Below are 57,142 nucleotides of genomic sequence, written 5' to 3'. Positions count from 1 at the left end.
CATCGCGTTCCATGGCCGGATACGCCCCATCACGCTCGCTTCGCTGCTGTCTTCGTTGGCGAAGTTGTACGAGAAATCCCATTCTTCCGAGAGGTATTTGCACAACAGCCGTCCGGCGTTGATGTGCAGGGCCTCGGACATTTCACTGCGGTGATCGGAAATATTCGGCAGCACGCAGATGCCACTGGTGAAGATCGGCTCGAAGACGAAGGAATGACCGCTCTTGCTGTCGTGTTCGTCCATCGGCTTGGTGTCGAACGTCTTGTTCATGTACGAGTACTGCTGGGCCAGGCCGAACTCCGAGGCCATGCCTGAGCCGGTACCGCCGCCGGCGCTGAAGATCGAGAAATACAGGCGCGACTGGTTGGCCTTGATGCCGCAGCTGTCGATCAGGTACGAGTGGATCATTTTCCAGTCGGGGCTGGAGAAGCGCTGGGTGTCCTTGTTCAGGATGATCTTCGCCAGGTACTGGCCGAGGATCGGCGCGTTACCGGCGCCGCCTGCATGGACTTCCGACAAGTCCATGATTTTCATCTTGCTGTAGTCGCGCAGGAAGCCGCTTTTTTCGCCTTTGCGCGAGAAGCGGATACGCCCGGCGATGTCTTTGTCCAAGTCGCCCAGCATGACCAGCGGCTCCACCAGGAACACCGGTTTGCTGGCCTTGCTGGTGCCCAGGCGCAGGTTGCGCATCCATTGCGCCGGGCGATAGCCCTTGTCACCGTAGGTCTTGTCTTCGGCGTTGAATTCGTTGAGGTAGAACTTGCGAGCGTTGTAGACCAGCTCCGCCACGTCCAGCGCGATATTGGAACCGCAGCGCCCCAGGCCGATCAGGCACACCGACGGGAATTCCTGCTGGCCGCGTTCGCTCTCGTCATCCACCAGGTGCGGCGGGCGCGGGAACACGGCATCACGCAGGCCGTCGAGGTTGTCGAGGATGCGGTCGGTGTTGGTCTCGGTGAAATACAGGTATTGCTGGGTTGCGAGGGATCGCGAGCTGCTCGACAGCGTCGAGGCTTCAGGGCCGTTGGCGGCCGGGCTCAGGGTCAGATCGGAAACCGCAGTGGCTGTTTTTTTGGAAGTCATTGTGCGCCGTATGCCTGAACTGGTTGGTGCGTCGATTTCGTCGACGAACCGTCGCGGATGGGAGCTCGCGTCCTTGAATGGCGCGAATGTCGACCCAAGCGTCCAGGGCTGCAGCCTGAGCAGCGCTCGGGGAGAATCTATTCCTGATCATGTTGGATCGGCCATGCCACGGCGTTCTTTAATCGAAAACAGGCGAAATGATGGCAATTGTTACAGGAAATTGACCGCCGTCATGAAACACGCCCGGCGCCATGGTCGGGTATCAGCCAGGCGAATGATCGGAGACAGCCTGCACATCGCTGTCTAGATTGCAGATTCCGGGCTCGGAAGCCTCGCCCATAACAATAAAAGAGACGGACCCATGCAGAACTCGACCCAAGCGGCGAATGCCTGGCGCATTCTGTTCCTGTTGTTCCTGGCCAACCTGTTCAACTTCTTCGACCGCACCATCCCGGCGATCATCATCGAACCGATCCGCATGGAATGGAGCCTCAGCGACTTCCAGATCGGCATCATCGGCACCGCGTTCACCATCGTCTACGCCATTGCCGGCTTGCCGCTGGGGCGCATGGCGGATACCGGTTCGCGCAGCAAGTTGATGGGCTGGGGCCTGGCGGCCTGGAGTGGGCTGACGGCGGTGAACGGCCTGGTGGGCAGTTTCTGGGCGTTCCTGCTGGTGCGCATGGGCGTGGGCATCGGTGAGGCGAGTTATGCACCGGCGGCGAATTCGCTGATTGGCGATCTGTTCCCGGCTCACCGCCGGGCTCGGGCGATGGGCATCTTCATGCTGGGCCTGCCGTTGGGCCTGCTGCTGGCATTCTTCACCATTGGCGCGATGGTCAAGGCGTTCGACAGCTGGCGTGCACCGTTCTTCATCGCGGCGGTGCCGGGGCTGGTGCTGGCGGTGTTCATGTTTTTTATCAAGGAGCCCAAGCGCGGCGCGGCCGAAACCGTGCAGGTATCCCAGGAAAAGGTTGATAAACCGGTTCGCCGGGTGCTGGCGATTCCGACCTTTCTCTGGCTGGTACTGGCGGGGCTTTGCTTCAACTTCGCGACTTATGCCTGCAACTCGTTCCTGGTGCCGATGTTGCAGCGCTATTTCGGGATGCCGCTGCACGAGGCGGCCGTGGCCACCGGCATCATGGTCGGCGTAACCGGATTGTTCGGTCTGACCTTGGGCGGTTGGGTCGCCGACAAGATCCACCAGCGCGTGCCCAACGGCCGTCTGCTGTTTGCAGCGTTCAGCCTGGCGATTTCCACCGTCACCACGGCGTGGGCCCTGCATGCAGGGCGCATCGAGATCGGTGTGTTCGTGGCGGTATTCAGTGTCGGTTGGCTGTTTGCCTACAACTTCTACACCTGCGTCTATACCGCGATCCAGGACGTGGTGGAGCCGCGCCTGCGTGCTACGGCGATGGCGTTGTATTTCGCCGGATTGTATTTGCTCGGCGGGGGCCTGGGGCCGGTGGTGGTGGGTGGCTTGTCCGACTACTTCGCCCGCACGGCCATGACGGCCGCCGGTGTCGACCAGATGACCGAAGCGTTCAAGGCCATCGGCCTGCATGACGCGATGTACCTGATTCCGGTGGCGCTGCTGCTGACCATGGTGTTCCTGTTCCTGGCGTCTCGCTGCTTCGTGCGCGATGCCAAGCGGATGAAGGAGGGGATGAGCGTGGTGGTGGAGCCGGTTGGCGTGGTGGCGACGGCCTGATAACGCCAGGCTCAATCTTTGGCGAGTGAGCTGTTGTGGCGAGGGGATTTATCCCCGCTGGGGTGCGAAGCAGCCCTCGAATAGCACTCAGTTCACCTGACACACAGCGGCGTCAGTTTTAGGGCTGCTGCGCAGCCCAGCGGGGATAAATCCCCTCGCCACAGGTGTCGTCCGTGCTACCGAGCCTTTTCTTCTCGCCCGCGCAACAGCCGATCAGGCATCGCCACGGCAGCCGCCAGTCCTAGCAACGACACCGCCGCGCTGATCATCAGCAGGTGGCGGAACGTTGCCTGCAATTCTTCGCGCAAAGCGTCCAGCGCCTCGCCCGGTGCGGCATTCAGGCCATCGAGCAGCACGTTGCCTGAGTGCCCTTCGCCCACCACCGACGAACCGGCGAGCTGGGCAAAACCCGAATCCTGCAGCAACGCCAGCAGCAGCGCCGACATCAGCGCCACGCCCACCGCCCCGCCCAGGGAGCGGAACAGGTTGGTGGTGCTGGTCGCGACGCCGATGTCCCGTTGCTGCACCGAATTCTGCGAGCCCACCAGCGACGTGGGAAATTGCATGCCCGAGGCGATGCCGCTGAGCAACATGAACAGGCTGCTCAGCCAGAACGCAGCGGGCGGCGTAAAGGCCATGCCGAGGATGGCGAACGGGAAGAGCACGGCGCCACTGAGGATCATCGGTTTGTAGCGCCCGGTGACCGAGGTCCGCCGCCCGGCAAAATAAGCACCGATCGGCAGCCCCATCGCCAGCGGCAGCAAGTGCAGCGCGGCGCTGTCGGCGCCGGCGCCGGTCACGCTCTGGAAGCGCAACGGCACCAGCACCGTCAGGGAGATGGCCTGGAAACTGGTGAAAAACACCGTGCACCAGCACAACACCGCGCTGCGGTTGACGAACAGGTGCATGGGCAGCAACGGCTCGCGGGCGCGGCGTTCATGCCAGGCGAACAAGCCCAGCACGACCACCGCGCAACCCAGCAACCCGAGCACTTCGCGGCTGTGCCAGGCGTGGCCCTGGCCGATCTGGGTAATGCCCAGCAGCAACGCGGTCAGGCCGATGATCAGCAACACGGTGCCCAAATAGTCGATGATCGGCGTGCGTTGCGGCACCGGCAGCCCCACCAGCGTGCGCCGGGCCACCAGCCAGGCGCCCAGGCCCAGCGGCAGGTTGATCCAGAAGACCCAGCGCCACGACAGGTACTCGGTCATGTAGCCGCCGAGCACGGGTCCGGCCACGCTCGCCACTGCGTACATGCTGCTGAAATAGCCCTGGTAGCGACCGCGCTCGCGGGGCGGGATGATGTCGCCGATGATCGCCTGGCTCACGGAAATCATGCCGCCGGCGCCGATGCCCTGGAAAATCCGCGCCAGCACCAATTGCTCCATGTTCTGCGCCATCCCGCAGAACAGCGAGGCGAGGGTGAACAGGCCCATGCCGAACAGCATCAGCGGTCGCCGGCCATACAAGTCGCCCAGCTTGCCGTAGATCGGCACGGCCACGGTCATGGCGACCATGTAGCCGGAGATCACCCAGGCCAGCAGGCTGACGTCCTTGAACTGCGCGGAAATGGCCGGCATCGAGACCGCGACGATGGTCTGGTCCAACGCCCCGAGGAAAATCGCCAGCATCAGCGCCACCAGCACGCTGCGGATGGCGGGCTGTTGGGCTTGGGGAGTATTGAGCTGAGTCACGGTGGAACCTGCGGGCATCGTGCCTGGCGGCGAAATGCCCGCAGTTTAAATCGATAGCCGGCTATTCGATAGCCTCGTAAGGAAGGCCGACGTAATTTTCCGCGATGGTTTTTCGACCTGCCTCGGAGTCGACGAAATACTCCAGCTCCGCTTCGCTGATGCGCTGGTTGAACGCATCGTCATCGAAGCGGTGCAGCATCGACGTCATCCACCAGGAAAACCGCTCGGCTTTCCAGACCCTTCGCAGGCAGATATCGGAGTAGCGTTCCAGCAGATCCAGGCGACCGTCGCGATAGACCTTGAGCAAGATATTGAACAGCGTGCTGACATCGCTGGCGGCCAGGTTCAACCCCTTGGCACCGGTCGGCGGGACGATGTGGGCGGCGTCGCCCACCAGGAACATCCTTCCGTATTGCATCGGTTCCACCACAAAGCTGCGCAGCGGCGCGATGCTTTTTTCGATGGAAGGACCGGTCACCAGCGTTTCGGCCAGGTCGGCGGGCAGGCGGTTTTTCAGTTCGGTCCAGAAGCGCTCGTCCGGCCAGTCGGCCACTTGTTCCTCGGCGGGCACCTGCAGGTAATAACGGGTACGGGTGCGTGAGCGCATGCTGCACAGGGCGAAGCCGCGCTCGTGGCGCGCATAGACGAGTTCTTCGTGGACGGGCGGGGTATCGGCGAGGATGCCGAGCCAGCCGAACGGGTAGACGCGCTCGAAGACCTTGAGTTTTTCCGCCGGAATCGACTGCCGCGCCACGCCGTGGAAACCGTCGCAGCCGGCCACGTAGTCGCAATCCAGGCGCCAGGTTTCGCCGGCGTGTTCGAAGGTCACGAAGGGGTGATCGTTCGTGAGGTCGTGGGGCTGGGCATTGTCGACCTGATACAGCGTCCGCGCGCCGGATGCCTCGCGCGCCGCCATCAAGTCGCGGGTGACTTCAGTCTGGCCGTAGACCATGACGTTTTGCCCGCCGGTCAGCCCCTTGAGATCAATGTGCACGCGGCGACCGTTGAGGACCAGTTCAAAGCCATCGTGTGGCAGGCCTTCGGTGTCCATGCGCTGGCCAACCCCGGCCTGGCGCAGCAACTGCACCATGCCTTGCTCGAGTACACCGGCGCGGATGCGGCTGAGGACATAGTCGGGCGTCTGCCGTTCGAGGATCACGGTGTCGATCCCAGCGTTGTGCAACAACTGGCCGAGCAGCAGTCCAGAGGGGCCGGCGCCGATAATGGCGACTTGGGTCTTGAGGGTTTTCATTGTTGTTATGACTCGCAAGAGGCACGCGACCAGGGTCGACGTTTATTTTTAGTAATCCTGGCGTGCATTTTTCGCTTGCGGACCTGTCAGTTGAAGGGGAAAACTGCGCTGAAACCTGTACTTTCTGCCAATCGGTGCGATTACCGCCCGTAACCCGAGGCCGATCCTCGTTATGAAGAAAACTGAGCTGCCTTCGATCCCGGTGTTCAAGCTCTATGGCGAAAGCCTGGATTGGCCCACGCCGGACCTGCTGCACTGCGAAACCATTTCCAGCCGCAGCAGCGAGCACCAATGGGAGATCAAGCCCCATCGGCATGCCGACCTGTGCCAGTTACTGTTTGTCTTCAAGGGCCAGGCAGAGCTGGAAATTGAAGGCCAGCGCACCCGGCTCGACGAGCCGGCGGTACAGATCCTGCCGCCGCTGTCGGTCCATGGTTTTCGTTTTTCCGAGGATGTTCAGGGTTATGTCGTGACGCTGGCGGCGCCGCTGGTCACGCACCTGCAAGGGCAATTGGGCCATTCGGTCAACATCCTGGCCCAGGCCGAAGCCTACCCGGCCGGCGAGAACGCCGATTATCTCAACAGTTTGTTCAGTGCCTTGCAGGCCGAGTACGTCGGGCATCAACCGGCCCGGGAAATGCTGATGCATGCGCTGGTCAGCGTGATCATGGTCTGGGTCAGTCGCCAGGTGATGAGCCGGCGCACCTCGACCCAGCGCCCGCAACGGGCCCGGGAATACCTCAACGGCTTCATTCAGCTGGTGGAGGAAACCTATCGTCAGCACGTCAAGGTCGAAGACCTGGCCCATCGCCTGGGTATTTCGGTGTCGCACCTCAACGGTACCTGCCGCGAACTGGCGGGGCAGCCGGCATTGCAGATCATGCATGAGCGGCAATTGTTGGAAGCCAAGCGGCTGCTGACCTACACCGGCATGACGATCTATGAGATATCCGAACTGCTCGGCTTCTCTGACCCGACCAACTTCACCCGACTGTTTCGCCGGCGTGTCGGCATTTCGCCAAAGGCCTTCCGCGACCGGCTCAAGACCGATCAGCTAGACGACTGAAACCGCCTCAGCGCAGAGCGTTCAGGGATGCGTTGTGCGGTATGCAGCGTTCGAAGTTGCAACTGGCGTAGTCACGGGGCAACTGCCTGGCCTGCTCGACCCGATACGCCGCGGTGCCGTACAGCGCAAGCGTGGCGGTGCAGGTGATGAAGATGGCGAGGCGTCTTCTTGTTTTGATGTTCATGGCGATGACCTCTGAACGAATACCCGGGGGTACTGCTTTCAGCATAGGTCAGCTGTGGCGGGTTGCCAGCGAGGCAGTGAGGGTGTTTAACCGATATTCAGAACACTGATATCCCTTGTGGGAGCGAGCTTGCTCGCGATGAGGGCGGGTCAGTCACCCTGAGTGTCGACTGATCTACCGCTATCGCGAGCAAGCTCGCTCCCACAGGGGATTGGGGTGGTCTTTTAACCGGGTTACGCCAGGTGCTCGGGCTTCATCGGATCCCCCGGCTTGACGTCCAGTTGGTGGCGCACGTCTTCGAACATTTCGTCGTAGTACTTGTGCATCGAGCCGATGCTGGCGGTCTTCGGCATGCCGTATTGCTGGGCGATGCGGGTGGCGTGGCGGGCGAAGTCGAAGGCCTGGTCCTTGGCCAGGAAAAACGTCTCGTCCACGTTCTTGTCTTCCACCGTGCCGTGCAGGCGGAAGGACATGCCCGTTCCCTCCTTGGGATCCTGTGCAATCTCGTAGTCGATGCACAGGTTGTAGCTGTAGTCGTCCTTGCTCAGCGCATGGCGCTCCATGTGCAGGTGACCGGGTTGGAACGTGGCCATAAGGTCTCTCCTTCGAAGGCGTGGAGAACGGCAGACACCGCGCCTGCCGCATAAGTTTTGCCGTTACCGATAAACGATCCCCGGCGTTGCCATGCTGATGCGGGTGCCAGCGGTGCCCTGGACGATAGCATCGATGTCCGACAGCGATCCGATCACCGCGTCCTTGCCGGTGTGGCGGGCGAATTCGCAGGCGGCTTGCACCTTCGGCCCCATGGACCCGGCGGCGAAACCGAGCCGTTCCATGTCGTCGGGGTGGGCCTGGGCGATGGCTTTCTGAGTCGGCTTGCCGAAGTCGATGAACGCGGCGTTGACATCGGTGGCGATCACCAGCAGATCGCTGTCCAGTTGTTCGGCCAGCAGCGCCGAGCACAGGTCTTTGTCGATCACCGCTTCCACGCCTTGCAGCTTGCCGTCGACGTCATACATCGTCGGGATGCCGCCGCCACCGGCGCAGATCACGATGCTGCCTTTTTCCAGCAGCCATTTGATCGGACGGATCTCGAAGATGCGCTTGGGCCTGGGGCTTGCGACCACGCGGCGGAACTTGTCGCCGTCCGGGGCGATGGCCCAGCCTTTCTCTGCGGCGAGTTTTTCCGCCTCTTGCTGGCTGTAGACCGGGCCGATGGGCTTGCTCGGGGTCTGGAACGCCGGGTCGTTGGGGTCCACTTCAACCTGGGTCAGCAGCGTGGCGAAGGGCACTTCGAAGTCCAACAGGTTGCCCAGTTCCTGTTCGATGATGTAGCCGATCATGCCTTCGGTTTCGGCCCCCAACACGTCCAGCGGGTACGGCGTGACCGAGGTGTACGCCGCCGCCTGCAACGACAGCAGGCCGACCTGCGGGCCGTTGCCATGGGCGATGACCAGTTGGTTGCCCGGATGGATCTTGGCGATCTGTTCGGTCGCGGTGCGGATGTTGCTGCGTTGATTGTCTGCGGTCATGGGTTCCCCCCGACGCAGGAGGGCGTTACCGCCCAGGGCAACGACGATGCGCATGGTGTTGTCCTTTCAAAAATGTAACTAACAATGCAGTCCCCTGTGGGAGCGAGCTTGCTCCGGGCGGCGATCCGACGATGGAGGAGTGTCAGCTTGCATTGATGTTGGATGGGCCGCCGACATCGCGAGCAAGCTCGCTCCCACAATGAAAAGCACTTCAACCGGATTCAGATATCCGCCAACGCCGCCACCAGGATCGCCTTGATGGTGTGCATGCGGTTTTCCGCTTGTTCGAAGGCAATGTTGGCCGGGGACTCGAAAACCTCCTCGGTCACTTCAACGCCGTTGGCGAGATTCGGATAACGTGCGGCAATGTCCTTGCCGACCTTGGTTTCGCTGTTATGGAACGCCGGCAAGCAGTGCATGAATTTCACCCGGGGGTTGCCCGAGGCCTTCATCATCTGCGTGTTGACCTGGTAGGGCAGCAATTGCTCGATGCGTTCGTCCCAGGCTTCCACCGGCTCGCCCATGGACACCCAGATATCGGTGTGGATGAAATCCACGCCCTTGACGGCTTCTTGCGGGTCCTCGGTGATGGTGATCCGCGCGCCGCTTTCGGCGGCGAAGGCCTGGCATTGGTCGATGAAATCCTGGTGCGGCCACAGCGCTTTCGGCGCGCCGATGCGCACGTCCATGCCCAGTTTGGCGCCGATCATCAGGAGCGAATTACCCATGTTGTAGCGCGCATCGCCCAGGTAGGCGTAGCTGATGTCATGCAGCGGCTTGTCGCTGTGCTCGCGCATGGTCAGGGTGTCGGCGATCATTTGGGTCGGGTGGAATTCGGCGGTCAGGCCGTTGAACACCGGTACCCCGGCGAACTTGGCCAGTTCTTCGACAATTTCCTGTTCGAAGCCCCGGTATTCGATGGCGTCGAACATGCGCCCCAGGACGCGGGCGGTGTCCTTCATGCTTTCCTTGTGGCCGATCTGCGACGACACCGGGTCGATGTAGGTGACGTGGGCGCCCTGGTCATGGGCCGCGACTTCGAAGGCGCAGCGGGTGCGGGTCGAGGTTTTTTCGAAGATCAGCGCGATGTTCTTGCCCTTGAGGTGCGGCTGCTCGGTGCCAGTGTATTTGGCGCGCTTGAGGTCACGGGACAGGTCCAGCAGGAAGTGCAGCTCGCGGTTGGTGTGGTGCATCAAGCTCAGCAGGCTGCGGTTGCGCATGTTGAAAGCCATGGTGGATCTCCTTGGGTGTCGGTTATCCCCTGGGCCGTTCTCGATAAAAACGGCCCAGGCTCGAAGGTCAGTAATCGATAGGGTCGCGAATGATCGGGCAGGTCATGCAATGGCCGCCGCCCCGGCCCCGGCCCAACTCGCTGGCGCTGATCGTGATGACTTCCACGCCGGCCTTGCGCAGCAGCGTGTTGGTGTAGGTGTTGCGGTCGTAGCCGATCACCACGCCCGGCTCCAGGGCGACCACGTTGTTGCCGTCGTCCCATTGCTCGCGTTCGGCGGCGAAGCTGTTGCCGCCGGTTTCCACTATCCGCAGCGCCGGCAACTTGAGGGCGGCGGCTACGGTATCGAGGAAGCTGCTTTCCTCGCGGCGTACGTCGATGCCGCCGGGTTTGCTCTCGTCCGGGCGCAGTGAAAACGCCACGATCTGGCTGACGACCTCAGGAAAAATCGTCACCAGGTCGCGGTCACAGAAACTGAACACGGTGTCCAGGTGCATGGCTGCGCGGGATTTCGGCAGGCCGGCGACGATCACGCGCTCCACGGCGTTGTGCTTGAACAGGTTCAGCGCCAGTTGGCCGATGGCCTGGCGCGACGAGCGTTCGCCCATGCCGATCAACACCACGCCGTTACCGATCGGCATGACGTCGCCGCCTTCGAGGGTGGCATTGCCGTGGTCGTGGTCCGGGTCGCCGTACCAGATCTGGAAATCGGCGTGGGTGAACTCCGGGTGGAATTTGTAGATGGCGGTGGCCAGCAGGGTTTCCTGGCGTCGCGCCGGCCAGTACATCGGGTTCAGGGTCACGCCGCCGTAGATCCAGCACGTGGTATCGCGAGTGAACTGGGTGTTGGGCAGCGGCGGCAGGATGAAGCTGGAGTGCCCGAGGAAGTCGCGGAACATCTGGATCGTCTTGCCGCCGAAGCTGTCCGGCAGGTCATCGGCCGAGACGCCGCCGATCAGGTATTCGGCGATATGGCGCGGCTCCAGGCTGCGCAGCCACGCGCTCACTTCATGCACCAGGCCCAGGCCCACGGCGTTGGCCGTGACCTTGCGATGCAGAATCCAATCCAGCGCCTCGGGGATGGCGACAATGTCGGTCAGCAGGTTATGCATCTCCAGGACGTCGATCCCGCGTTCGCGCATCTTGGTGACGAAATCGAAATGGTCGCGCTTGGCCTGGTTGACCCAGATCACATCGTCGAACAGCAGCTCGTCGCAATTGTTCGGCGTCAGCCGCTGGTGGGCCAGGCCGGGTGAACAGACCATGACTTTGCGCAATTTGCCGGCTTCGGAGTGGACGCCGTACTTCACTTTTTCCGTGGTCATTACACATCCTCCAGATAAAACAGTTGACCGGTCAGAGGGTCAGGAAACCCGCGTAGAGCCCGTACGCAGCCACCAGGGCTCCGACGACCACGGCGGCGAAAATCAGCTTCTCGACCGAGGTGAAAACCGGCTTGCCCAGTTCATGCTTGGCCTTGGCGAACAGGATCGCGCCGGGGGCATAGAGCAGGGCGGAAAGCAGCAGGTATTTGATCCCGCCGGCGTACAACAGCCACATCGCATAAATCAGGGCGATGGCGCCGATGAGCAGGTCCTTGCGGCGCTCGGCCAGGGCGTTCTGATAGGTCTCGCCGCGTACCGCCAACAGCACCGCGTAGGCGGCCGACCACAGATACGGCACGAGGATCATCGAAGTGGCGAGGTAGATCAGCGACAGGTAGGTGCTGGCGGAAAACAGGGTGATGACCAGGAACAGCTGGACCATCGCGTTGGTCAGCCACAGGGCGTTGGCCGGCACATGGTTGGCGTTCTCCCGCCGCAGGAACGCGGGCATGGTGTGGTCCTTGGCGGCGGCGAACATGATCTCGGCGCACAACAGGACCCAGGACAGCAGGGCGCCGAGCAGCGAGATGATCAGGCCAACGCTGATCAACACCGCGCCCCAGTGACCGACCACGTGTTCCAGCACGGCGGCCATGGATGGGTTCTGCAGCTTGGCCAGTTCAGGCTGGGTCATGATCCCCAGGGACAGCACGTTCACCAGCACCAGGAACAACAGCACCGTGATGAAACCGATGACGGTGGCCTTGCCGACGTCGCTGCGTTTCTCGGCGCGGGCGGAAAAAATACTCGCGCCCTCGATGCCGATGAACACCCACACGGTCACCAGCATCATGTGTCGCACTTGGTCCATCACGCTGCCCAGGTCGGGATTCTTCAGGCCCCAGATGTCGGCGGTAAAAATCTCCAGCTTGAAGGCGAATACCGCGATCAACACGAACAACAGCAGCGGCACGATCTTGGCGACGGTGGTCACCAGGTTGATGAAGGCGGCTTCCTTGATGCCACGCAGTACGAGGAAATGCACGGCCCAGAGCAACACCGAGGCGCCGATTACCGCGGCGACGGTGTTGCCCTCGCCAAAGATCGGGAAGAAATAGCCCAGGGTGCTGAACAGCAACACGAAGTAGCCGACGTTGCCCAGCCAGGCGCTGATCCAGTAGCCCCAGGCCGACGAGAAACCCATGTAGTCGCCGAACCCGGCCTTGGCGTAGGCGTATACGCCGCCGTCCAGGTCGGGTTTACGGTTGGCGAGCGTCTGGAAAACAAAGGCGAGGGTCAGCATGCCCACTGCGGTGATGGCCCAGCCGATCAACACGGCGCCGACGTCGGCGCTGGCGGCCATGTTCTGTGGCAGGGAAAAGATCCCGCCGCCGATCATCGATCCTACTACCAGCGCGACCAGTGCACCCAGTCGTAGTTTTCCGGGGGTATCGGACATTGCATGACTCCCATGCGGGGGAAGAGAGTCAACAGCCTATGTCGATTGGGAAGGGCGGTAGCTGATCCAGGTCAGTTCCGGCGCAAAGGGGGGTAGGACGCAAAACCTGTGGGAGCGAGCCTGCTCGCGAAGGCAGAAAATCTGCCGCCACTGATGTCGACTGACACACCGCCTTCGCGAGCAGGCTCGCTCCCACCTTGGATTTTCGGTGAGCTACCACTGTGCCCGGTGAGCCCCCAATTCCGCGGCGGGCAACGTCCATTGCAGCGGCGTTCCGGTGATCCTCAGCGGTACCTGCAAACGATGCGCCGGGCCCCACGGCGTCTGTTCCACCAGCAGCCCCTGGTCAGCCTCGTCTTCAGGGCGCAATGCAACCTGAGTGCCAGCGCCGCCGTCGATCAACAGCTTCGCCGTGCGCGCCAGCGACAGGCGTGCCGAGCCGCCATGGCTGGTGGCCAAGCGGCGGGCGACCAACACAATCGCGCTGGCCGCCATCAGGTAACCCGTCCCATGGTCCAGGGCCTGGACCGGCAGCGGCGTCGGCTTGTCGGCGTGTTTCCAGGCCATGCCGGCCTCGGCGATGCCGCAGCTCATCTGCACCAGGCTGTCGAAGCCGCGGCGGTGTTGCCAGGGGCCGCTCCAGCCGTAGGCGTTGAGGCAGACGTCGATCAGGCCGGGGGCCAATCGTTGGCGCTGCGTGGCGCCATAGCCCAGGCGTTCCAGTGCGTCGGCGCGGTAGCCGTGTAGCAGGATGTCGGCCTCCTTGAGCAGCGCCTCGAACGTTGCGCGGTCGGCGGGTTGCTGCAAGTCGAGGCGGGCGCAACGTTTGCCGAGGGTGACTTCCGGCACCACGCCGGGTTCGTTCCAGGTTGGCGGGTCGATGCGCAGTACGTCGGCGCCTAGGCCGGCAAGAAAACGGCTGGCAATCGGGCCGGCCAGCACGCGGGTCAGGTCCAGCACCTTGAGGCCCGCCAGGGGCTGGGCGACGGAGCCGAGCCAGGGCGCAGGCGAACCTTCGGCGTCGTCATCCAACTGAACGAGAGGCTCGGCATTCACCGCCAAGCCCTGCGGATGGAGTTGCCACGCCTGCCACGAGCGCATCTGTGCGGCGCAACCGCCGGCGTCGACCACGGCTTGCTCCAGGTCGGCCTTGTTCCAACGGATCACTTTGCTGGCCATGTCGGCGCGGTCGGCGCAGGCCCCGAGGACCTTTTCCGCCGCCTGGCGATGATGCGGCGCGTTGGTGTGCAGGCGGATCCAGCCGTCGGCGGTGGCATAGTCGCCTGCCACCGGATCCCACATCGGCGGTACGCTCCAGCGGATGGGTCGCAGGGAGGTGGAAAACCAGAACGAGGCCAGGCGCTGGTCGACTTCAAGCGTCGGCAGGCGACCGGTTTGTTGGTAGATGAGCTCGGCGACCGCTTGACCGGCCACACCGATGCTCGCGCTGGCCAGCTCCGTGACCGCGAAGGCCGAGGGCAGGGCGCCTTCGCCTGTGAAGGGGATCGGTGTCGTGGGCAAGCCGATGGCGGTTTGCATGGATGAGAGTAGGTCTGACATTTGGAAGCCCTCCTGAACCAGAGAGCGAGCATAGATCAAACGAACATCGGGGGTCGCTACGCCCGAGGCGTCGGACCGGCCCAGCGGGAGCAAGCTCCCTTGCCACGGTGTTCCGGGCGTGACCAGATCCAGAGATTGCCCAGGCCCATGCCCGCGAGCGCGAGGTAAACCGGCCAGTGGTGTTCGAGCACCAGCAGCATCAACCCTGCGCAGCACAGCATGCTGGCCGTTGCGGCGATCTTGGCCCGGCGCGGGATGACCTTGCCGTTGCGCCAGTTGTGCAGCATCGGTCCGAATAATCGGTGGCCCTCCAGCCAGGCACTCAGGCGCGGGGAACTGCGGGTCGCGGCCCAGGCGGCGAGCAGGATGAATTCAGTGGTCGGCAAGCCGGGCACGGCGATGGCCACCAGGCCGATGGCCAGGCTGGCGTAGGCGAGGAGGGCGAAGAGCAGTTGGCTGAGTTTCGAGGGCGTACGGCTCATGTATTTCTATCCGACATGCGCTTGGCCCTGTGGGAGCGAGCTTGCTCGCGATAGCGGTGTGTCAGGCGACCAATAGGCTGGCTGGCAGTCCGTCATCGCGAGCAAGCTCGCTCCCACAGGGGATGGTGGGGATTCAAGCCAATTGCGCCGCGTAAGCCTGTTCCAGCAGCACGGTAAAGCGGTTGAAGGCGTCCAGCGCGCCTTTGTCCGCCTCGGCTTCCTGCTGTTCGGTGAAGGGCAACTCGTCGAGGGTCCGGGTGAAGGTTTTCCAGCCTTCGGCGCGGCCGCCCGCCGGTTCTGCCAAGTGGCGGGCTCCAAAGATTTCGTTCATTCCAAGGGTGACGGCGCGCTTGATCAAGAACGCAGCGCCAAGCTTGGAACCCTCGGAGACGAACAGCCAGCCGAGGGCTTCGGCCTGGGTCGGGTTCTTCACTGCGCCGGCCAGGGGAGCCGGCACTTCGGTGTCCAGGTCCGCGAGGTCGGCCTTGGCCGCTTCGGCGCGGCAGCGCGCGGGCAAATCGGCAATCAGCGCGGTCAGTTGCGTGTCGTTGTACAGCGCCGCCAGTTCCGACTGGAACTGGTACTGGGCGACAACGAAGCGGGCGTAGTTGGCCTGGGTTTCGAATGGGGCGTGTGCCTTGACCAGCGCGTCGAGCCTGCCGTGGGGCTCGTGGGTGATCTGGTTCAGGCGTTGGGAGCGGGTAACGGGGCGGTGTGTGGTCATGAAAAATTCCTTTGAGTGGAAGTTGTGGCGAGGGGATTTATCCCCGCTGGGGCGCGAAGCGGCCCCAAAGTCCGCTTCTTTCGGTCCCATTTTTGTTAGGGCTGCTGCGCACCCCAGCGGGGATAAATCCCCTCGCCACAGATAATTGTTTTGGCTGAACGCTGGATCAGATATCCCAGATCAGGTTGACCGCGAAGTTGCGCCCAGGCGCCGTGAGGCGATCGAGATTGGCCGGGTTCAGCACGGCCGCTTCGCCGACGCTGTCGTAGCCGCGCACGTCGTCCCACAGCCAGTACTTCTTGTCGGTGAGGTTGTAGAGGCCGCCGCTGACCGTGACGTCGTCGGTGACCTTGTAATACCCGCTCAGGTCGACAATGCCGAACCCCGGCGTCTTGAATTGGCTGCTGACGCCATCAGGGGAGTTGAAGTTGCTGTCATCGACGCGGTCTTGCTTCTTCACCAGGGTCCAGCTGAGCAAGGTGCCAAACTGCGCCTGGTCGTAACCCAGGCCGAACACGCCGGTCAGTGGGTTGATGCTGTTGAGCGGTTCGCCGGTGTCGTCGTTGCGGCCATGGAGGTAAGCCACCGAGCCTTGGGTGTAGAGCCCCCGTGGTGCGCCGAACACGTCCAGGTCCAGGCGACCCTTGGCTTCGATGCCCTTGATGGTGGCGTGCTTGATGTTGTTGCTCTGGAAGGTCAACCGGTCGGCGCCGGGGATGATGGCGTCCTCGTTGATGAAGTCGCGGTACTTGTTGTAGAACACCGCCACGTCGAACGAGCCGGAGTCGAAGCGGCCGCGCAGGCCGGTCTCGTAGCCCTTGCTTTTTTCCGGTTCCAGGTCGGGATTGGGTTTCACGCTGTAGCCAATACCCGCATTGTCGAAACGGCCATACAGGGCCTTGGCGGTCGGGGTGCGGAAACCTTCGGCGTACTGGCCGTACCAGGTGTATTGGTCGGTCAGGTCATAGGTCAGGCCGAACTTGGGCGAGACGCGATGCCAGGTCTTGTCCTGGCCACTGACCGTGCCGCCGGCGGTGGGGGCCACGGTGCTGAGGAATTCCTCGGTCAGGTGTGGCTTGAGCCGGGTGTGGTCGTAGCGCAGTGCTGGCGTGAAGGTCCATTTGTCCCAGCTGACCTGGTCCTGGGCGAACAAACTGTAGGTGTTGATCGTCGGGTCCGGGAAGTCACTGGCTTTTGCCAGCACGTCCCGCGTGCTGATCGCGCCGACGGCGGGGCAGCCCACGCCGACCGCCAGGCACACGCCATTGCCGCTGCGCGAACCGGTGACCTTTTGTTGCTTGAGCGTGGTGCCGTAGGTCAGTGCGTGATCGGTGTCAGCAATGCGGAATGACTTGTCCAGTTGCGCGTCGAACACCCACTGCTTCTCTTCGTAGAGCGTTTCTCGCGTGCGCAGTACCTGGCGCGTGATCGGGAAGTAGAATTCGGCGGTGCTCTGGTCGGTCTTGGCGACCTGGTGGTTCAGGCTCCACTTGATCGTGTCGGCCAGCAGGCTGTCGAGGTCGAAGTTGTGCTCCAGGCCGAAACGTTCGCGGGTGATGGTGTCGTTGCCGGTGCGCCACTGGTACATGCCGCCAGGCAGGATCGAGGTGGGAATGGCCGGTTGGCCGTTGGCGTACGGGCCGCCGTAGGCACTTTTCAGATCGATGTCGCGATCGTCCTTGTACTTCTCATACACCAGGCTCAGGCGCGCATCATCGCTGTAATCCCAGCCAAGCTTGGCCAGCACGTTGTTGGCGCGTACGTCTTCGGGGTTGGCCGCGGTGCGGTCCAGTCCGGTGCCGTTGTTGCTGCCGTAGGATTCGGTCTCGTGGCCGTCGCGCTGGCTGTAGTGCAGCAGGCCGTCGAATGGCCCTCTGCGACCGGCGACGGTGGAGGACTTGAGCCAGCTCTCGTCGACAGAGCTGTAGCCGGTCTTCAGGCGTGCGCCGACATCCTGGCCGGGCTTGATGATGTCATCCGCATCGAGGGTGAAATAACTGACGACACCGCCAATGGCGTTGCTGCCGTACAGCACCGACGCCGGGCCACGGAGGATTTCCACGCGCTTGATGATCTCCGGGTCGACATAGTTGCGCTGGGTCTTGGCATAGGGACCGTTGAAGAAACCGCCGGGCACTTCCACGCCATCGACCTGGGTCAGGATCCGGTTGCCGTCGATGCCGCGAATGTTGTAGCCGCTGATGCCGCCACGCTGGCCTGCGCCGCCCACCGAAACACCGGGCTCGTAGCGCACCAGGTCCTTGATGGTGTTGACGTTGTTGCGATCGAGTTCCTGGCGATCATGGATGGAAACGGTGCTCGGTACGCTGGTAATGTCCTGTTCCTGGCGGGTGGCACTGATGGTCACTTGCTGCAAGTCCAGCACGTTGCCGGCGCTGCGTTTTTCCAGAACGATGTTGTTATCGCCCAGTTTGCGGTAGCTCAGGTCGGTCCCCACCAACAAGCGCTCCAGGGCTTTTTCCGGCGGCAGAGAGCCGTTCACGCCCGGCGAAGCGACGCCTGCGGCCAGTTCAGCCGGCAAGCCGACTTGCCAGCCCGTCACCGTCGTGAATGCGTTGAGCGCGGAGACCAAGGGCTGTCGGGCGATGTTGAAGGTGTAGTCACCCATGTTGTGGGCGGGCGATTGCCCATTGACGGCGAAGGCTGCTGGTGCGGCACCGGCCATCAGGATGGCGGCGGTCAGTAATGACAGCGCGCGGGAAGGTGCGAGGAACCGGCAAGTAAGGCGAGAGGACATCGATAACGCTCCGTGTCGCATCTGTTATAGGTGCAGATCGGCATCGTGAAGATGCGAATCAATTGCATTGGCTATAACGAGACGAACCAGCGAAGGCTATCGAGTAAAAATAATTCTCATTTAGTTCAGGATCACCAGTGCCGGGAATTCCTGCAACCGCGCAGAGGTGATGTGCGCCAGGGAGCGGACCGCATCCAGCGGCTGGTCGAGGCGGTAATTGCCCGTCACCGCGATGTTGGCCAGACGTTCGTTGGTATTGATGATCCAGCCAGGGTAGTAGCGCCGCAGCTCGGCCAGGACTTGGCTCAGCGGCCGGTTTTCGAACACCAGCCGACCTTGTACCCAGGCCAGCTCGGTACCCGCATCGAGGCGTGTGGGGCGGTCGAAGCCGTTGGGGCCGATGCGGATGCTTTCTCCGGCCGACAACCGCACGTGGGTGTCGTACCGGGTGGCCCGCAGGTCGATGTCGCCGCGCTGCACCTGGACTTGGGCCACGCCGTCGAGGTAACGCACGGCAAATGTGGTGTCGCTGACGCTGGCGGTGACCGGGCCGGCATCAATTTCCAGCGGCAGGTTGCGGTTGCCTGGCACTTCGAAGAATGCCTCGCCCTTGTACAGGCGGGCCACATGCCGCTGTTCGCTGAACGTGCTGGAAAACGCCGAATCGGTGTTGAGCAGGACCTTGGAGCCGTCTTCCAATTGCAGGCGCTGGCGCTCACCGACCACCGTCAGGTGATCGGCTTCGAAGTGCAGGGGCAAGTCGCTGAAATTGAACAGGCCGAGAAACAGCACGGCGGCAGTTGCCAACGGTTTCCAATGGGCACGCAGGCGCGACAGCGCGGTGACTTTGGGCTGGTCTCGCAGTTGTCGGGCGCTTTCGATGACGTGCGGGCCATTCCAGATCGCCTGGGCCCTGGCGAACGCTTCGCCATGGCGAGGATCGGCCGCCAGCCAGGCCTGGAAGTGTTGGCGCTGCTCCTCGCTGGGGCTGTCGAGCAGGATCAACCAGTCCAGCGCCTGGTCCATGGCGTGGGCAGTGTCCTGTGCCTCGGCGGCTTCAGGTGGGCGATGGTTGTCCGTCACGGTGGATTCTCATTATTGGCGGCAGGCACACGCTACAAGCCGCAAGCGGTGGCTGGCAAGCTTGCGTCCAGCTTGCGGCCCGAAACGCCTGGCTTGTTGCTTGATTCATGGGTTGCGTTCGGCCACGCCCACGCAGATGGCCATGATCAGTTTCAATTCTTTTTGCACGGTACTCAGGGACACGTCCAATCGTTGCGCGATGTCTTGGTAACTGTGGCCATGCAGCCGACTGAGAATGAAGACCTGCCGTTGGCGCGGGCTGAGGGATTGCAGGCTGACGTTAAGGCGTTCGAGCATTCGTTCGGCATGGGCAGCGTCTTCGGCGCTGCTTTGGGGGGCGACCACATTGTTCACGACGTCCAACGGCACGTCATCGACCAGGGTCCGTGACTGGATTCGCCGCGCGCGCAAATGGTCCAGCGCCAGGTTGCGGGCGGTCTGGAAGACAAAGGGTTCGAGATGATCGACGGTGCGCTCGCTCAGGGCGCGGGTGACGCGCAAGTAGGTTTCCTGAAGCAAGTCTTCGGCGGTGCTCGGGTTGTTGACCATCCGCTCGAGGGTGCGCAGCAGCGGGGTACGCTGGGCGAGAAAGACGTGATGAAAACGCGATTGACTCACGGTAGGGCCCGATCCGGTTCGAGTAGATGATAATGCTTATCATCTGCGCGACGGGTCAAGCCTTCATTTCACCGATGTTGTAACCCTGTGGGAGCGAGCTTGCTCGCGATGACGGAGTGTCAGTCGTCATTGATGTTGACTGATACACCGCTTTCGCGAGCAAGCTCCTCCCACAGAAAAGCTCAAAAGCTGCTGGGGCGGTTACTCCGCGTTACACAACGCCAGGCAGTTATCCAGCATGCGGTTGGAGAAGCCCCATTCGTTGTCATACCAGGCCAATACCTTGAGCAGCTTGCCGCTGGCCTTGGTGTGGTTGGCGTCGAAGATCGACGACAGCGGGTTGTGGTTGAAATCGCTGGAAACCAGCGGCAGGGTGTTGTAGCCGAGGATCTTCGAATGCTGGCTGGCATGGCGCAGCAGTTCGTTGACTTCTTCGGCCGACGCTTCGCGCTTGAGCTGCACGGTGAGGTCGACCAGGGATACGTTGATCACCGGTACGCGCACGGCCATGCCGGTCAGCTTGCCGGCCAGTTCCGGCAGCACCAGGCCCACGGCTTCGGCGGCGCCGGTCTTGCTCGGGATCATGTTCTGGGTGGCCGAGCGGGCGCGGTAGGGGTCGCTGTGGTAGACGTCGGTCAGGTTCTGGTCGTTGGTGTAGGCATGGATGGTGGTCATCAGGCCGCTTTCGATACCCAGCTCGCGGTGCAGCACCTGGGCCACCGGGGCCAGGCAGTTGGTGGTGCACGACGCGTTGGAGATGATCTGGTGGGACTGGCGCAGGATGTCATGGTTGACGCCATACACGACGGTGGCATCGGCGCCCTTGGCCGGTGCCGAGATGATCACCTTGCGGGCGCCGGCGCTGATGTGGGCGGCTGCCTTGGCACGGTCGGTAAACAGGCCGGTGCATTCGAACACGACGTCGATCTTCTCGGCCGCCCAAGGCAGTTCGGCCGGGTTGCGGATGGCGCTGACCGAGATGCGGTCGCCATTGACCGTCAGGCTTTCGTGGTCGTGCTGGACGTCGGCATCGAAGGTGCCGTGCACGGTGTCGAACTTGAGCAGATGGGCATTGATTGCACTGTCGCCCAGGTCGTTGATGGCGACGATCTGCAAGTCGCGACGATAGCCTTGGGTATACAGTGCACGGAGGACGTTGCGGCCGATGCGGCCAAAACCATTGATTGCGATTCGAAGAGTCATTAACTGCGCCGCCGTCGATTTGTTGTTGGAATTACAAGATTATTCGCATAAAAATAGAAAACAAGCCTTTTTAGTGGCAATATTTTGTTTTATCTACAACGAGCGACCTGAATCAACTGGTCCGATTGGTCAAAAACCGTTTGTCGCCCTGTCTTTCCTGCGGTGTACAAAGGCTTTTGAACCAGCATAGACAATCAGGTCGCCACACCCGTTAGCCTGGAGTTCTACCTATGCATCCCCGCGTACTTGAGGTCACCGAACGGCTTATCGCTCGCAGTCGCGCTACTCGTGAGGCTTACCTTGCACTGATCCGCGGTGCAGCCAGCGACGGCCCGATGCGCGGCAAGCTGCAGTGTGCCAACTTCGCCCATGGCGTGGCCGGTTGCGGCACGGAAGACAAGCATCACCTGCGGATGATGAACGCCGCCAACATCGCCATCGTGTCGTCCTATAACGACATGCTCTCGGCCCACCAGCCGTACGAAACCTTCCCTGAACAAATCAAGAAAGCCCTGCGCGAGATCGGCTCTGTCGGCCAGTTCGCTGGCGGTACGCCGGCCATGTGCGACGGCGTGACCCAGGGCGAGGCCGGGATGGAACTGAGCCTGCCGAGCCGCGAAGTGATCGCGCTGTCCACGGCGGTGGCGTTGTCCCACAACATGTTCGACGGCGCGCTGATGCTCGGCATCTGCGACAAGATCGTCCCGGGCCTGATGATGGGCGCGCTGCGCTTCGGTCACTTGCCGACGATCTTCGTGCCCGGCGGGCCGATGGTCTCGGGCATTTCCAACAAAGAGAAAGCCGACGTGCGCCAGCGCTACGCCGAAGGCAAGGCGACGCGCGAAGAGCTGCTGGAATCGGAGATGAAGTCCTACCACAGCCCCGGCACCTGCACCTTCTACGGCACCGCCAACACCAACCAATTGCTGATGGAAGTGATGGGCCTGCACTTGCCAGGCGCTTCGTTCGTCAACCCGAACACGCCGCTGCGCGACGCCCTGACCCGTGAAGCGGCGTTCCAGGTCACACGCCTGACCAAGCAGAGCGGCAACTTCATGCCCATCGGCGAAATCGTCGACGAGCGCTCGCTGGTCAACTCCATCGTTGCGCTGCACGCCACCGGCGGCTCGACCAACCACACCCTGCACATGCCGGCCATTGCCATGGCGGCGGGCATCCAGCTGACCTGGCAGGACATGGCCGACCTCTCCGAGGTGGTGCCGACCCTGAGCCACGTCTACCCGAACGGCAAGGCCGACATCAACCACTTCCAGGCGGCGGGCGGCATGTCGTTCCTGATCCGCGAATTGCTGGAAGCGGGTCTGCTTCACGAGAACGTCAACACCGTGCTGGGTCACGGATTGAGCCGCTATACCCAGGAGCCGTTCCTCGAGGATGGCGAGCTGGTGTGGCGCGACGGCCCGATCGAAAGCCTCGACGAAAACATCCTGCGCCCGGTGGCCCGTGCGTTCTCGCCGGAAGGCGGCTTGCGGGTGATGGAAGGCAACCTCGGCCGTGGTGTGATGAAAGTCTCGGCCGTGGCCTTGGAAAACCAGGTCGTCGAGGCGCCGGCCATGGTCTTCCAGGATCAGCAGGATCTGGCCGATGCGTTCAAGGCCGGTCTGCTGGAAAAGGATTTTGTCGCCGTGATGCGCTTCCAGGGCCCGCGCTCCAATGGCATGCCCGAGCTGCACAAGATGACGCCGTTCCTCGGCGTGCTGCAGGATCGCGGCTTCAAGGTGGCGCTGGTCACCGACGGGCGCATGTCCGGCGCGTCGGGGAAAATCCCGGCGGCCATTCATGTCAGCCCCGAAGCTTATGTCGGCGGCGCGTTGGCTCGGGTGCAGGAGGGCGATATCATCCGCGTCGATGGCGTCAAAGGCACCTTGGAACTGAAGGTGGACGCCGAGGAATTCGCCGCGCGCGAGCCGGCCAAGGGCCTGTTGGGCAACAACATCGGCACCGGTCGCGAGCTGTTCGGTTTCATGCGCATGGCTTTCAGCTCGGCAGAGCAGGGCGCCAGCGCCTTCACTTCTGCCCTGGAGGCGATTAATTGAAACTGGCTTTGGTCGGTGACATCGGCGGGACCAATGCGCGTTTCGCCCTGTGGAAGAACCACAACCTGGAGAACATCCAGGTGTTGGCGACGGCGGATTACGCCTGCCCGGAAGATGCCATCAAGGTTTACCTGAGCGGCATGGGCATGGCGCCGGGTGCGATTGGCTCGGTGTGCCTGTCGGTGGCCGGCCCCGTGAGCGGTGATGAGTTTCGCTTCACCAACAACCACTGGCGCCTGAGCAACCTGGCGTTCTGCAAGACGCTGCAGGTGGAGAAGCTGTTGCTGGTCAACGACTTTTCCGCCATGGCCCTGGGCATGACCTGCTTGCGTCCCGATGAATACCGGGTCGTCTGCCAAGGCACGCCGGAGCCGATGCGCCCGGCGGTAGTGATCGGGCCGGGCACCGGGCTGGGCGTCGGGACGCTGCTGGACCTGGGCGAAGGTCGCTTCGCGGCGCTGCCGGGGGAGGGCGGCCATGTCGACCTGCCGATGAGCAGTCCGCGCGAGACCCAGCTCTGGCAACACATCTACAACGAAATCGGCCACGTCAGCGCCGAAACCGCGCTGAGTGGCAGTGGCTTGCCCCGCGTCTACCGGGCGATCTGCGCGGTGGACGGTCATGAACCGGTGCTCGATACCCCTGAATCCATTACCGCCGCCGGCCTGGCAGGGGACCCTGTTGCGCTGGAAGTCCTTGAGCAGTTCTGCCGATGGCTGGGGCGCGTGGCGGGCAATAACGTACTCACGGTGGGTGGGCGCGGCGGTGTCTACATCGTTGGCGGCGTGGTCCCGCGGTTTGCCGATTTCTTCCTTGAGAGTGGCTTCGCCAAATCCTTCGCCGACAAGGGTTGCATGAGCGATTATTTCAAGGGTATTCCGGTCTGGTTGGTGACAGCGCCGTACTCCGGCCTGATGGGCGCGGGCGTGGCGTTGGAGCAGTCGACACACGCTTGAAGTTTGAAATACGACCCCCTGTGGGAGCGAGCTTGCTCGCGATAGCGGAGTGTCAGTCGCCATTGATGCTGACTGATAAACCGTTATCGCGAGCAAGCTCGCTCCCACAGGGTTTTGTAGTGTGTTTTGTGGTGTGTTTGTAGAACCCGTCCATCAGGCATAATCGCCCCCAATCCAAACAACAAGGACGAGGCCCCGTGAGTTCAGTGAACAAATCGATTTTGTTGGTCGACGACGACCAGGAGATTCGCGAACTGCTGGACACCTACCTCAGCCGTGCGGGTTTCCAGGTGCGCACCACGCCCGACGGCGCCGGGTTTCGCCAGGCCTTGAACGAGGCGCCGAGCGACCTGGTGATCCTCGATGTGATGCTGCCCGACGAGGACGGCTTCAGCCTTTGCCGCTGGGTTCGCGAACACCCGCGCCAGGCCCATGTGCCGATCATCATGCTCACCGCCAGTTCCGATGAGGCCGACCGGGTCATTGGCCTGGAGCTGGGAGCCGATGATTACCTGGGCAAGCCGTTCAGCCCGCGTGAATTGCAGGCGCGTATCAAGGCGCTGCTGCGCCGGGCACAGTTCGGCCAGGAACGGTCGGGCGGCGATGTGCTGGCCTTCGACGAGTGGCGGCTGGACATGGTCAGCCATCGGCTGTTCCACACCGATGGCGAAGAAGTGATCCTCTCCGGCGCCGACTTCGCGTTGCTCAAGCTGTTCCTCGATCATCCCCAGGAAATCCTCGACCGCGACACCATCGGCAATGCCACCCGAGGGCGTGAACTGATGCCCCTGGACCGGATCGTCGACATGGCGGTCAGTCGTCTGCGCCAGCGCTTGCGCGACACGGACAAGCCACCGCGGCTGATTCGCACGGTACGCGGCAGCGGTTATCAACTGGCGGCCAGTGTGGTTGCCAGCAATGGTCACTGAAGCGATCAGGAAAATTGTCCGGCGCATACCGGTGCCGCGCTCGTTGCTCGGGCGGATGCTGTTGCTGACCCTGCTGGTCGTGCTGTTCGCCCAGACGCTGTCGAGCCTGATCTGGGTTTCGCAACTGCGTGCCACCCAGCTCGAAGGCCTGGTCACCAGCGCCCGCAGTCTCGCCCATTCGATGACCGCCACTGTCAGCTATCTGCGCTCCCTGCCGGTGGCTTACCGGCCCTTGGTGCTGGACCAGTTGCGGAGCATGGGGGGGACACGATTCGTCGTCACCCTCAATGACAAGCCGCTGGGCATGGACGTGTTGCCCGTGACACCACGCAAACTGGCAGTGCTCCAGGCGGTGGATGAAGTGCTGCGGCGCTCCCTGGGCAACAACGCCGACATCTCCGTCAAGTTCGTCAGCCCCGAAGACCTGCGGATCTTCAACGGCGGGCTGAAACTCGATGAGCTGCCGCGCTCCTGGGCCCATTACGCCCTGACGCTTGAGCCGGTGAATCCGCCGGTGCTGGTCACGCAGATCCAAATGGCGCCGGGTGAATGGCTGTACATCGCCTCGCTGCTGCCCGAACCCTATACCAGCCTCGAAGAACAGGACCTGCCCAAGCAGCAGGTGGGGTTCATCGTGCTCACCAGTAGCCTGTTGCTGTTGTTCATCGGCTTGCTGGTGCACTGGCAGAGCCGGCCCCTCAAGCGTCTGGCCCGAGCCGCGCGGGACATGTCCCTTGGCGCTGAAGTGCAGCCCGTGGCCGAGGGCGGCGGCAGTGAGGTGGTGGAAGTGGGGCGGGCGTTCAACGCCATGCGCGAGCGCATCAGCCGCTACCTGACCGAGCGCAGCCAGTTGTTCAGTGCGATCTCCCATGACCTGCGCACGCCGATCACCCGGCTGCGGTTGCGGGTCGAGCTGCTGGAGGATGAAAACCTGCAAGCCAAGTTTGGCCGTGACCTGGACGAGCTGGAGTTACTGGTCAAGGGCGCGTTGCAATGCGTCAAGGACACCGACATCCACGAGAACATCGAGCCGGTGGACCTCAATCACGTACTGGATTGCTTGGTGGAACCCTACCTCGCGCCCAACGGCAATGGCCGGGTCACCCAGGATGGTCGGGCGCTGGCGCCGTATTCCGGCAAGCCGCTGGCCCTCAAGCGCTGCATCGGCAACCTGATCGACAACGCCTTGAAATACGGACAGCGTGCCCATCTGCACATCGATGACGATGAAACAGCGTTCATCCTGCACGTCGACGATGAAGGCCCGGGCGTGCCGGAACAGCGCCTGGAGCAAGTCTTCGAGCCGCACTTTCGCCTGGCCGGGCAGCAGCAGGGTTACGGCTTGGGGCTGGGCATCGCCCGCAACATTGCCCATAGCCATGGTGGCGAAGTCAGCCTGCAGAATCTGCGCGAGGGCGGGTTGCGGGTGACGTTGCAGTTGCCTCGGAGTGTGGATTAGTCGGACCGCGCTATCGTTCTTCGCGAGCAAGCCCGCTCCCACATTGGACCTCGTTGAACACAGGTATTGTGTTTGACACAAGTCCCTTGTGGGAGCGGGCTTGCTCGCGAAGGCGCCAGTAGTCCCAACACCCCTTTCAAGAAAATGTCACAAGTCGGTGACATAACTCGTCCCTTTCGTTACCTGCCACCGACCCTCCCTTGTTTAGACTCCCCGGGTCAAAACAACAAAAAAGGTCATGTCGATGGACACCTTCCAACCGGCGTTCAGCAGTTGGTTGAACGCTCCTGCCCACCAGCAATGGCTCGCCGCCGAAGGCTTGCGGCTGCTGGCGTTTGCCAAGGCCTCGAAGCTGCCGGACGGTTTCGGCAACCTGGACGAGCTGGGTCGCCTGCCCGCCGATGCCCGCGCCGAAACCATGAACACCGCGCGCATGACCCACAGCTTCGCCATGGCCCACATCCAGGGCCTGCCGGGGTTTGTCGAGTTGGTGGATCATGGCGTGCAAGCCCTCATGGGGCCGCTGCGCGATGCTGAGTTCGGCGGCTGGTTCGCCACGGCCAATCCCGCTGAAAACGAAACCGGCAAAGCCGCCTACCTGCATGCTTTCGTTGCCCTGGCCGCCAGCTCTGCGGTCGTGGCCCAGCGCCCCGGCGCCGAGGCCTTGCTCAAGGAAGCCGTGCGGATCATCGACGAGCATTTCTGGTGCGAAGAAGAGGGCGCCTTGCGCGAATCCTTCAACCGCGACTGGCGCGAAGAAGAGGCTTATCGCGGCGCCAACAGCAACATGCACGCCACCGAAGCCTTTCTCGCCCTGGCCGATGCCACGGACGACCCGCGCTGGCTGGCGCGGGCCCTGCGCATCGTCGAGCGGGTCATCCATGGGCATGCGGCCGCCAACGACTACATGGTCGTCGAGCATTTCGACCGCGACTGGCAGCCGCTGCGCGAGTACAACCACGACAACCCGGCCGATGGGTTTCGTCCCTACGGCACCACGCCCGGCCATGGTTTCGAATGGGCGCGGCTACTGCTGCACCTTGAAGCCGCGCGCGTGCAGATCGGCATGCTGACCCCGGGCTGGCTGGCCCAGGACGCGCAAAAACTCTTCGACCAGAACTGCCGCCATGGCTGGGACGTCGATGGCGCGCCGGGCATTGTCTACACCCTGGACTGGGACAACCGCGCCGTGGTTCGTCATCGCCTGCATTGGGTGCATGCCGAAGCGGCGGCAGCGGCCAGCGCGCTGCTCAAGCGTACCGACGAGGCGCAATACGAAGCCTGGTACCGGCGTTTCTGGGAATTCTGCGACAAGCATTTCATCGATCGCTGCAACGGCAGTTGGCACCACGAACTCGATCCACAAAACCGCCCCAGCGCCGACATCTGGCCGGGCAAGCCGGACCTTTACCACGCCTGGCAAGCCGTGCTGATACCTCGGCTTCCCCTGGCGCCCAGCATGGCGTCTGCGTTGGCGCGGTTATCCGCTCCCGCGCCTGTGTAACCATGCAGTGACATATCCGCGTCCCTTCGTTACCTGCGAAGGGATAACCCCTGATTAGAATCCATGCAGCGCAAGCACCAGACTTGCATGCATAACAACAAGAAAGGTACTTCTAGATGAATGCGATTTCTCGCCTCGCTACTGTCATTTCTCTTGCTTCCTTGCTTCCCGTCGCAGCATTCCCTGTCAGCGCCCTGGCCGCCGAATCGAAAGGTTCCGTGGAAGTCGTCCACTGGTGGACGTCGGGTGGTGAAAAAGCCGCGGTCGATGTGCTCAAGGCCCAGGTGGAAAAAGACGGCTTTACCTGGAAGGACGGCGCCGTCGCCGGCGGTGGCGGTTCCACTGCCATGACCGTGCTCAAGAGCCGTGCCGTGGCTGGCAACCCACCGGGCGTCGCCCAGATCAAGGGCCCGGACATCCAGGAATGGGCAACCACTGGCCTGCTCGACACCGACGTCCTCAAGGACGTTTCCAAGGCGGAAAAGTGGGACAGCCTGCTCGACAAGAAAGTCTCCGACACCGTGAAGTACGAAGGTGACTACGTCGCTGTGCCGGTGAATATCCACCGCGTCAACTGGTTGTGGATCAACCCGGAAGTCTTCAAGAAAGCCGGCATCACCAAGAACCCGACCACCCTCGAAGAATTCTACGCCGCCGGTGACAAGCTCAAGGCCGCAGGCTTCATTCCCCTGGCCCACGGCGGCCAGCCGTGGCAGGACAGCACCGTGTTCGAAGCGGTGGTGCTCTCGGTCATGGGCGCTGATGGCTACAAGAAAGCCCTGGTCGACCTGGACAACACGGCGCTGACCGGTCCGGAAATGGTCAAGGCATTGACCGAGCTGAAGAAAGTCGCGACCTACATGGACGCCGACGGCAAGGGCCAGGACTGGAACCTGGAAGCGGCCAAGGTCATCAACGGCAAGGCCGGCATGCAGATCATGGGTGACTGGGCCAAGAGCGAGTGGACCGCGGCGAAGAAAGTCGCCGGCAAGGACTACGAGTGCGTAGCGTTCCCAGGCACTGACAAGGCCTTCACCTACAACATTGACTCCCTGGCGGTGTTCAAGCAGAAGGACGCAGGCACTTCGGCGGGGCAGCAGGATATCGCCAAGGTCGTGCTGGGTGAGAACTTCCAGAAAGTCTTCAGCATCAACAAGGGCTCGATCCCGGTGCGTAACGACATGCTGGCCGACATGGGCAAGTACGGTTTCGACTCCTGCGCCCAGACCGCTGCCAAGGACTTCCTGGCAGACGCCAAGAGCGGCGGCCTGCAGCCAAGCATGGCGCACAACATGGCGACCACATTGGCGGTACAAGGCGCGTTCTTTGACGTCGTGACCAACTACATCAACGACCCGAAAGCCGACCCGGCCGATGCCGCCAAGAAATTGGGCGCAGCGGTTCAGTCGGCCAAGTAAGGTCAGCACCGCGAGCCCTGTGGGAGCGGGCTTGCTCGCGAAGGCGTCGTGTCAGTTGATACATCCGTTGGCTGGCACACCGCTTTCGCGAGCAAGCCCGCTCCCACAAAGGGAATGCATTTGTAGTTTTTATTCTTTGGTTTGGATTTCCTCATGAGTTCTGTTGCTGTGTTCAGCAAGGCCTCGCCGTTCGATGCATTGCAGCGCTGGCTACCAAAACTGGTGCTGGCGCCGAGCATGTTCATCGTCCTGGTGGGCTTTTATGGCTACATCCTGTGGACGTTCGTCCTGTCGTTCACAACGTCGACTTTCCTGCCCACCTACAAATGGGCGGGCCTGGCGCAATACGCACGGCTGTGGGACAACGACCGCTGGTGGGTAGCCAGCAAGAACCTCGCGGTGTTCGGTGGCATGTTCATCGGCATTACCCTGGTCATCGGCGTGCTGCTGGCGGTGTTCCTCGACCAGCGTATTCGTCGCGAAGGTTTCATCCGCACCATTTACCTGTACCCGATGGCGCTCTCGATGATCGTCACCGGTACCGCCTGGAAATGGCTGCTCAACCCGGGCATGGGCCTGGATAAATTGTTGCGTGACTGGGGCTGGGAAGGCTTCCGCCTGGACTGGCTGATCGACCCTGATCGCGTGGTGTATTGCCTGGTGATCGCTGCCGTATGGCAGGCCTCGGGTTTCATCATGGCGATGTTCCTGGCCGGCCTGCGTGGCGTGGACCAGTCGATCATCCGCGCCGCGCAGATCGACGGCGCAAGCATGCCGCGCATCTACTGGAAAGTGGTACTGCCGAGCCTGCGCCCGGTGTTCTTCAGTGCCGTGATGATTCTGGCGCACATTGCGATCAAGAGCTTCGACCTGGTGGCGGCCATGACCGCCGGTGGCCCGGGTTACTCCTCCGACCTGCCTGCCATGTTCATGTACTCGTTCACCTTCAGTCGCGGCCAGATGGGCATGGGCTCGGCCAGCGCAATCCTGATGCTCGGTGCGATCCTCGCGATCATCGTGCCTTACCTGTATTCCGAGCTGAGGGCCAAGCGTCATGACTAGTCTCGCTGCGAAACCTTCCATCAGCCTGAGCCGCATCGCGATCTACGCGGTGCTGATCCTCGCGGTACTGCTTTACCTGGTGCCGTTGGTGGTCATGCTGTTGACCAGCTTCAAGACGCCGGAAGACATCAGCACCGGTAACCTGCTGAGCTGGCCGACCGTGGTCAGCGGCATCGGCTGGGTCAAGGCCTGGGCCACGGTCAACGGCTACTTCTGGAACTCGATCAAGATCACCGTGCCGGCCGTACTGATTTCCACCGCCATCGGCGCGTTGAACGGTTATGTGCTGTCGATGTGGCGCTTCCGTGGGTCGCAGTTGTTCTTCGGCCTGCTGCTGTTCGGTTGCTTCCTGCCGTTCCAGACCGTGCTGCTGCCGGCCTCGTTCACCCTCGGCAAGATGGGCCTGGCCAGCACCACCACCGGCCTGGTGTTTGTCCACGTCGTCTACGGCCTGGCGTTCACCACGCTGTTCTTCCGCAACTACTACGTGAGCATCCCCGATGCGCTGGTGAAGGCTGCGCGCCTCGACGGTGCCGGGTTCTTCACGATCTTCCGGCGGATCATCCTGCCGATGTCGACGCCGATCATCATGGTCTGCCTGATCTGGCAGTTCACCCAGATCTGGAACGACTTCCTGTTCGGCGTGGTGTTCTCCAGCGGTGACTCCCAGCCCATCACGGTGGCGCTGAACAACCTGGTCAACACCAGCACCGGGGCCAAGGAATATAACGTGGATATGGCGGCGGCGATGATCGCCGGGCTGCCGACCCTGCTGGTCTATGTGATCGCAGGCAAGTATTTCGTGCGCGGCCTCACGGCTGGCGCGGTCAAGGGGTAATCATGGCTACGCTTGAACTTCGCAATGTAAACAAGACCTACGGTGCGGGCCTGCCCGACACCTTGAAAGACATCCAGTTGTCGATCAAGGAAGGCGAATTCCTCATCCTGGTAGGCCCTTCGGGTTGCGGCAAATCGACCCTGATGAACTGCATCGCCGGCCTCGAGACCATCACCGGCGGCGCGATCATGATCGGCGACCAGGACGTCAGCGGCATGAGCCCGAAGGATCGTGACATCGCCATGGTGTTCCAGTCCTACGCGCTGTACCCGACCATGAGCGTGCGCGAGAACATCGAGTTCGGCCTGAAGATTCGCAAGATGAAACAGTCGGACATCAACGAAGAAGTGGCGCGGGTCGCCAAGCTGTTGCAGATCGAGCACCTGCTCAACCGCAAGCCCGGCCAGCTCTCCGGCGGCCAGCAGCAGCGCGTCGCCATGGGCCGTGCCCTGGCGCGGCGGCCGAAGATCTACCTGTTCGACGAGCCGCTGTCCAACCTCGACGCCAAGCTGCGGGTCGAGATGCGCACCGAAATGAAACTGATGCACCAGCGCCTGAAGACCACCACGGTCTACGTGACCCACGACCAGATCGAAGCGATGACCCTGGGCGACAAAGTGGCGGTGATGAAGGACGGGATCATCCAGCAGTTCGGCACGCCGAAGGACATCTACAACAACCCGGCCAACCTCTTCGTGGCGAGCTTCATCGGTTCGCCGCCGATGAACTTCATCCCGCTGCGCCTGCAACGCAAGGACGGTCGCCTGCTGGCCTTGCTCGACAGCGGCCAGGCCCGTTGCGAGTTGCCGCTGGGCATGCAGGACGCCGGGCTGGAAGATCGCGAAGTGATTCTTGGCCTGCGGCCGGAGCAGATCGTGCTGGCCGGCAACGAGCCGAACGGTTTGCCGACCATTCGCGCCGAAGTCCAGGTTACCGAACCTACCGGCCCGGACACCCTGGTGTTCGTCAATCTCAACGACACCAAGGTCTGCTGCCGACTGGCGCCGGACGTGGCGCCGCAGCCGGGGGAGACCCTGACGTTGCAATTCGATCCCGCGAAAGTGTTGCTGTTCGACGCCAAGTCCGGCGAACGCCTGGGCGTGGCCGCGCAGCCGCAGGCTGGAGACCGGCCTGCCAATGTGGCGCAGTTCAAGGGCCGATGATGAACATATGTGGGAGCGAGCTTGCTCGCGATGGCGGTACATCAGTTGCGGCTGAAGTGAATGACACACCGCTATCGCGGGCACGCTCGCTTCCACAGAAAAAGGAGTATGCGGTGAGTGGGGGACCATCCATCGCAATCGTTGTAAACCGCGTTAGATAAAAACAGTTAATAACAATAAAGACGAGGATGTAGGGATGAAGAAGAAAAACAATGCCCAGCTTATCTGCCAGTTGTCAGCCGTTGCGGCGATGATGCTGGCCGGTAGCGCACACGCTGCCGACGCGTTCAGCGCCGATTCGCAGTGGATGACGGGCGACTGGGGCGGTGAACGGACCAAACTGATCGAGCAGGGTATCGACATCAAGGCCGACTACGTCGGCGAGGTGGGCGGCAACCTGCACGGTGGCTACAACAACGACAAGACCGCGCGTTACGCCGACCAGTTCGGTCTGGGCGTGGCGCTGGACCTGGAAAAGCTGTGGGGCTGGGATAACACCCAGGCCAAGATCCAGCTGACCAACCGTAACGGTCAGAACATCTCCAACGACCGTGTCGGCGACCCGCGCGCGGGTACCTTGAGTTCTTCCCAAGAAGTCTACGGCCGTGGCCACATGGTTCGTCTGACCCAATTGTGGATCAAGCACCAGTTCCTCGACGGCAAGCTGGACGTCAAGGCCGGTTACTTCGGCGAAGGCGAAGACTTCAACACCTTCCCTTGCGAATTCCAGAACCTGGCGTTCTGTGGCTCCCAGGTGGGTAACTGGGCGACCGGTATCTGGTACAACTGGCCAGTCAGCCAGGCCGCGATCCGCGTGAAGTACAACATCACGCCTGAGTTCTACGCGCAAATCGGTGCGTACAACCAGAACCCATCGCAGTTGGAGCACGGCAACGGCTTCAAGCTCAGCGGCAGCGGCACCAAAGGTACCGTCATTCCTGTCGAACTGGTCTGGTCGCCGAAGGTCAACAACCTGCCGGGCGAATACCGCGTCGGTTACTACAAGAGCACGGCTGACGCCAACGACGTCCGTGAAGACGAAGACGGCAACGATGCCGCCACCACCGGCAACGCCTACCGCAGTCACGACAGCAAGCACGGCTACTGGTTCGTGGCGCAGCAACAACTCACCACTCACAACGGCGACGCTTCCCGCGGCCTGAACATCGCGGCCAACGCGACCTTCCACGACAAGGACACCAACGTCGTCGACAACTACCAGTCGTTGATGTTCGTGTACAAAGGGCCGTTCGACGCCCGTCCGAAGGATGACATCGGGATCGGTTTCTCCCGTATCCATGTCAACGAAGACGTGAAGAGAAACGCCGAGCTGACCAATGCCGCCAACGGCGTCACTGACTACAACGATCCACTGTTCGCGCCACTGCGTAGCACTGAGTACAACTACGAACTCAACTATGGCGTGCACGTGACCAACTGGCTGACCGTGCGTCCGAACCTGCAATACATCACCCACCCGGGCGGTGTTGACGAGGTCGATAACGCCTTGGTAGCCGGCCTGAAAATTCAGTCGGTGTTCTAACGCTGTTGCGATAAGCTCCTCTCTATGTGCGCATATTTGCGGACGGCCAAGGCTGTCCGCTTTTTTTTGTGAAGCATTGATCGTTTGGTTGGGCGCGGAACCTGTGGCGAGGGGATTTATCCCCGCTGGGCTGCGGAGCAGCCCCCCAGTTGGCCAACTCGGTGCGTCAGGCAGATTATCTCCAACCTTTTTTGGGGCTGCTCCGCACCCCAGCGGGGCGGTGCGACGTTTCGCTAAATCCCCTCGCCACAAAACTGTCGCATCAATTGAGAGTTCAATGATTTCCAGGACCACAGCCCATGCATGAGCATCCCCTGCAACGCTTTTTCAGATCCTTGCGCGAGCGTCCGGTGTTTGCGTGGGAGCGCTATCAGCAGCGTGATGTGTTGGTCATCGATCATCCGCTGTGCCAGGCGGTTTTCAGTCGCCAGGGGGCGCAGTTGCTGCACTTCCAGCCGCGCGGCCAGAAACCCTGGTTGTGGTGCGCGGCGAAGTGGCCGCAGGTCGGTGCAATACGCGGCGGCGTTCCGGTGTGCTGGCCGTGGTATGGCCGCCATCCGAGCGAAAATGCCTGGCCGTCCCATGGCTGGGCGCGTTTGATCAATTGGAAACTGCTCGACAGCCGCAGCGATGACGACGGCGTGCATTTGCACTGGCAATTGCAATTGTGCGACTGGCAAGTGGACCTGCATGCCGACCTGGGCGAACGCATGGAGCTGCGCTTGAGCACCGAGCATCAAGATAGCTTGCCTTGCCAGTTGAGCCAGGCGTTGCACGCCTATTGGCGTATTGGCGACGTTGGTGAGGTAGCGCTGTCTGGGCTCGAAGGTGCACAGGGTTATGACCAATTGAACCGCGAGGTTTGCCGGCAGCAAGGCGAGTTGCGGGTGGACGGTGGCTGCCAGCGGGTGTTCCAGCACGAAGGGGAATTGCAGCTCAAGGATCACGCTTGGCAGCGCGAACTGTGCATCGACACCGGTGACAGTGCCGACACCGTGGTCTGGCATCCGGGCGCCCGGCCGTTGCTGGGGGTGAGTTGGGATGAGGTCAACGAATTCGTCTGCGTCGAAGCGGCCAGCGGCGGCACCGACAGTGTGTGCCTGGCGCCGGGGGAGCGGGCGCATTTGAGTTTGCAGGCGCGGGCGGGGGCTTAGTCCAGAATCTTTGGCGTGGCAGCTGCCATCATCGTCGGATCGCCGCCCGGAGCAAGCTCGCTCCCACACTGGTTCTATGGCGTTCACGAAACCTTGTGGGAGCGAGCCTGCTCGCGAAGACGGATCGTCAGGCGCCGAAGATTCTGAATGGCATCAGTTGAACTCATCCCCAACCGGATACCGGCTGGCATTCAGGCTTTCCTTGATCTTGCGCAGGTGCGGCTGGAAGTCCACGCCTCGGCGCAAGGTCATGCCGGTGGCGAGCACGTCCAGCACGGTGAGCTGGATGATCCGCGACGTCATCGGCATGTAGATGTCCGTGTCTTCTGGCAGCGGAATGTTCAGGCTCAAGGTGCTGGCCTTGGCGAGCGGCGAGCCTTCGGCGGTCAGGCCGAGCACCGATGCGCCGTTCTCCCGGGCGATGCGCGCCACTTCCACCAATTCGCGGGTACGCCCGGTGTAGGAAATGATCACGAACAACTCACCGGTATGGGCCACCGAGGCGATCATGCGTTGCATCAGCACGTCGGCGTGGGCGGTCACCGCCAGGTTGAAGCGGAAAAATTTATGCTGGGCATCCAGGGCCACGGGGGCCGAGGCGCCGAGGCCGAAGAAGTGGATCTGCCGGGCCTGGATCAGCAAATCCACGGCGCGACTGATCAAATTTGGATCAAGGGCCTGGCAGGCACTGTCCAATGACGCAATGGCACTGCCAAAGATTTTCTGCGTGTAGGCTTCCGGGTTGTCGTCGGCCTCTACCGCGCGGCTGACATAAGCCGCGCCGCTGGCCAGGCTTTGGGCCAGTTGCAGCTTGAGCTCCGGGTAGCCGCTGACACCGAACGAGCGGCAGAAGCGGTTGACGGTCGGTTCGCTGACCGACGCGGCCTGGGCGAGGGCGGCGATGCTGAAACGGGTTGCCTGCTGTGGGTTGAGCAGGATCACTTCGGCCACCTTGCGTTCGGCCTTGTTCAGGTCTTCCAGGCGACTCTGGATCTGCTCCAGTAGATTTCGCACGCGGTCCATACAAGATTCCTAGAGAGGCGGGTCTTTGATACGACCCTTTGCGGTGGCCTATCCTACTGATGGCTCCGACGGACCACCACTCGGAATCGGTATTTTCGAAAAATGTTGTGGTTATTACTACATTTTTCCTTGAGTGATACCTTGAAAAAAGGTATTTGTAGCTTAACTTGATAAAAGAACAAACATCATGCATTCGATTACGGTTGAACCGTGCACCTTTGCCTTGTTCGGCGCGTTGGGCGACCTGGCGTTGCGCAAGCTGTTTCCTGCCCTTTATCAGCTCGATGGCGCCGGCCTGTTGCACGAGGACACGCGGATCCTGGCGTTGGCCCGCGAACCCGGCAGCGAACAGCAGCACCTGGCGTTCATCACCACTGAGCTGCGCCGTTATGTGGGTGATAAAGACCTCGACGAAACCGTGATCGAGCGTTTCCTGGCGCGTCTGACCTACCTGCACGTGGATTTCCTCAAGGCTGAGGATTACGTCGCCCTCGCCGAGCAGGCCGGTTCGACCCAGCAACAGGTCATTGCCTATTTCGCCACGCCGGCCGCCGTCTACGGCGCGATCTGCGAAAACCTGGCGAAAGTCGGCTTGAGCGAAAACACCCGTGTCGTGCTGGAAAAACCCATCGGCTCGGACCTGGAATCCTCGCGCAAGGTCAACGATGCCGTGGCGCAGTTCTTCCCGGAAAACCGCACCTACCGTATCGACCATTACCTGGGCAAGGAGACGGTGCAGAACCTGATCGCGCTGCGCTTCGCCAACAGCCTGTTTGAAACCCAGTGGAACCAGAACTACATTTCCCACGTGGAAATCACCGTGGCCGAGAAGGTCGGTATCGAAGGCCGCTGGGGCTATTTCGACAAGGCCGGCCAGTTGCGGGACATGATCCAGAACCACTTGCTGCAACTGCTTTGCCTGATTGCCATGGACCCGCCGGCCGACCTGTCCGCCGACAGCATCCGTGACGAGAAGGTCAAGGTGCTCAAGGCCCTGGCGCCGATCAGCCCGGAAGGCCTGACCACCCAGGTGGTGCGCGGCCAATACATCGCCGGCCACAGCGAAGGCAAGGCGGTTCCGGGCTACCTGGAAGAGCCCAATTCCAATACCCAGAGCGACACCGAGACCTTTGTTGCGCTGCGCGCCGACATTCGCAACTGGCGCTGGGCCGGTGTTCCGTTCTACCTGCGCACCGGCAAGCGCATGCCGCAAAAGCTGTCGCAGATCGTGATTCACTTCAAGGAACCGTCCCACTACATCTTCGCCCCCGAGCAGCGCTTGCAGATCAGCAACAAACTGATCATCCGCCTGCAACCGGACGAAGGGATTTCCTTGCGGGTGATGACCAAGGAGCAAGGCCTGGACAAGGGCATGCAATTGCGCAGCGGTCCGCTGCAACTCAACTTCTCCGACACCTATCGCAGCGCGCGGATTCCCGATGCCTACGAGCGGTTGTTGCTGGAAGTCATGAACGGCAATCAGAACCTGTTTGTCCGTAAAGATGAAATCGAAGCCGCGTGGACGTGGTGTGACCAGTTGATCGCCGGCTGGAAGAAGTCCGGTGATGCGCCCAAGCCTTATGCCGCTGGGTCCTGGGGGCCGATGAGCTCCATTGCACTGATCACGCGGGATGGGAGGTCATGGTATGGCGATATCTGAATTGCAACTGCCCCAGGGCGTCACAGCCCTGGCATTCAAGAGCCCGGTGGCGCTGGCGGAAAAACTGGCGCTGAACGTGGCCGAGCAACTGCGCACCGTGATCGATGCCAAGGGCGCGGCGACCCTGGTGGTTTCCGGTGGTCGCAGCCCTGTAGCGTTTTTCCAGAACCTGGCCAAGCAGGCGCTGGACTGGTCGAAAGTGGTGGTGAGCCTGGCCGATGAGCGCTGGGTGCCGGTTGAACATGCCGACAGCAATGCCGGCCTGCTCAAGCGTTATCTGCTCCAAGGGGCTGCGGCGAAGGCCCAGTTCCTGAGCCTCTACAGCGCCAGCGCCAACCTGGAAGCCGCCGCCGAACAGGCGGACCGCCTGCTGACCGAGCTGCCGCCGATCGATGTGCTGGTCCTGGGCATGGGCGATGACGGGCACACCGCGTCGCTGTTTCCCGACAGTCCGAACCTGGCCGAGGCCCTGGACAAGGAGGGCGCGCGCCGTTGCTGGCCGATGCTGGCGCCAACCGTGCCGCACCAGCGCTTGACCATGAGCCGCGCCTTGCTGGCCTCGGCTCGACACAAAGTGCTGTCGATTTCCGGTCAGTCGAAATTGACCACCCTGAACGCTGCGGTGGCCGGTGACGATGTCGCCGAAATGCCGATCCGCGCGTTTCTGCAACCTACGTTAGAGATTTACTGGTGCCCATGAACCAAGGATCAGCCGCTATGACAAACCCATCCCCGACCGTTTCCATGGCGGACAAAGTTGCCCTGATCGACAGCCTCTGCGCCAAGGCGCGGATCCTGCCGGTGATCACCATTGCCCGTGAACAGGACATCCTGCCACTGGCCGATGCCCTGGCGGCGGGTGGTCTGACGGCGTTGGAAGTGACCTTGCGCTCGCAGTTCGGCCTCAAGGCCATCCAGGTGCTGCGCGAACAGCGTCCGGAGCTGGTGACCGGCGCCGGCACGGTGCTTGATCGCCACATGCTGGCCGCCGCCGAGGCAGCCGGTTCGCAGTTCATCGTTACCCCAGGCATCACTCGCGATCTGCTGGAGGCTAGCGTCCAGAGCCCGATCCCGTTGCTGCCGGGGATCAGCAATGCCTCGGGCATCATGGAAGGTTATGGCCTGGGCTATCGCCGCTTCAAGTTGTTCCCGGCGGAAGTCAGCGGTGGCGTGGCGGCGATCAAGGCCTTGGGCGGACCGTTCGGCGAAGTGAAATTCTGCCCGACCGGCGGCGTCAGCCCGGCGAATATCAAGAGCTACATGGCGTTGAAGAACGTGATGTGCGTGGGTGGCAGTTGGATGCTTGATCCAGAGTGGATCAAGAACGGCGACTGGGCCCGTATCCAGGAATGCACTGCCGAGGCACTGGCGTTGCTGGACTGATTGTCTTACCGAACTTCGTTGTGTGTTCTACGGCTTTACGGTGCGCTTGGTCGGCGCGCCGTTTTTTTTTGCCCATTATTTCGCTGCAGATCCCCGTGGCGAGGGAGCAAGCTCCCTCGCCACGGGTTATGTACTGCTCAGGTTAATCAGCGCCGCAGTGAGTCGCTCGATATCCCGCGCCAACGTAATCAATCCCGGCGTGATGCGAATACACGGTCCAACGCTGGTTTCGCGCACCACGGTGAAAATCCCATGGTCCTTGAGCAGTCGGGCGGCCATCGCCTGCTGGTCCGGCTGTGCGGTGAATCGCATGGACGTGATACCGCAATACAGCCGCCGGTCATCCGGGGTCATGACTTCAATACCCGGTACGTCACGAACGGCGCTCACCCACATGTCGCGCAGGTAACAGAGCCGCGCGCCTTTGGCTGACGCACCGCCCAGGGCACGGTGCTCTTCGAACACCAGGGGCAGCGTCAGCAACGCGGGGATATTGGGCGTGCTGTGGGGCGTGCGTGAGCGTATGTCGGTGGCAGGGTAGTTGGCTTCGTCCATGTCCGGGTCGATGTCGGCCAGCCGTTGTGGCGCGATGTAGAGAAAGCCCAGGGCCAAGGGGCCGCCAATCCATTTTTGCAGATTGAACCCGGCGAACGGGATGCCGAGTTTCTTCAGGTCGAAATCGATCTGCCCCAAGGCGTGGGCACCGTCGAGAATGATGTCGACCTCGAATTCCCGCGCCGCCTCGGCAATCGCCTGGACCGGCATCACCAGGCCGGTCAGGTGATTGACGTAGGTCAGCGCCATCACCTTCAGGCGCGGGTAGCGAATGAAGGCTTCTCGATAGGTGCTCACCAAGTTGTCGAAACTGGCGGGGTAGGGAAGGACCAGCTCAACGACTTCCGCGCCGCGCTGGCGAGCCAGCCAGCGCATCGCGCTCTTGACCGAGGTGTATTCGACGTCGCTGATCAGCACCTTGTCGCCGGGCTTGAGCCCGTTGTAGTTGCGAATGAGCGTCTGCAGGGCATCCACCGCACTGTTAGCCAGTGCCACGGTGGACGCGGGGGCGCGGATCAGTTGCGCCACCTGGCGGCGAATGGCTTCGCCGTGTTCCCGGTCGAAGTGCTGGCGCACGTACACCGAGTTGCTGCGGTTGATGAGTTCGATGTTGCGCTGGTATTCCTCGACCACGGTGCGCGACATTCGGCCGAAGTAGCCGTTTTCAAGATTGAGCAAGCCATCGGCGTCGACATCGTAGCGACCGATAAAGGTTTCCCAGAAGGTTTCGTCGTGGGCGCGCAGGGTGTTCTCGGGCATGGCGGGGCTCAATCAATCAGCGGCAATGGTCAATGGCGAGGCTTGGGCAAGCCATGTTTAGCCCGCAACGGGTCCAGCAGGTCCGACAAGCCGTTGTGGTCGATTTCCTGCATCAAGGCCAGCAAGCCGCCCAGTTCGCCCTTGGGAAAACCCTCCCGTGCGAACCAGTTCAAGTACTGACCAGGCAAGTCGGCGAGGATTCGGCCCTTGTATTTGCCGAAGGGCATCTGGCGCGTCACCAGCAGCTCAAGTTTTTCCGGATTCATTGCGATTTGTCTTGATAGGAACCATCGGCAAAATACAGGCATTCTGCATGCAGGCCAAATGACAGATCATGCAAATAACGCGGATACAGATTTTCCGCTGTTTTTTAACTGGTTGATTATTAAGGATTTATCTCGTTTTTGGTGGCTGGCATGGCCGATGCAATATTCCTTGCAGGTTTTTATTCACCAAGCAAAGGAACTGAAAAATGACTGACATCAACAAAGAATCCATCTCCGTCTTGAACGACCTGATCGAGACCAGCAAGGATGGCCAGGAAGGATTCAAGACCTGCGCTGAAGACATCAAGCATCCCGAGCTCAAGGCGCTGTTCGTCAAGCGCTCCGCCGATTGCGCAACCGCTGCGGCCGAACTGCAGGCTGCGGTCCGTTCCCTGGGTGGCGATCCCGAAACTTCCACCAGCGTATCCGGTGACTTGCACCGCCGTTGGGTCGACGTGAAGTCGATGTTCACCGGCAAGGACGAAGAAGCGGTGCTCAACGAAGCCGAGCGCGGCGAAGACCATGCGCTGAAGGCTTACAAGGAAGCCATCGAGAAAATCAACAAGCATAACCTGGTAGGCATTCGTGATCTCGTCGAGCGCCAGTACCACGGCGTGCAACGCAACCACGATCAGGTCAAGGCGCTGCGTAACCAGGCGCGTGCCAGCTGATACGCATCTTTGAGGCCCAAAAAACGCCAGCTTGCCTGGCGTTTTTTTTGTGTGGAGCGACTCAGGCTGACGGGGAACAGTCTTGTGGCGAGGGAGCCTTCACATGAAGGGTCGACAAACAACTCTGGACTCGAATAGATAGCTAGCTAATAATTGCGCCACCTTCCCAGCGATCTATCGTTACAACATCCCTAGAAGAGTTTCTCGCGTGCCCATTACCCTCCAGGCCTTGTTCGCCCCTGATCGCCTCGCTGTGCAGTTCGCCATCAAGACCGTGCTCGGTGGCGGCCTGGCGCTATGGCTGGCGTTGCGCTGGGGCCTGGAGCAGCCGTCCTGGGCGCTGATGACCGCATTCATCGTCGCCCAGCCGTTGTCCGGGATGGTGGTGCAGAAGGGCTTGGCGCGTTTGCTCGGCACCCTGGTGGGAACCATCATGTCGGTGGTGTTCATGGGCCTGTTCGCCCAGACGCCATGGTTGTTCCTGCTGGCGCTGGCGCTGTGGCTGGGCGTGTGCACGGCGTGTTCGACGCTGTTGCGCAGCGCCTGGTCCTATTCATTCGTGCTGGCGGGCTACACGGTGGCGATTATCGCTTTGCCGGCCATTTCCCATCCGCTTGCGGTGTTTGATCAAGCCGTTGCGCGTTGCACTGAAATCAGCCTGGGCATCGCCTGTGCCACGGCGGCCAGTGCGCTGCTCTGGCCCCTGCGGGTCGAGCGACAACTGGCGGACCAGGCCCGTGCGGCCTGGCTGAGCGGCATGCAGGCGGCCCGCGCCACGTTGGCGGGTGATGCCCAGGCGCGCAAGGGTTTGCTCGAAATCCTCGGCAAGATCGTCGCGGTGGACGCCCAACGCGAACACGCCTGGTTCGAAGGCAGCCTGGGTCGCCAGCGCGCCCGGGCCATCAGTGGCTTGAGCCAGAAATTGTTGATGCTGTTGCGTATTTCCCGTTCGGTGCGCAGGCAGTGGAAACAGCTCGAACCGCAGGAAGCCGAAGCGCTCCAGCCTTGGATGGACGAGGTACAGCAAGCCCTGGAGGCGGACAGCTCGGCATTGCAGGCGTTACGACCGCGGGTCTGGGACGCCTCTCACGACCCGCTAATCAGCTCCGCGCAAAGTTATTGCCTGGCTCGTTTCGCCTTGCTGCTCGATACCGCCCTGGCCGCCTGCGCTGCGCTGGCGGCGGTGCAGGAGGGCAGGGCGACGGTAGACCCGCCGCGAACCTTGGCGCCGCACCGCGATTTGTCCCTGGCCATGGTCTTTGGTGCGCGCAGTGCCCTCGCATTCCTGGCAGTGTCGTGTTTCTGGCTGGCAACCGCCTGGCCTGCCGCGTCCGGTGCCCTGGTGCTCACTTGCGTGGTGTGCAGCCTGTTCGCCAGCCGCGAAAACGGCGCGCAGATCGGCATGAGTTTCTTGCGGGGCATTCTGCTGGCGGTGCCGACAGCGTTCGTGATTGGCGAAATCCTGCTGCCGCAATGGAACAGTTTCGCGATGCTCTGCATGGCCATGGGCGTGCCGCTGTTCCTCGGGGCGCTGGGGATGGCCAAGCCGCCGATATTTGCCACGGCCACTTCGTTCTGCCTGCATTTCGTGGTGTTGGTGTCACCGCTCAATGCGATGAAGTACGACGTCGCGGCTTTTTTCAACAATGCCCAGGCGATGATGATTGGCGTCGGCGCGGCGGTCTTGGCTTTCAAGCTCCTGATTCTGCGTAACCCGGCCTGGCACAGTCGTCGGCTGTTGGCCGCGACCCTGGATGACCTAGTGCGCCTGACCCATCGCAACCTGGGCGGCGCCGAAAGCTGGTTTGGCGGGCGCATGGCCGACCGGTTGCTGCAACTGGCCCGGCACTATCCCGAACTGCCGGTGCCGGCGCGCAGTCGTTGGGACGACGGTTTGCTGGGCCTGGACATCGGCGATGAGCTACTGCACCTGCGATTGAGCCTGGCCGTCGCCCAAATCCCCGAAAGCCCAGCCCAGCGCCGCTATTTCGAAACGCTGGAACAGGTTTTGGAACACGGTCCGGCCGGCGACCAGGCCGAGGCGTTGGTCTGGGTGAGCGACGACTATCTGCAGGTGTTGGCACAGCACCCTTCCAGCGATGCGTTGAAACTGGCCCAGGGCGCCGTCGTGCAACTGCAGAGCAGCTGGCGCGCCTGGTGTCGCCAGCACGAATCCGAACGAGGGGAACTTAGCCATGGGCTTGCGTGAATGGTCGATTGGCGGGGTGTTGCTCAGCCCGTTCCTGATTTACGTGGTGCTGGCCTTGCTGGCGACCGGTGCGCTGCGCCTGTTGCTCGGCCTGCTGCCGGCCGGGCGCTGGATCTGGCACGAAGCCTTGTTCGACTGTGCCCTGTATGTCTGCGTCCTGACTGTCATTACCCTGGTCCTCGGACCGTTATGAGGAGTTGAACATGCGTACCTCCGTACGTGTCGCCGTCACGTTGTGCGTGGTGGCCGTGGCGATCTTCGCCGGGTTTCATTTGTGGCAGTACTACATGCTCACGCCCTGGACCCGTGATGCGCGAATCCGCGCCGACGTGGTGGTGATCGCCCCCGACGTCTCGGGCTGGGTGCGCGAGCTCAAGGCTGTGGATAACCAGCAGGTCAAGGCCGGCGATTTATTGCTGAGTATCGATCGCGAGCGTTTCGAGGCCGCCGTGGAGAAAGCCCGGGCGGTGGTCCAGACCCGTCAGCAACAGTTGAGCCTGCGTGAGCACGAAGCCAGTCGCCGGGCCGCCCTGGGGCCCCAGGCCATCAGTGCCGAGTTGCGCGAGAACGCCCAGATCAACGCCGGTATCGCCCGTGGTGAACTGCGCGAGGCCCAGGCCGAAGCGAAGGTCGCCGAGCTGAACCTGGCCCGCAGCCAGGTCCTGGCTCCGCGTAGCGGCCACATCACCAACCTGCGCCTGGCCGAAGGCAACTACGTGAATGCCGGGCAACCGGTCATGGCGCTGATCGATGACTCGACGTTTTATGTGCAGGCCTATTTCGAAGAAACCAAACTGCCGAGGATTCGCGTGGGCGATCCGGTCAAGGTCTGGTTGATGAGCGCCGGGCATGCGCTGGAAGGCCATGTGGAAAGCATCAGCCGCGGCATCACCGACCGCAACACCAACCCTGACGCGCAGCTGCTGGCGGAAGTCGAGCCGACCTTCAACTGGGTGCGCCTGGCCCAGCGCATTCCGGTGCGGATCAAGCTCGACAAGGTGCCGGAAGGGGTGACGTTGAGCGCGGGGATGACCGCGAGTGTGCAGGTGCGGGACGCACAGCGATAGCCGCAACACTGCAGTCATTTGTGGCGAGGGGATTTAGCGAATCGTCGCACCGCCCCGCTGGGCTGCGCAGCAGCCCCCTGTGCCCAGGCTGACACACCGCAGTGGTCTTGAGGTATTGGGGGCGCTTCGCGCCCCAGCGGGGATAAATCCCCTCGCCACATTTCACTCCCATAGATCGCTGTAGTCAGCCAACAGTGATCTGCGGCAATTCCGGCAACGTCACAGTCTGCTGCTTGCGCGGCGCGAGGATTTCGGCTTCGCCGTCCACCACCAGTTCATCGCGCTGGTTGAACACGCGGGTGGCGATGCGCACGCGGAACTTCGGCAGCTTTTCCAGGATTTCCAGGCGGACGGTCAGGGTGTCGCCGATTTTCACGGGTTTCTGGAAGCTCATCTGCTGGCCGATGTAGATGGTGCCGGGCCCAGGCAGTTCACACGCCACCGCCGCGCTGATCAGCGCACCGCTGAACATGCCGTGGGCGATGCGTTCCTTGAACATGCTGGCGGCGGCGAATTCGGCGTCCAGGTGCACCGGGTTGTGATCGCCCGACATCGCGGCGAACAGCTGGATGTCGCGCTCCTCGACGGTCTTGCTGTAGCTGGCGGTCTGGCCGACTTCGAGGGCTTCGTAAGGGATGTTGGTGACCTGGGTCATGTCTGGTTCCTGTAACGGTAAAAAGGAAAAACGCTGTCGTTCTATTCGCTGCGAGGTGGCCGCTTGTGGCTCAGGGCCTGGGCGATCCAGGCAAGCACATCGGCAGTCACTTCATCGCGGTTGGTTTCATTGAACAATTCGTGCCGGGCCTGCGGGTAGATCTTCAGTTGCAGATGCTGATTGCCGGCGCTGCTCAAGGCATCGGCCAGATCCTTCAGACGCTTGCCTTCACTCACCGGATCACATTCGCCGCCAATCACCAGCAGCGGCAGGCCCGGATCGATCTGCGCGAGATTGGACGCTTTGCTGATCTGCTGCAACCCGCCGAGCAGATCCACCCAGAGCTGATTGCTGCAACGAAAGCCGCACAGCGGGTCGTGGACGTACTTGTCCACTTCGGCGGGGTCACGGCTGAGCCAGTCGAAGGGCGTGCGCGTCGGTTTGAATCTTTTATTGAAACTGCCAAAAGACAGCCATTCGATCAGGGCGCTGCGCCCGGTGGCCCCCTGGCGCCGTCGCTCGAAGCGGGCGATCAGGCGCGCCGCGCGATAAAGCGCCACGGGTTGGAAATTCGAACCGCTGAGGAGGGCGCCATGCAGGCTGGCGCTGTGGTGCAACAGATAGCCCTGGGCGATATAGCTGCCCATGCTGTGGCCCAGCAGCAGGATTGGTGTTTCTGGATGTTGCTGGCCGATGTGGTGGTTCAGGCTCGCCAGGTCGCCGACCACCTTGGCCCAGCCGTCCTCGTCCGCAAAGTGACCGAGCGCCGCTGCTTCGCCAGTCTTGCCATGCCCGCGCAGGTCCGGCGCGTAGACGCCATAGCCTTCATCGCACAACGCTTGGGCCAGGCGCCCATAGCGGCCGCTGTGTTCGGCCATGCCGTGGGCCAGCATGATCACCGCCAGCGGGGCGGCTTCGGGCAACCACTGATTGACGAACAGGCGGCTGTGGTCAGTCGCGGTCAGCCAGAACGTTTGGTGGATCATGGCGTTTCCTTTGCACGAAGTCAGACGCAGCGTCGCTGCATTGTATAGCGCATCCGTTGCGTCTCGCCTGATCAGGCGAGGGCGATCCACGAAGATTCACACAATCTATGACGCAAGTTGCCATATTTGCCTGAATGGCCATAGCTGCTAGTGTCCGAAGAGCTCCGTCTCCATGTGCGATACAGAGGCGGCCCGGATAGGTTCAGGTAAAGAGGATAAAAACAATGCAGCCTGATTTCTGGAATGACAAACGCCCAGCCGGCGTGCCCTTGGATATCGAGCAGGGTGCCTACAAGTCGGTTATCGAGGTGTTCGAGCGTTCCTGCAAGAAATTTGCCGATCGTCCGGCGTTCAGCAACATGGGGGTAACGCTCACCTACGCCGAGCTCGAACGCTACAGCGCGGCCTTCGCCGGTTACCTGCAAGCCCATACCGACCTGGCGCCGGGCGATCGCATCGCGGTGCAGATGCCCAATGTCCTGCAATACCCGATCGCTGTCTTCGGTGCCCTGCGCGCCGGACTTATCGTGGTCAATACCAACCCGCTGTACACCCCGCGGGAAATGCGCCATCAGTTCAAGGACTCCGGTGCCCGGGCGCTGGTGTACATGAACCTGTTCGGGCAGAAGGTCCAGGAAGTGCTGCCGGACACCGACCTGCAATACCTGATCGAAGCGAAGATGGGCGACCTGATGCCCACCGCCAAGGGCTGGCTGGTGAATACCGTGGTGAACAAGGTCAAGAAAATGGTCCCGGCCTATTCGCTGCCACAGGCCATTTCCTTCAAGAGCGCCTTGCGCCTGGGACGCGGCCAGGGCATCAAGCCGTTGAACGTCAGCCTCGACGACATCGCCGTGCTGCAATACACCGGTGGCACCACCGGCTTGGCGAAGGGCGCGATGCTGACCCACGGCAACCTGGTGGCCAACATGCAACAGGCCCGCGCTTGCCTGGGGCAGATCGGCGACGACGGCCAGCCACTGTTGCGCGAAGGTCAGGAGGTCATGATCGCGCCGCTGCCGCTGTACCACATCTATGCTTTCACGGCGAACTGCATGTGCATGATGGTCACCGGCAATCACAACGTGCTGATCACCAATCCGAGGGACATCGGCGGTTTTATCAAGGAGCTGAAGAACTGGCGGTTTTCGCTGCTGCTGGGGCTCAACACGTTGTTTGTGGCGCTGATGGACCACCCGGATTTCAAGACGCTGGATTTCTCCAGCCTCAAGGTCACCAACTCGGGCGGCACCGCGTTGGTCAAGGCCACCGCCGAACGCTGGAAACAGCTCACCGGTTGCGGCATTACCGAGGGCTACGGCCTGACCGAAACTTCGCCGGTGGCCAGCGCCAACCCTTATGGCGGCAAGTCGCGCCTGGGGACGGTAGGGCTGCCGGTGCCGGGTACGCTGATGAAGGTCATCAACGACGACGGCGTCGAGATGCCCCTCGGTGAACGCGGCGAGCTGTGCATCAAGGGGCCGCAGATCATGAAAGGCTATTGGAACAAGCCCGAAGCGACTGCCGAAGTGCTGGACAGCGAGGGCTGGTTCAAGTCCGGTGATATCGCAGTGATCGACCCCGACGGGTTCGTGCGGATCGTCGACCGCAAGAAGGACATGATCATTGTCTCGGGTTTCAACGTGTACCCGAACGAAATCGAGGATGTGGTGATGGCCCATCCGAAAGTCGCCAGTTGCGCGGTGATCGGCGTGCCGGACGAGCGCTCGGGGGAGGCGGTGAAGCTGTTCGTGGTCGCGCGTGAGGCCGGGGTCAGCCTCGAAGAACTCAAGGCGTACTGCAAGGAAAACTTCACCGGCTACAAGGTGCCTAAGCACATCGTGTTGCGTGAGTCGCTGCCGATGACGCCGGTGGGCAAGATCCTGCGTCGGGAGTTGCGCGATATCGCCTGACGCTCGAGAGTGAAAGTGGAACCCTGTGGGAGCGAGCTTGCTCGCGATAGCGGTCTGTCAGTAACAGAAATGTTGGCTGACCCACCGCCATCGCGAGCAAGCTCGCTCCCACAGGTTCTTATGTATTCGGGTCAATTAGGCAAGGCTTAGGTTTTTTACTCTAAAAATGACCATTGCATATTCTTGAGTCATGTTTATGACTGTAGGGGCCACTTTTGGCTCTAGGCGACCCTTGGCAAAGCTGCTACTCTCGGCGCGCTTTTGTGACTTCTCGGCCTTTATCCAAGCCAGATTCACCCAATAAACAAACACCAATAATAATCGCATCAAATGCGGTGAGAATTCGCGTTGCTGAGGAGTGGGGCTTCCATGATCGAAGACTTTTGGAAGGATAAGTACCCAGCTGGGATTGCTGCCGACATCAATCCAGATGAGTATCCGAATATTCAGGCGGTGTTGAAGCAATCCTGCCAGCGCTTCGCCGACAAACCGGCATTCAGCAACCTTGGCAAGACGATCACCTACGGTGAGCTGTACGAGCTGTCCGGTGCCTTTGCCGCGTACCTGCAACAGCATACCGATTTGCAGCCGGGCGATCGAATCGCCGTGCAACTGCCCAACGTCCTCCAGTACCCCGTCGCCGTGTTTGGTGCCATCCGAGCCGGGCTGATCGTGGTCAACACCAACCCGCTCTACACCGCGCGGGAAATGGAGCACCAGTTCAACGACTCCGGCGCCAAGGCGTTGGTGTGCCTGGCGAACATGGCGCACCTGGCCGAAAACGTGGTGCCCAAGACCAGCGTCAAGCACGTGATCGTCACGGAAGTGGCCGACCTGCTGCCGCCGCTCAAGCGTCTGTTGATCAACAGCGTGATCAAGTACGTCAAGAAGATGGTCCCGGCGTATCACCTGCCCAAGGCCATCAAGTTCAACGATGTGCTGCGCAAGGGCCACGGCCAGCCCGTGAACGAAGCCAACCCCAGCCGCGATGACGTGGCGGTGTTGCAATATACCGGCGGCACCACTGGCGTGGCCAAGGGCGCGATGCTGACCCACCGCAACCTGGTGGCGAACATGCTGCAGTGCAAGGCGCTGATGGGCTCCAACCTCAATGAAGGTTGCGAAGTGCTGATCACGCCGCTGCCGCTTTACCACATCTATGCCTTCACCTTTCATTGCATGGCGATGATGCTGATCGGCAACCACAACATCCTGATCAGCAACCCGCGCGACTTGTCGGCCATGGTCAAGGAACTGTCGAAGTGGAAATTCAGCGGCTTCGTCGGTCTTAACACCTTGTTCGTGGCGCTTTGCAACAACGAAGCCTTCCGCAAGCTGGATTTCTCGGCGTTGAAAGTCACCCTGTCGGGCGGCATGGCCCTGCAGCTGGCGGCGGCGGAGCGCTGGAAAGCGGTCACCGGTTGCCCGATCTGCGAAGGTTACGGCATGACCGAGACGAGCCCGGTGGCGACCGTCAACCCGATCCAGAACATCCAGGTTGGCACCATCGGCATTCCGGTGCCGTCGACGTTATGCAAGGTGATCAACGACGCGGGCGAAGAGCAGCCGTTGGGAGAAATCGGCGAATTGTGCGTGAAGGGCCCTCAGGTGATGAAGGGCTATTGGCAGCGCCAGGACGCCACCGACGAGATCCTCGACAGCGAAGGCTGGCTCAAGACTGGCGACATTGCGGTGATCCAGCCGGACGGCTACATGCGCATCGTCGATCGCAAGAAAGACATGATCCTGATCTCTGGCTTCAACGTGTACCCGAACGAGCTGGAGGATGTATTGGCCACCTTGCCGGGCGTGCTGCAATGCGCGGCCATCGGCGTACCGGACGAGAAGTCCGGCGAGGCGATCAAGATATTCATCGTCGCGCGTCCGGGTGTCACGCTGACCAAGGAACAGGTGATGGAGCACATGCGCGCCAACGTCACTGGCTACAAGGTGCCAAAGACCGTGGAGTTCCGCGATGCATTGCCGACCACCAATGTGGGCAAGATCCTGCGGCGCGAGTTGCGCGATGAAGAACTGAGGAAGTTGGGGCTGAAGAAGTAAAGCCGCCGCTGACAAAAGCCCCGCTGATGCGGGGCTTTTGTTTACGCGATGAATTCGCTGGTACAAAACTGTGGCGAGGGGATTTATCCCCTCACCACAGAAGCTCCTTTGTCCAAGGAGTCAGTTACAACCGAAACTGCGCAAAATCCAGGTTGGTGCCGCCCGGCCGCATGTCCTGCAGGTAGGAATCCTTGTCGGCGCTCAGTTCCAGGCTCAGGGCGGCCTTGCGTTTGCCCTGGTTGCGCACTTCCAGGCCTTCCATTTTTTCCCGCAGGAACACGGTCGGCACTTTCAGGTGCAGCAGTTCGTCGGTGGCCGGGGTGTGCAGCAGCAGGTGAATCCATTCGTACTGACCGATGGCCAGGCGCGCCACCGGAATATCGAACCAGAAGATGTTGCGGTTGCGGTTCAATTCGCTGAAATGGCAATTGTTGACACCCAGGACGGCACCGCCCAGTTCCTGGTTCCTGCGGGCGATGGCCTGCTTCTTATCGAGTTTCATAACGTTCCTACGGGATTGGAGCTTCGGGCCACGGCCTGAATACGAGGGGCATTCTCGACGGTTGCCGGCCAAACATAAAGCCCCGCTTGCACGAACGATGAAACTTGCCCAATGGATCTCCGGTCAATTCTGCGTCAGTTGGTAAAACGATGAAATTGCTCCAAAGTCGCCAAACAGGCTACTTTGTTGTAGAAAACGGCCCTTGAGTCGCCACGCGACCCCTCTTTTTGCGGCGAAAGGAGACGCTCATGATGTTCCCGGCCTTGAAAGGCTTGCCCTTGCACCGTGTGATGATGCGCACGGTGACCGAGTTTCTCGACGACGAGATGTCGACCTACGCCTCCGCTCTGGCTTACCAGATGCTGTTTTCATTGTTTCCCTTCATTCTTTTCCTGATCGCGCTGATCGGCTTCCTGCACCTGCCGGACTTTTTCTCCTGGCTGCGCCTGCAATCGGAACTGGTCCTGCCGCCCCAGGCGCTGGAGCAGGTCAACCCGGTGATCGACCAGCTGCAGCAATCCAAGGGCGGCTTGCTGTCGGTGGGTATCGTGGTTGCGTTGTGGACCGCGTCCGCTGGCGTGCGCCTGATGATGAGCGCCATGAACGCCGCTTATGACGTGGTTGAAGGCCGCCCGGCCTGGAAGCGTTTCCCGCTGTCGATCCTGTACACCGTCGGCATCGCCGGCATGCTGTTGGCCGCCGCCGCGCTGATGGTGCTGGGGCCGCAGGTGATGGGGTGGATTGCTGCGCAGATCGGCCTGGAGGAATTCATCGTTACCGTTTGGACCCTCGTGCGCTGGCCGGTCATCGTGTTTTTGCTGATGGTGGCCGTGGCGTTGATCTATTACGTGATGCCCGACGTCAAGCAGGAGTTTCGCTTCATCACGCCGGGCTCGGTGTTGGCGGTGGTGGTGTGGATCATCGCGTCCCTGGGCTTTGCGTTCTACGTGAAGACGTTTGCCGACTACAACGCGATGTATGGCAGTATCGGCGCGATCATCGTGCTGTTGCTGTATTTCTACATCTCGGCGGCGGTGCTGCTACTCGGCGCGGAGATGAATGCAGTGATCGAGCACATGTCCGCCGAAGGCAAGGACACGGGCGAAAAGAGCCCGGGCGAGCACGAGAAGCAGCATGTGTCGGGCCTGGGGCGCGATCATTCCATCCATCACAACCACACTGACGAAGCCCGACCATGATCCGTGAAATCCTGAAGATGGGCGACGAACGCCTGCTGCGCATCGCTCCGCCGGTGCCGCCGGAAATGTTCGACAGTCCCGAGTTGTGGCAATTGATCGACGACATGTTCCAGACCATGGAAAGTGTTGGTGGCGTCGGGCTGGCGGCACCGCAGATCGGTGTGGACCTGCAACTGGTGATCTTCGGCTTCGAGCACAGCGAGCGCTATCCGGATGCCGAGGCGGTGCCGCAGACCATCCTGATCAACCCGCTGATCACGCCGCTGAGCCCACTGATGGAAGAAGGCTTTGAAGGCTGCTTGTCGGTGCCAGGCTTGCGTGGTGCGGTGAATCGCTACCAGCAGATCCGCTACGAAGGTTTCGACCCGAAGGGCGAGCCGATCGTGCGCGTCGCTTCAGGCTTCCACGCCCGGGTGGTGCAGCATGAATGCGATCACCTGATCGGCCGCTTGTACCCGTCGCGCATCACCGATTTCAGCAAGTTCGGCTTTACCGAGGTGATGTTTCCGGATCTCGATCCTTCAGCGGACAATTAAACATCCACCACCAAACCCTGTGGGAGCGAGCTTGCTCGCGATTGCGGTGTGTCAGCCACCCATGAGGCAACTGACCTTACGCCATCGCGAGCAAGGGGCTGGTTGCCTTCAGGACCGTGTAGACAACCCCATGGCAATCATCGGCTTGCTGCGCGCGTACCGGCTCAGTCGTTCAGCCATCGCATAAGGCAACTCCGGGTCGAAACTGAACCCGCGTCGCTCATAAAAGCCGCGCAGATCCGGGTGGCAGAACAACCACACCGGCTCGTCCAGGCCTTTCACGGCTTCGGCGATCAGCCGCCCCGCGACGCCTTGCACGCGGTACGCCGGGTCGACGAACAATCCCGTCAGCCAATGTCCCCCCGAAACCGGTCGCAGGCAGAGTGCCGCGATGATTTCTTCGCGCCGTGCCACCCAAAGCTGCGCGTCGCGCACGGCTTTCATCGACGACTGATGGGCGCGGTAGAACTTGTTCATCAGCGGCCATAGCGGCTCGTCGAGGCGTGTGCAGTGGAATTCGGACATGGCGCGGGCGCGGTGTGTAATGGAGGCGGGCGATTATAGGGGAACAAACAATGCGCCGGGATATTCCCGGCGCTTGTCTGGCGGGTTCACAGCGAGGCGAGGAACATGTCCGTGACCGGGTGCTTCTCATCCGACCGGCTTTCCTGGGCTTTTTCGACCTGTGCCATCGCCGCCTTGTCCTGCATGCGCTGGGCAATTTCCTCGCCGACCGCCAGTTGCTTCTCGGGCGGCATCGCCTCATATTCCTCTTCGGTAATGCCCATCTCCTCGAGAATGCTGTCGCGCAGGCGCTCTTCCGGCGTCTTGCTCATGTAGTCCTTGAACTGCGCCATGGCAGAGCTGGTGTCTTCAAGGGCTGACGAGCCGACCGTTTGCAATTGCACGCGGGTCTTGGCGAAGGCCTCATCAACCTTGTCACTGATCGCGGTAGCGGCGTTGACCTGCTGCGTGGCCTGCCGGGTGATGGACTCCTGGACTTGGGTGCTGCCTTGGTTGGCCTGGGCCTGGATATTGTCGCGCAGCGCTTGCAAGGCGGCGCTTTGCAGGCCGCTGGCGGCTTCGGCGGTGGGGTCTTCGCCCGGGCGCTTGAGGGGTAGGTTTATCGCTTGTTGTTTTACACTGACCAACATGATGAACACCTGCGGGTAATGGCTGAGCGATGGGCAGCAGCATATCCCGTGCCATCGTCGCAACGTCCCGTATTTCAAGGGCTACGGGGAAGGTGCGCTCAGCGGCGGTGGCCAAACCTTGCCGTTCGTCGGCAGGGATCGACCGCATCGTGCCGAGCCTCAGGTACTTTCGCGAACCTTGAGTTCGAAACCGAGGTCCACCACCGGCTGGGCGATGCGATTGCCGGCCATCAAGGTGAGCATCTGTTCCGCGGCGTGGCGGCCGACGGCTTCCCGGGGAGTACTGATGCTGCTCAAGCGCGGCACCATGTGTGCCGAGGCGGGCAGGTCGTTGAAACCGAGGATCGAAACCTGCTCGGGGATCTTGATGCCACAGCGCAACGCTTCGAGCAGGGCGCCGTGGGCCAGGTCGTCGTTGCCGAAGAAGATCGCATCGACGTCCGGATGGCTCGCCAGCAATTGCAGGAACAACTCGCCGCCCAGGCCGACCGATGACGGGCGAGGGGTCAACACTTCCAGGTCCGGGTCGTAGAGCCCGACCTTCTGCAGCGCGCGACGGAAACCTTCGCCGCGCAGCAACGTCCGTTGGTCCAATTGCGCGCCGATGTAGGCCAGGCGCTTGCGCCCCCGGGAGATCAGATGCTCGGCAGCCGTTTCACCGGCCTTGAGCTGGGAAAAACCCACGCAGTTGAGGCCAGCCCCGGGGTCCAGTTCCATCATGTACACACAGGGAATATTGCTGGCCTCGATCATGCGCCGTGCGCTTTCGGTTCGGTCGAACCCGGTCAGCAACAAACCCCGGGGCTGATAGGCCATGTAGTTGCGCAACAGGTCTTCTTCTTCGTCCCGGGAATAGTGGTAGTTGCCGATCACCACTTCGAAGCCCTTGGGCCGCAAGACGCGATGAATGGCTTCCAGGGTATCGATGAACAACAGGTTGGACAGCGATGGCACCAGCACCACCACCGAATGGCTCTGGGCCGAGGCCAGGGCGCGGGCGGCGGGGTTGACGACGTAGTTGAGCTCAAGGGCGGCCTGGCGGACCTTTTCCACCAGCTCCACGGCCACGCTGCTGACGCCGCGCAGGGCACGGGAGGCGGTGATCGGGCTGACACCGGCCAGGCGTGCGACTTCATTGAGCGTGGGGCGACCGGTGGTTCGAGTATTCTTATCGTTTTTAGTGACGGTCATCAGGGCGGCTTGCCAAACAAAAATCAAGGCACTAAGGTAGCGCTGTCTCGGCGCGGCTGCAAATGCGTTGATGGGGTTTGCCTGATCCCTGTGCGCTGGTGCCGTGGACGAACATGCTGCAACCACAAAAATGACAAGAAGGCGTCGGCAACTTCTGCTTTTGCTGCGGTGTCATAACTGGCAAAGGTAGCGCTGTCTGCGCGCTGAGGTGTTACATGAATAATCCAATCACCGCCCTGGTCATCATGGGCGTTGCCGGTTGCGGCAAAACTTGCGTCAGCCAGGCCCTGTGCCAACTGAGCGGCGCCACCGCCATCGAAGGCGACACGTTCCACCCCGCGGCCAACATCCAGAAGATGAGCGCCGGTATCCCCCTGAACGACGACGACCGTGCCGGCTGGCTCGACAGCCTGTGCGACGAGTTGCGCCGTGTCGACGCCACGGGCGAGCGCCCGGTGCTGACGTGCTCGGCCCTCAAGCACAGCTATCGCGAGCGCCTGCGCAGCGCCTTGCCTGGCCTGGGCTTCGTTTTTCTCGAATTGACCCCTGAAGTGGCCGCCGACCGTGTTTCCCATCGTCCCGGTCATTTCATGCCGTCGACCCTGATCGACAGCCAGTTTGCCACCCTTGAATCCCCTGTTGGCGAGCCCCTGACCCTGGCTCTGGATGCGTCCAGCCACAGCATTGATGAATTGGCACGCCAGGCTTACGTCTGGTGGCTGGCCCACGGTTTGAAGCTGGCCAGTTGAGTTTCAAAATTTTGCGTCAGAAAGATAGCGCTGTCCCGACGGTCCATAAATAACTGCTTCAATAACAACAACAAATCAGGAGACACCCCCCATGTTTGGCATGTCCCACGAGACGTACCTACTGCTTGATGCAGTGGTTACGGTGATCGGACTCATCGTCCTCATCACCAAGTTCAAGATCCACCCCTTCATTGCGCTGACCATCGCAGCCGCGTTTCTCGGCCTGACGTCGGGCATGCCGATCGGCACCATCATCAAGGCGTTCCAGGACGGCTTCGGTGGCGTGCTCGGTTTTGTCGGCATCATCCTCGCGCTGGGCACCATGCTTGGCAAAATGATGGCCGAGTCGGGCGGGGCCGATCAGATTGCCCAGACCCTCATCCGCGCCTTCGGCAAGGACAAGGTGCAATGGGCCATGATGTTCGCCGCGTTCCTGGTGGGCATCCCGCTGTTCTTCGAAATCGGTTTCGTGCTGCTGATCCCGCTGGTGTTCATCGTGGCGCGCCGCACTGGCGTGTCGATCATCAAGATCGGCATCCCGTTGCTCGCCGGCCTTTCCGCAGTCCACGGCCTGGTGCCGCCGCACCCGGGCCCGTTGCTGGCGATTGGCATCTTTGGTGCTGACATCGGCAAGACCATTCTCTATGGCCTGATTGTTGCGCTGCCGACCGCCATCATTGCCGGCCCGATTTTCGGTACGTTCATTGCCAAGCACATCCCCGGTCATCCGAACCAGGAACTGGTGGATCAACTGGCGCGTGAAACCGACGGCACCGAACTGCCGAGTTTCGGCATCACCCTGGTCACCGTGCTGTCGCCGGTGTTCCTGATGTTGCTCAAGACTTTTGCTGACGTGACGCTGCCGGACGGCAACTTCTTCCGCACCTGGATGGACATGATCGGCCACCCGATCTCGGCGCTGCTGTTGGCGTTGCTGTTGTCGCTTTACACCTTCGGCTACAAGCAGGGCATCGGCTCCAGCCAGATACTGAAATGGCTGGACGCCAGCCTGGCGCCGACGGCCGCGATCATCCTGATCATCGGTGCCGGTGGTGGCTTCAAGCAGATGCTGGTGACCAGCGGCGTGGGTGACGTGATCGGCCACATGGCGGTCAGCGCGCAGATCTCGCCGATCCTGTTGGCGTGGCTGGTGGCTGCGGTGATTCGGATTGCCACGGGTTCTGCGACCGTGGCCACCATTACCGGTGCCGGGATCGTGGTGCCGGTCGTTGGGATGATGCCGGGTGTGAACCGTGAGTTGCTGGTGCTGGCGACCGGTGCCGGTTCGTTGATCCTGTCCCACGTCAACGACGCGGGCTTCTGGCTGGTCAAGCAGTACTTCAACATGACCGTGGCCGAAACCTTCAAGACCTGGACGGCGATGGAAACCATCCTGTCGGTGGTGGGCTTGATCTTTATCTTGCTGCTGTCGTTGGTGATCTAACAGGCGCTGTGGCACAAACTGTGGGAGCGGGCTTGCTCGCGAAGGCGGTGTGTCAGTCATCATCTACTCGACTGACACTCAGCCTTCGCGAGCAAGCCCGCTCCCACAGTT

51 protein-coding genes (1 of these 51 cut by a window edge) are annotated in these 57,142 nt (G+C 61.7%); 26 read left to right on the top strand and 25 right to left on the bottom strand.

Features of this window, described 5'->3' with window-relative positions; all coding sequences use genetic code 11:
* Positions 1 to 1,083, bottom strand: the 5' portion of a protein-coding gene (locus Q7C33_RS23315) for a hypothetical protein (protein ID WP_198797675.1). Its footprint begins 1,092 nt before the window's first position; the window shows 1,083 of its 2,175 coding nt (coding positions 1-1,083); it begins with the start codon at positions 1,081 to 1,083; the stop codon falls past the left edge of the window.
* Between the two features lie 361 nt (positions 1,084 to 1,444).
* On the opposite strand from Q7C33_RS23315, the gene Q7C33_RS23310 reads away from it, so the two are divergent.
* A complete protein-coding gene (locus Q7C33_RS23310) occupies positions 1,445 to 2,794 on the top strand; it encodes a spinster family MFS transporter (RefSeq protein WP_407684230.1) in 1,350 nt (449 codons plus the stop codon).
* 176 nt (positions 2,795 to 2,970) lie between these two features.
* On the opposite strand, the gene Q7C33_RS23305 is transcribed toward Q7C33_RS23310, so the two are convergent.
* Both Q7C33_RS23305 and pobA read right to left on the bottom strand, forming a co-directional pair.
* Positions 2,971 to 4,488: an MDR family MFS transporter gene (locus Q7C33_RS23305; RefSeq protein ID WP_407684229.1), complete on the bottom strand. Its 1,518-nt coding sequence runs from the start codon at positions 4,486 to 4,488 to the stop codon at positions 2,971 to 2,973.
* A gap of 61 nt (positions 4,489 to 4,549) precedes the next feature.
* Positions 4,550 to 5,740, bottom strand: coding sequence for a 4-hydroxybenzoate 3-monooxygenase (gene pobA / locus Q7C33_RS23300; protein ID WP_407684228.1), 1,191 nt, complete (start codon positions 5,738 to 5,740; stop codon positions 4,550 to 4,552).
* A 172-nt stretch (positions 5,741 to 5,912) separates the two neighbouring features.
* On the opposite strand from pobA, the gene Q7C33_RS23295 reads away from it, so the two are divergent.
* Positions 5,913 to 6,806, top strand: a complete 894-nt coding sequence (locus Q7C33_RS23295; RefSeq protein ID WP_198797679.1) for a helix-turn-helix domain-containing protein — start codon at positions 5,913 to 5,915, stop codon at positions 6,804 to 6,806.
* A 7-nt stretch (positions 6,807 to 6,813) separates the two neighbouring features.
* Here the strand turns inward: Q7C33_RS23295 and Q7C33_RS23290 are convergent, their stop codons facing one another.
* From Q7C33_RS23290 to gap, 13 genes are all read right to left on the bottom strand, one after another.
* Positions 6,814 to 6,990 carry a hypothetical protein gene (locus Q7C33_RS23290; protein WP_181289314.1) on the bottom strand — a complete coding sequence of 59 codons (177 nt, stop codon included), beginning with the start codon at positions 6,988 to 6,990 and terminating at the stop codon, positions 6,814 to 6,816.
* Between the two features lie 233 nt (positions 6,991 to 7,223).
* Positions 7,224 to 7,583, bottom strand: a complete 360-nt coding sequence (locus tag Q7C33_RS23285) for a DUF5064 family protein (RefSeq protein WP_198797680.1) — start codon at positions 7,581 to 7,583, stop codon at positions 7,224 to 7,226.
* 63 nt (positions 7,584 to 7,646) lie between these two features.
* Entirely contained in the window at positions 7,647 to 8,576 is a 930-nt protein-coding gene (arcC, locus tag Q7C33_RS23280; RefSeq protein ID WP_407684227.1) for a carbamate kinase, read from the bottom strand.
* A gap of 167 nt (positions 8,577 to 8,743) precedes the next feature.
* Positions 8,744 to 9,754, bottom strand: a complete 1,011-nt coding sequence (locus tag Q7C33_RS23275; protein ID WP_030139376.1) for an ornithine carbamoyltransferase — start codon at positions 9,752 to 9,754, stop codon at positions 8,744 to 8,746.
* Positions 9,755 to 9,821: 67 nt separating this feature from the next.
* Positions 9,822 to 11,078, bottom strand: a complete 1,257-nt coding sequence (gene arcA, locus Q7C33_RS23270) for an arginine deiminase (RefSeq protein ID WP_407684226.1) — start codon at positions 11,076 to 11,078, stop codon at positions 9,822 to 9,824.
* Positions 11,079 to 11,109: 31 nt separating this feature from the next.
* Positions 11,110 to 12,537: an arginine-ornithine antiporter gene (gene arcD / locus Q7C33_RS23265; protein WP_217860193.1), complete on the bottom strand. Its 1,428-nt coding sequence runs from the start codon at positions 12,535 to 12,537 to the stop codon at positions 11,110 to 11,112.
* 213 nt (positions 12,538 to 12,750) lie between these two features.
* Positions 12,751 to 14,097 carry a CoA transferase gene (locus Q7C33_RS23260; protein ID WP_407684225.1) on the bottom strand — a complete coding sequence of 449 codons (1,347 nt, stop codon included), beginning with the start codon at positions 14,095 to 14,097 and terminating at the stop codon, positions 12,751 to 12,753.
* Between the two features lie 56 nt (positions 14,098 to 14,153).
* Positions 14,154 to 14,579, bottom strand: coding sequence for a YbaN family protein (locus Q7C33_RS23255; protein WP_030139372.1), 426 nt, complete (start codon positions 14,577 to 14,579; stop codon positions 14,154 to 14,156).
* A gap of 133 nt (positions 14,580 to 14,712) precedes the next feature.
* Entirely contained in the window at positions 14,713 to 15,303 is a 591-nt protein-coding gene (locus Q7C33_RS23250) for a biliverdin-producing heme oxygenase (RefSeq protein ID WP_030139371.1), read from the bottom strand.
* A gap of 166 nt (positions 15,304 to 15,469) precedes the next feature.
* Entirely contained in the window at positions 15,470 to 18,061 is a 2,592-nt protein-coding gene (locus tag Q7C33_RS23245) for a TonB-dependent receptor (protein WP_407684224.1), read from the bottom strand.
* 120 nt (positions 18,062 to 18,181) lie between these two features.
* Positions 18,182 to 19,144 carry a FecR family protein gene (locus tag Q7C33_RS23240; protein WP_030139369.1) on the bottom strand — a complete coding sequence of 321 codons (963 nt, stop codon included), beginning with the start codon at positions 19,142 to 19,144 and terminating at the stop codon, positions 18,182 to 18,184.
* Between the two features lie 105 nt (positions 19,145 to 19,249).
* Entirely contained in the window at positions 19,250 to 19,762 is a 513-nt protein-coding gene (locus Q7C33_RS23235; protein WP_030139368.1) for an RNA polymerase sigma factor, read from the bottom strand.
* Positions 19,763 to 19,963: 201 nt separating this feature from the next.
* Positions 19,964 to 20,965 (bottom strand): type I glyceraldehyde-3-phosphate dehydrogenase, encoded by a 1,002-nt coding sequence (gene gap, locus Q7C33_RS23230; protein WP_003184623.1) that lies wholly within the window; start codon positions 20,963 to 20,965, stop codon positions 19,964 to 19,966.
* A 230-nt stretch (positions 20,966 to 21,195) separates the two neighbouring features.
* Between gap and edd the strand changes: the two genes are divergently transcribed.
* The 11 genes from edd (at position 21,196) to Q7C33_RS23175 (ending at position 35,048) form a co-directional block, all read left to right on the top strand.
* Positions 21,196 to 23,022 carry a phosphogluconate dehydratase gene (gene edd, locus Q7C33_RS23225; RefSeq protein ID WP_030139367.1) on the top strand — a complete coding sequence of 609 codons (1,827 nt, stop codon included), beginning with the start codon at positions 21,196 to 21,198 and terminating at the stop codon, positions 23,020 to 23,022.
* Positions 23,019 to 23,978, top strand: a complete 960-nt coding sequence (locus Q7C33_RS23220) for a glucokinase (protein WP_030139366.1) — start codon at positions 23,019 to 23,021, stop codon at positions 23,976 to 23,978. Before edd ends, Q7C33_RS23220 begins: the two co-directional genes overlap by 4 nt.
* A 197-nt stretch (positions 23,979 to 24,175) precedes the next feature.
* Entirely contained in the window at positions 24,176 to 24,907 is a 732-nt protein-coding gene (locus Q7C33_RS23215; RefSeq protein WP_030139365.1) for a response regulator, read from the top strand.
* Entirely contained in the window at positions 24,897 to 26,366 is a 1,470-nt protein-coding gene (locus Q7C33_RS23210; protein WP_030139364.1) for an ATP-binding protein, read from the top strand. The genes Q7C33_RS23215 and Q7C33_RS23210 overlap by 11 nt, the downstream gene beginning before the upstream one ends.
* 244 nt (positions 26,367 to 26,610) lie before the next feature.
* A complete protein-coding gene (locus Q7C33_RS23205) occupies positions 26,611 to 27,870 on the top strand; it encodes a D-mannose isomerase (protein WP_198797688.1) in 1,260 nt (419 codons plus the stop codon).
* Between the two features lie 116 nt (positions 27,871 to 27,986).
* Positions 27,987 to 29,288 (top strand): ABC transporter substrate-binding protein, encoded by a 1,302-nt coding sequence (locus Q7C33_RS23200; protein WP_198797689.1) that lies wholly within the window; start codon positions 27,987 to 27,989, stop codon positions 29,286 to 29,288.
* A gap of 153 nt (positions 29,289 to 29,441) precedes the next feature.
* On the top strand, positions 29,442 to 30,350 hold the full coding sequence (locus tag Q7C33_RS23195; protein ID WP_030139360.1) for a carbohydrate ABC transporter permease: 909 nt from the start codon (positions 29,442 to 29,444) through the stop codon (positions 30,348 to 30,350).
* Positions 30,343 to 31,188, top strand: coding sequence for a carbohydrate ABC transporter permease (locus Q7C33_RS23190; protein WP_030139359.1), 846 nt, complete (start codon positions 30,343 to 30,345; stop codon positions 31,186 to 31,188). The genes Q7C33_RS23195 and Q7C33_RS23190 overlap by 8 nt, the downstream gene beginning before the upstream one ends.
* Positions 31,189 to 31,190: 2 nt before the next feature.
* The gene (locus Q7C33_RS23185; RefSeq protein ID WP_249873597.1) at positions 31,191 to 32,351 is read left to right on the top strand and encodes an ABC transporter ATP-binding protein; all 1,161 of its coding nucleotides are present in this window, start codon (positions 31,191 to 31,193) and stop codon (positions 32,349 to 32,351) included.
* Between the two features lie 196 nt (positions 32,352 to 32,547).
* Positions 32,548 to 33,894, top strand: a complete 1,347-nt coding sequence (locus tag Q7C33_RS23180; RefSeq protein WP_030139357.1) for a carbohydrate porin — start codon at positions 32,548 to 32,550, stop codon at positions 33,892 to 33,894.
* A 299-nt stretch (positions 33,895 to 34,193) separates the two neighbouring features.
* Positions 34,194 to 35,048: a D-hexose-6-phosphate mutarotase gene (locus Q7C33_RS23175; protein WP_030139356.1), complete on the top strand. Its 855-nt coding sequence runs from the start codon at positions 34,194 to 34,196 to the stop codon at positions 35,046 to 35,048.
* A gap of 153 nt (positions 35,049 to 35,201) precedes the next feature.
* Here Q7C33_RS23175 and Q7C33_RS23170 read toward each other — a convergent pair whose 3' ends face one another.
* Positions 35,202 to 36,062, bottom strand: coding sequence for a MurR/RpiR family transcriptional regulator (locus Q7C33_RS23170; RefSeq protein ID WP_181289374.1), 861 nt, complete (start codon positions 36,060 to 36,062; stop codon positions 35,202 to 35,204).
* A 196-nt stretch (positions 36,063 to 36,258) separates the two neighbouring features.
* Here Q7C33_RS23170 and zwf point away from each other — a divergent pair, with 196 nt between their 5' ends.
* From zwf to Q7C33_RS23155, 3 genes are read left to right on the top strand one after another with little or no spacing between them, the layout of a single operon-like run.
* Positions 36,259 to 37,731, top strand: coding sequence for a glucose-6-phosphate dehydrogenase (gene zwf, locus Q7C33_RS23165; RefSeq protein WP_030139354.1), 1,473 nt, complete (start codon positions 36,259 to 36,261; stop codon positions 37,729 to 37,731).
* Positions 37,718 to 38,431, top strand: coding sequence for a 6-phosphogluconolactonase (pgl, locus tag Q7C33_RS23160; RefSeq protein WP_334598185.1), 714 nt, complete (start codon positions 37,718 to 37,720; stop codon positions 38,429 to 38,431). Before zwf ends, pgl begins: the two co-directional genes overlap by 14 nt.
* A 17-nt stretch (positions 38,432 to 38,448) precedes the next feature.
* Positions 38,449 to 39,114 (top strand): bifunctional 4-hydroxy-2-oxoglutarate aldolase/2-dehydro-3-deoxy-phosphogluconate aldolase, encoded by a 666-nt coding sequence (locus Q7C33_RS23155; RefSeq protein ID WP_030139352.1) that lies wholly within the window; start codon positions 38,449 to 38,451, stop codon positions 39,112 to 39,114.
* 126 nt (positions 39,115 to 39,240) lie between these two features.
* Here the strand turns inward: Q7C33_RS23155 and Q7C33_RS23150 are convergent, their stop codons facing one another.
* Both Q7C33_RS23150 and Q7C33_RS23145 read right to left on the bottom strand, forming a co-directional pair.
* The gene (locus Q7C33_RS23150) at positions 39,241 to 40,428 is read right to left on the bottom strand and encodes an aminotransferase class V-fold PLP-dependent enzyme (protein WP_030139351.1); all 1,188 of its coding nucleotides are present in this window, start codon (positions 40,426 to 40,428) and stop codon (positions 39,241 to 39,243) included.
* 29 nt (positions 40,429 to 40,457) lie between these two features.
* Complete coding sequence (locus Q7C33_RS23145; protein ID WP_053119117.1) at positions 40,458 to 40,694, bottom strand: DUF3820 family protein; 237 nt, start codon at positions 40,692 to 40,694, stop codon at positions 40,458 to 40,460.
* 206 nt (positions 40,695 to 40,900) lie between these two features.
* Here Q7C33_RS23145 and Q7C33_RS23140 point away from each other — a divergent pair, with 206 nt between their 5' ends.
* From Q7C33_RS23140 to Q7C33_RS23125, 4 genes are all read left to right on the top strand, one after another.
* Entirely contained in the window at positions 40,901 to 41,365 is a 465-nt protein-coding gene (locus Q7C33_RS23140) for a PA2169 family four-helix-bundle protein (RefSeq protein ID WP_030139349.1), read from the top strand.
* 208 nt (positions 41,366 to 41,573) lie between these two features.
* On the top strand, positions 41,574 to 43,574 hold the full coding sequence (locus tag Q7C33_RS23135) for an FUSC family protein (RefSeq protein ID WP_030139348.1): 2,001 nt from the start codon (positions 41,574 to 41,576) through the stop codon (positions 43,572 to 43,574).
* The gene (locus Q7C33_RS23130) at positions 43,561 to 43,767 is read left to right on the top strand and encodes a DUF1656 domain-containing protein (RefSeq protein ID WP_030139347.1); all 207 of its coding nucleotides are present in this window, start codon (positions 43,561 to 43,563) and stop codon (positions 43,765 to 43,767) included. Before Q7C33_RS23135 ends, Q7C33_RS23130 begins: the two co-directional genes overlap by 14 nt.
* Before the next feature lie 10 nt (positions 43,768 to 43,777).
* On the top strand, positions 43,778 to 44,641 hold the full coding sequence (locus tag Q7C33_RS23125; protein ID WP_258648160.1) for an efflux RND transporter periplasmic adaptor subunit: 864 nt from the start codon (positions 43,778 to 43,780) through the stop codon (positions 44,639 to 44,641).
* Between the two features lie 184 nt (positions 44,642 to 44,825).
* On the opposite strand, the gene Q7C33_RS23120 is transcribed toward Q7C33_RS23125, so the two are convergent.
* Positions 44,826 to 45,296, bottom strand: coding sequence for a MaoC family dehydratase (locus Q7C33_RS23120; RefSeq protein ID WP_217860184.1), 471 nt, complete (start codon positions 45,294 to 45,296; stop codon positions 44,826 to 44,828).
* Positions 45,297 to 45,337: 41 nt separating this feature from the next.
* Entirely contained in the window at positions 45,338 to 46,282 is a 945-nt protein-coding gene (locus tag Q7C33_RS23115; protein WP_030139344.1) for an alpha/beta hydrolase, read from the bottom strand.
* A gap of 224 nt (positions 46,283 to 46,506) precedes the next feature.
* Here Q7C33_RS23115 and fadD2 point away from each other — a divergent pair, with 224 nt between their 5' ends.
* Positions 46,507 to 48,195 (top strand): long-chain-fatty-acid--CoA ligase FadD2, encoded by a 1,689-nt coding sequence (gene fadD2 / locus Q7C33_RS23110; protein WP_030139343.1) that lies wholly within the window; start codon positions 46,507 to 46,509, stop codon positions 48,193 to 48,195.
* A 369-nt stretch (positions 48,196 to 48,564) separates the two neighbouring features.
* The gene (gene fadD1, locus Q7C33_RS23105) at positions 48,565 to 50,256 is read left to right on the top strand and encodes a long-chain-fatty-acid--CoA ligase FadD1 (protein WP_198797695.1); all 1,692 of its coding nucleotides are present in this window, start codon (positions 48,565 to 48,567) and stop codon (positions 50,254 to 50,256) included.
* Between the two features lie 124 nt (positions 50,257 to 50,380).
* Here the strand turns inward: fadD1 and Q7C33_RS23100 are convergent, their stop codons facing one another.
* Complete coding sequence (locus tag Q7C33_RS23100; RefSeq protein ID WP_030139341.1) at positions 50,381 to 50,758, bottom strand: hypothetical protein; 378 nt, start codon at positions 50,756 to 50,758, stop codon at positions 50,381 to 50,383.
* A gap of 248 nt (positions 50,759 to 51,006) precedes the next feature.
* On the opposite strand from Q7C33_RS23100, the gene Q7C33_RS23095 reads away from it, so the two are divergent.
* Positions 51,007 to 51,957 (top strand): YihY/virulence factor BrkB family protein, encoded by a 951-nt coding sequence (locus tag Q7C33_RS23095; RefSeq protein ID WP_407684223.1) that lies wholly within the window; start codon positions 51,007 to 51,009, stop codon positions 51,955 to 51,957.
* Positions 51,954 to 52,493, top strand: a complete 540-nt coding sequence (gene def / locus Q7C33_RS23090) for a peptide deformylase (protein WP_030139339.1) — start codon at positions 51,954 to 51,956, stop codon at positions 52,491 to 52,493. Before Q7C33_RS23095 ends, def begins: the two co-directional genes overlap by 4 nt.
* Positions 52,494 to 52,601: 108 nt before the next feature.
* On the opposite strand, the gene Q7C33_RS23085 is transcribed toward def, so the two are convergent.
* The 3 genes from Q7C33_RS23085 to Q7C33_RS23075 form a co-directional block, all read right to left on the bottom strand.
* The gene (locus Q7C33_RS23085; RefSeq protein WP_258648159.1) at positions 52,602 to 53,018 is read right to left on the bottom strand and encodes a GNAT family N-acetyltransferase; all 417 of its coding nucleotides are present in this window, start codon (positions 53,016 to 53,018) and stop codon (positions 52,602 to 52,604) included.
* Positions 53,019 to 53,104: 86 nt separating this feature from the next.
* Positions 53,105 to 53,647, bottom strand: a complete 543-nt coding sequence (locus Q7C33_RS23080) for a hypothetical protein (protein ID WP_030139337.1) — start codon at positions 53,645 to 53,647, stop codon at positions 53,105 to 53,107.
* Positions 53,648 to 53,806: 159 nt separating this feature from the next.
* Entirely contained in the window at positions 53,807 to 54,838 is a 1,032-nt protein-coding gene (locus tag Q7C33_RS23075; protein ID WP_030139336.1) for a LacI family DNA-binding transcriptional regulator, read from the bottom strand.
* Between the two features lie 215 nt (positions 54,839 to 55,053).
* Between Q7C33_RS23075 and Q7C33_RS23070 the strand changes: the two genes are divergently transcribed.
* Together Q7C33_RS23070 and Q7C33_RS23065 are read left to right on the top strand one after the other, a co-directional pair.
* Positions 55,054 to 55,587 (top strand): gluconokinase, encoded by a 534-nt coding sequence (locus Q7C33_RS23070; RefSeq protein WP_030139335.1) that lies wholly within the window; start codon positions 55,054 to 55,056, stop codon positions 55,585 to 55,587.
* 91 nt (positions 55,588 to 55,678) lie between these two features.
* Positions 55,679 to 57,031: a GntP family permease gene (locus Q7C33_RS23065; protein ID WP_198797698.1), complete on the top strand. Its 1,353-nt coding sequence runs from the start codon at positions 55,679 to 55,681 to the stop codon at positions 57,029 to 57,031.
* The last annotated feature ends 111 nt before the right edge of the window (positions 57,032 to 57,142 follow it).

It is taken from the genome of Pseudomonas sp. BP11-1-1, assembly GCF_052112105.1.
Classification (GTDB): Bacteria; Pseudomonadota; Gammaproteobacteria; order Pseudomonadales; family Pseudomonadaceae; genus Aquipseudomonas; species Aquipseudomonas alvandae.
Note: the sequence above shows the minus strand (reverse complement) of the source record. Positions and strands in the feature narration are given on the sequence as shown.

Coding starts and splice junctions, on each gene's coding strand:
- Q7C33_RS23180 (WP_030139357.1), top strand. CDS start 32,548: ATGAAGAAGAAAAACAATGCCCAGCTTATCTGCCAGTTGTCAGCCGTT.
- Q7C33_RS23310 (WP_407684230.1), top strand. CDS start 1,445: ATGCAGAACTCGACCCAAGCGGCGAATGCCTGGCGCATTCTGTTCCTG.
- Q7C33_RS23070 (WP_030139335.1), top strand. CDS start 55,054: ATGAATAATCCAATCACCGCCCTGGTCATCATGGGCGTTGCCGGTTGC.
- arcA (WP_407684226.1), bottom strand. CDS start 11,078: ATGACCACGGAAAAAGTGAAGTACGGCGTCCACTCCGAAGCCGGCAAA.
- Q7C33_RS23120 (WP_217860184.1), bottom strand. CDS start 45,296: ATGACCCAGGTCACCAACATCCCTTACGAAGCCCTCGAAGTCGGCCAG.
- Q7C33_RS23130 (WP_030139347.1), top strand. CDS start 43,561: ATGGGCTTGCGTGAATGGTCGATTGGCGGGGTGTTGCTCAGCCCGTTC.
- def (WP_030139339.1), top strand. CDS start 51,954: ATGATCCGTGAAATCCTGAAGATGGGCGACGAACGCCTGCTGCGCATC.
- Q7C33_RS23185 (WP_249873597.1), top strand. CDS start 31,191: ATGGCTACGCTTGAACTTCGCAATGTAAACAAGACCTACGGTGCGGGC.
- gap (WP_003184623.1), bottom strand. CDS start 20,965: ATGACTCTTCGAATCGCAATCAATGGTTTTGGCCGCATCGGCCGCAAC.
- Q7C33_RS23065 (WP_198797698.1), top strand. CDS start 55,679: ATGTTTGGCATGTCCCACGAGACGTACCTACTGCTTGATGCAGTGGTT.
- Q7C33_RS23275 (WP_030139376.1), bottom strand. CDS start 9,754: ATGGCTTTCAACATGCGCAACCGCAGCCTGCTGAGCTTGATGCACCAC.
- fadD2 (WP_030139343.1), top strand. CDS start 46,507: ATGCAGCCTGATTTCTGGAATGACAAACGCCCAGCCGGCGTGCCCTTG.
- Q7C33_RS23075 (WP_030139336.1), bottom strand. CDS start 54,838: ATGACCGTCACTAAAAACGATAAGAATACTCGAACCACCGGTCGCCCC.
- Q7C33_RS23140 (WP_030139349.1), top strand. CDS start 40,901: ATGACTGACATCAACAAAGAATCCATCTCCGTCTTGAACGACCTGATC.
- Q7C33_RS23285 (WP_198797680.1), bottom strand. CDS start 7,583: ATGGCCACGTTCCAACCCGGTCACCTGCACATGGAGCGCCATGCGCTG.
- Q7C33_RS23115 (WP_030139344.1), bottom strand. CDS start 46,282: ATGATCCACCAAACGTTCTGGCTGACCGCGACTGACCACAGCCGCCTG.
- Q7C33_RS23125 (WP_258648160.1), top strand. CDS start 43,778: ATGCGTACCTCCGTACGTGTCGCCGTCACGTTGTGCGTGGTGGCCGTG.
- pgl (WP_334598185.1), top strand. CDS start 37,718: ATGGCGATATCTGAATTGCAACTGCCCCAGGGCGTCACAGCCCTGGCA.
- Q7C33_RS23200 (WP_198797689.1), top strand. CDS start 27,987: ATGAATGCGATTTCTCGCCTCGCTACTGTCATTTCTCTTGCTTCCTTG.
- Q7C33_RS23085 (WP_258648159.1), bottom strand. CDS start 53,018: ATGTCCGAATTCCACTGCACACGCCTCGACGAGCCGCTATGGCCGCTG.
- Q7C33_RS23190 (WP_030139359.1), top strand. CDS start 30,343: ATGACTAGTCTCGCTGCGAAACCTTCCATCAGCCTGAGCCGCATCGCG.
- Q7C33_RS23255 (WP_030139372.1), bottom strand. CDS start 14,579: ATGAGCCGTACGCCCTCGAAACTCAGCCAACTGCTCTTCGCCCTCCTC.
- Q7C33_RS23290 (WP_181289314.1), bottom strand. CDS start 6,990: ATGAACATCAAAACAAGAAGACGCCTCGCCATCTTCATCACCTGCACC.
- Q7C33_RS23195 (WP_030139360.1), top strand. CDS start 29,442: ATGAGTTCTGTTGCTGTGTTCAGCAAGGCCTCGCCGTTCGATGCATTG.
- Q7C33_RS23080 (WP_030139337.1), bottom strand. CDS start 53,647: ATGTTGGTCAGTGTAAAACAACAAGCGATAAACCTACCCCTCAAGCGC.
- Q7C33_RS23145 (WP_053119117.1), bottom strand. CDS start 40,694: ATGAATCCGGAAAAACTTGAGCTGCTGGTGACGCGCCAGATGCCCTTC.
- zwf (WP_030139354.1), top strand. CDS start 36,259: ATGCATTCGATTACGGTTGAACCGTGCACCTTTGCCTTGTTCGGCGCG.
- Q7C33_RS23205 (WP_198797688.1), top strand. CDS start 26,611: ATGGACACCTTCCAACCGGCGTTCAGCAGTTGGTTGAACGCTCCTGCC.
- edd (WP_030139367.1), top strand. CDS start 21,196: ATGCATCCCCGCGTACTTGAGGTCACCGAACGGCTTATCGCTCGCAGT.
- Q7C33_RS23295 (WP_198797679.1), top strand. CDS start 5,913: ATGAAGAAAACTGAGCTGCCTTCGATCCCGGTGTTCAAGCTCTATGGC.
- Q7C33_RS23245 (WP_407684224.1), bottom strand. CDS start 18,061: ATGTCCTCTCGCCTTACTTGCCGGTTCCTCGCACCTTCCCGCGCGCTG.
- Q7C33_RS23175 (WP_030139356.1), top strand. CDS start 34,194: ATGCATGAGCATCCCCTGCAACGCTTTTTCAGATCCTTGCGCGAGCGT.
- Q7C33_RS23260 (WP_407684225.1), bottom strand. CDS start 14,097: ATGTCAGACCTACTCTCATCCATGCAAACCGCCATCGGCTTGCCCACG.
- fadD1 (WP_198797695.1), top strand. CDS start 48,565: ATGATCGAAGACTTTTGGAAGGATAAGTACCCAGCTGGGATTGCTGCC.
- Q7C33_RS23150 (WP_030139351.1), bottom strand. CDS start 40,428: ATGCCCGAGAACACCCTGCGCGCCCACGACGAAACCTTCTGGGAAACC.
- Q7C33_RS23095 (WP_407684223.1), top strand. CDS start 51,007: ATGATGTTCCCGGCCTTGAAAGGCTTGCCCTTGCACCGTGTGATGATG.
- Q7C33_RS23210 (WP_030139364.1), top strand. CDS start 24,897: ATGGTCACTGAAGCGATCAGGAAAATTGTCCGGCGCATACCGGTGCCG.
- Q7C33_RS23250 (WP_030139371.1), bottom strand. CDS start 15,303: ATGACCACACACCGCCCCGTTACCCGCTCCCAACGCCTGAACCAGATC.
- Q7C33_RS23155 (WP_030139352.1), top strand. CDS start 38,449: ATGACAAACCCATCCCCGACCGTTTCCATGGCGGACAAAGTTGCCCTG.
- arcC (WP_407684227.1), bottom strand. CDS start 8,576: ATGCGCATCGTCGTTGCCCTGGGCGGTAACGCCCTCCTGCGTCGGGGG.
- pobA (WP_407684228.1), bottom strand. CDS start 5,740: ATGAAAACCCTCAAGACCCAAGTCGCCATTATCGGCGCCGGCCCCTCT.
- Q7C33_RS23100 (WP_030139341.1), bottom strand. CDS start 50,758: ATGAAACTCGATAAGAAGCAGGCCATCGCCCGCAGGAACCAGGAACTG.
- arcD (WP_217860193.1), bottom strand. CDS start 12,537: ATGTCCGATACCCCCGGAAAACTACGACTGGGTGCACTGGTCGCGCTG.